Genomic DNA, 41,849 nt, shown 5'->3' on the forward strand with positions numbered 1-41,849 from the left:
ACTAAGTCTGCCTTCTCCTCAAAACCTTTCTTGTTATGGCACAGGCGTTTACGTACAAGTCAACAACGTACAAGGAGGAACAGGAACCTACTCCTATGATTTTGGAAATGGTTTTTCATCTAATTATGGTCAACTTCTTTACCCCAAAGCAAGCCCTTATCAAATTCGAGTCAAAGACCAAAATGGTTGTATCAAAACCTTTTCTTTTCAGGTTAATGGTCCTTCTGCTCCGATTAGTGTTACTCCATCGTCTACAGATCCTTATTGCAATGGACAATCGAATGGAACCATTTCTTTGTCTGTTAGCAATGCCGTTGCTCCATTAAGTATTACTTGGAATAATGGAATGTCAGGTGCTAACCTTTCAAATTTATCAGCAGGTACCTATGCTTATACTATTGTCGATGCCAATGGCTGCCATAAAACAGGTACGGTTACCTTAAACTATCAAAATCCTACTGGAGATATTTCCGTTAATCCTTCAATAACCCACAGTGCTTGCTTAGGTACTAACGGAGGTTCAATACACCTATCGGCTCCTACTAGTGCTAACTATAGTTATGCTTGGAGTACAGGAAGTAATAACAATAATATTGTTAATCTAGTTAGTGGTAATTATAATGTTACCATTACAAACAATACAGCTCCCTTTAGCGGTTGTAAGGTGGTCAAACATTATGGTATCAACGATAACAATACTTCTAATTGGCACAAGAACACCCAAAATACAGTAAGTCAAGAAGACAAGATTATCAAAGTTATTACAGATGCACAAAATAATGTTTATGCTCTAGGAGAGTTTATTGGTAGTTCTCAAATAGATGGTCAGTCTTTTCAAGCGAATAACAACAACAGCAATCAAAAAGGAATCTTTGTTAGCAAACACGATGCTTGCGGGCAACTAAGATGGGTAGATTATACCAACAGTACTAGTACAATTGATATCAAAGGATTGGAAATTGAGTTTGATGGAACAGAGCATTTAAGAGTTTTCGGACAACTAGAAAATCAAGGAACAGCAAATTTTGATGTCCAATCATCCAATGGCTCTAACATAACGCTTGCACCAACTGGCAATAACGATGTATTTAGTGTCCGCATCCGAAAAGGAACAGGTGCTCTATCTGCTCCTATAACATACGCAATCCCTTACACAGATAAAGTAAATGCCGTAGACATTGATAACAACACGCATTACTTTGCTGGTAATTTTGGTGGGTTTGCTCAAGTTAAAAAACAAATTAATAATAACCTTACTGTTGTTTTTGGAGAAACGAACGCAAGTGGTAATAATGAAATGAGTAGCATTGCTGTTGATGGTGCGGATATTTATGCTACTGCTAATTTGAATACTAGTACCAATTTTAATGGCACTACCATTATTAGTAATGGAAAAGAAGGCGTTTTATTCCATTATAACAATGGTGCTTTATCGTGGAACAATGCTAACGCTGAACAGATAACATTAAATGACATCTTGATTGCAAGTAACAATACAATATGGGTAGCAGGTTCTTTGGCTGGTCCTATGAATTGGGGCAATAACTTAGTTGCCAAATATCAAACAGCTATTGTATGCGAATTTAATAGTAGTTTGACGAATAACAATGTTTTTTATATTGATGACAAAAACTCTGTCTTTTCTACAGCAGCAGCGATTGCTTTATCTGAACGAAATGGGCAATTATACGCAGCAGGTACGTATGTTGGTCAAACAATTGGTATGAAACAGGTTTCGAATCCTAATAATTTAGTCCAAGTATCGGGTGGTCTTAACAATCATGCTGCCATGTGGTTAGCCTCTTTGAATTTAACTTCAACGGCTTCAATTAACTGGATCAATAATTCATACAGCAATCAACCCATTCAAGTATACGATGTCGCAACTGATGGCTTTAATAGTTATGTCGTTGGAAACTATAAAGACAACATTCAACTCCCTCCTTCTTCTAATCTAAGCAATCCAACCAATGGTTCGTTAAATTTGGGGTATATCATTAGAGGAGGAGATGCCTATGGTCAACCTGTATTTTATAAACCAGCATCGAGTAATATTATAACGAACACACAAACTGCTTTGTCAGAACAAACGACCGCCAACAACCCGACCAATTCATCTATCTACCAATCACTGCTTGAAGTAGACAAATTAAACGTTTCTACCTCCTCTTATCTAAAACTATTTCCTAATCCCAATAAAGGATATTTTACAGTACAAATAGAAGCGCCTGAAACGGGTAAGATACACTTAAGCATAACCGATGTGTCGGGCAAAGTTATACATCAGCAGATAGCTACTAAAACAACTCCAATAACTACATTGGACGTTCGCCCTATGCATTTACCTCAGGGTGCTTATATTTTACATATCACCCACAATGGTCATCAACAACATCAAAAATTCTTAGTTCAATAATATTTGATTGTTACAAAACGGTTCTCTTTTACAAGGCAAGTCTCTAAAACGGACTTGCCTTTTTTTGAATCAGAAATTCCATTTATAATACTTAACTACGCTGCTATATCATACCATTTAACGAATAACGCCTTTGTACGCTTAGCACAAGCCCAATTGCCTTTACTTTATACATAATAATACTTAAAATAAATAAAACAATCATTTATTTTTTTTACTAACTTTTATTTGTAGCTTAATGGTATTACAAATCAAATGACTATAATTTTTACAAAAAAATATAGTTAATTTTTCCAAACCGTTCTTTAAAAACATCCCTGTTATGGCATCACCTTCTTTAAAAAAGTGGAGCACCGAATTCGCACGTCTATTAGAAAGTACATTTTCTGGCACAATTACTCCTCCTGAAACTATTGCAATTATTGAGTCCTACCTTTTGGAAGATGGCACTACTCTTAGCCCTCACCTAAACAAACAAAACCCTGGTTCAAAAGTGTTTAAAGGTATGCTGCAATCAATTCTAGAAGAAACTCATTCTTCCGATGAAAGTGTCAAGGACTATTTGGCCAATGTTATTCAAGCTTATTTAGAACATGATGAACAATCTTTAGATCGTTACATTAATGAATCTGGATCTGGCGCTTTATTATTCAAAGAAAAAGCAGAAATGGTAAAAGCCGATGGGACAATTGTGTTGGGTATTCCTGGCTCGGTAAAACATACTGCCATCAAAGAGAAAAGAGCCCAAGAACGGATGTCCTTGCCTGGCGACTGGTCTTTGTATACCTGCCAATCTATTCACAACAGAGACACTCCTCAAAAAGAAAAACACGATGGTATTATTAACTGGGTTCGAGTAACGCTTCCTGAAAAAGATGCCCCTTTTTTGGAGCCACACAAAAACGACATCAAAACACCAATTGGTTGGGTACGAGCTTGTGACCACTTGGCATTTTCCAATGAAGGACTCCGTCGATATGTGTTTAATGACAACTATCCTAATGGCATCGATCAACCTGGCGAGCACCAACAATTACCACCATTCAAACGAGTAGATTTAGTAACACCTGCACGTTATGACTTGGTAAGATTTGCCCCTTTAGCTATTTTTATTGGTTACGAAGAAGAAGATTCTACTACCCCCCTATTTTATATTTTAGAAGGGGGCAATGCTTTGGGGCAAGCCAAGGTAATGTATGCTTCTAGTACCGATTTAAACAAGCCTATCTTAATGGAATCTGGCTATAAGCCAACTCCTTTTGCCAATCCCGAGAATTATTATTTATCTAAAGTATTGTTTCACGAAATGGATCCTATCCATGTTTCTATCAAAGTATTCACAGAGGATGAGATAGAGCAAGGAGAAGATAAATACCATTTTCACATTGACTTAACCCTAGAACGTACCTCCTTAGAACAAGTGGCTAGCGTTGACAACTTTATTCCGCCAGCCAAACAACTATTGGATGCGTTTTTAAGAATTGTAGAACTCGAGTGCATGGGTGTTCCTGTCGTCAAAACAACACTTCTTGAAGATAGAATTATGTTGCTCAAGCAGAGGATTACCAAAGAAGAATCGGCAGGACATGATGTTAGGGTTAAAGCATTAGAACGCCGACTAATGCAATTAGAACAACAACTAAACCAAGCTCCTAGACAAGACATAAAAGGTTTGCTTCAAGATTTGAACCAACAAGGGTTAACGCCTAATTTACTAGACAAATTAAAACATCATAGCACACACAATGAATCCATTTTAAAAGATGAACTAGGTAAACAAAAACATCCGTTCATCGATCCTGGTACACACCAAAAATGGGAAAATCAATTGGCCAACCAAGTTGTTGAACCATTGCACTTGTTTAAACCTCAAACCTTAAATGGTGCTAGTGACCCCGATTCTGTCGTTTCCATCTTAAAACGTGCTGTAGCAACAGGAAATACCGTCAAAGCGGCAGGATCTGGGCACTCATACTCTGATGTTGCAACAACACCTGATTTTTTTGTCGATACTCATGGACTTAATAGCATTTCTAGCATAGCCAAGCCCATTTCGGGGCAGTTATCAACAGATATGCTACGAAGCAACTTACCTTTAGCTGTTGACAAAGTAACATTCCCCGATAATAATCCAACCAACCCTAAAGACAGAGAAAAAAATCTAGCTTTATTTGAAACTGAAGCAGGAATTAGAATAAAAGATCTAAACAACGCACTTGCAAAGAGAAATGTTGGTCTAAAAAATATGGGTGGTTATGATGGGCAAACCATTATGGGAGCTATTTCTACTTCTACGCATGGCTCTGGAATTACGCTTCCTCCTTTTCCTGATATGTTGCGCTCTCTAGTTTTAGCCACAACAGGAAAATGGGATGGAAAAACCATTAGTGGCAACGATGGTGATGAGGGCGTTTATTTGTATCGAATAGAACCTAGTGATGGAATTACAGACCCTACTAAATATAATCATCCCGACATTCAACTCATACAAGACGATGATTGTTTCTACAGTGTTATATGTAGTATGGGATGTATGGGGATTGTCTATTCTATTGTGTTAGAAGTCATGCAAATGTATTGGTTAGAGGAAACACGTGAAATTACGACACTAGACAAAGTTTTTGAATTGCTACAATCGGAAGATGGCTCTATCCCTAATATTCTAAATGAATACCGCAACTTTGAGGTTTTAGTACATCCATACCCTATGGATGCTAATTACAAAGTTATAGACATGGATCCAAGTCTCCCACCAGAACACTATTACCCCAACTTTAGATGTCTACTTACCAAACGAAATATTGCACAAGATCCAGGAGGATTAGATCATAGAAAAGGTCATCGTCAACCACTAACACAATTCATGAGTCATTTTGGTCTTTCATTTGAACTAACAGCAGCATTGATTAACGCTATTCCTAAACTAACACCTGATATTATTGACTTAGCATTAAATGGATTAACAGACAGTGGCTACATCAACAAGTATTGGCATATTTATAATCTTGGATTAAATGGAAATGCAGGATTTGCGACAGAAATTGGTTTTTCACTCGAAGATGATGAAGGCAAATATACCTCAGAGCATTTTAAAGCAGCAGTAGATAAAATTCACTTAGTCGCTCAAAATGCTCGTATCAATGGAGAACAATATCAATCCTCTCCCTTTTCATTGCGTTTTGTCAAAGCATCCAATGCCCATCTTTCGATGATGGAAGGTGTTAATACTTGTATGATTGAAATGGATATGGTGACGGGTACTTATGGTGGCATGGAAATTATGATGCGCTACCAAGATAGTATGTATATGTTGGGTGGTCGCCCACATTGGGGTTTAGAATTTGACCATTTGACAGGAAGCAATAATTTAATTGCGGATATGTATCCTAAGTTGGATAAGTGGTTGGCGGTCTATGAGCAATTCAACGAACTAGGAACATTTAACAATCGTTTTACCGATCGTGTTGGATTTACCAAACATACGTTTACTCGATAACAAGGAAATAATTGAGAGGAAGGGCACTGCTCTTGCTCTCTTTTTTTTACAGAAATACTTGCTTACGATACGATTGAATACCACTCATACGCTTGCCCCAAAAACACAAATTGCGCCTCTAATTCCTCTTTCATTTCTTCAACTGTTGGGTATTTGATCTTCGCTATTCTTTTGACAATACCTTTGGATGCCTTGTTTTCATCGTGTGTATGAAAGATTGTTTGAGGGTTCAAAACTTTTGCCAACTCCAATGCATTTGTTTTGCCAGGATTGACTACCCCACCCAAAAAGAAAGGAAGTTCAAAGGACGAAAATCCAACTATTAATGCCTTTACTTGATATCGAGATAAATACGTTTGCTGCTCTAATGTTAATTCAAAACCATGCGGACAATAAACTATTAATTCATGCTCGTTTCGAATCAAAATAGCATCAAAAGCAGCTGATAAAACTTTGGAAGATTTTAAGTATGCAATATCAACATTGCCAAACCTAAGCCATTCTTTTTTATCCCAAAGAGGTAAGGTCTCTATTTCTCTTTTTTCAAATTCTTTGACCAAACGCTTTTTAGCTTTGGGATTGACCAACAATGGCACTGAGTTTAGCTGATGCAACGTCTCTTCATGACAATGGTCTGAAAAAGGTTGCGAGATCACAATAGCATGATAAACTCCCAACAAGTCGATAGAAATTGGCGGAACAGTATGCCACTGCTCATTAAACCAAGCAAAACCGTCTATCTCTGATCCTTGCAACCAAGGGTCAATCAATAAAATGGTTTGCCCCCACTGCAACTGCCAACTAGTATCCATATTTAGCCTTCGTATCTGTAACATCATTTAAATTTTTCACAAAGCCACATATTCTGAGGCGAGCTTATACGCCCCATTTATTAGGAAATAAAGAGCCATAAAATTAGTTAAATAACGACAAAAAAAATGCTTTATTGGAGAACAACAACGTTCCAATAAAGCATCCTTTTTCGAAGTAGTGAGAAAACAACAACTTTTTGACACTACTTACATTTGCAACCCAATATTTCTAGAGCTCCCCCTAGATTTATGATATGGCTACAAATTCATTTTACTTACTTACATTCGACCTTACTGTAGGCTAATTTGGTGCTCACCAATCATCTTACGAATATTGATTAATGCATAACGCATTCGACCTAATGCAGTATTAATACTAACATTGGTTAGTTCTGCAATTTCTTTGAAGCTTAATTCTGCATAATGTCTAAGCAAAATCACTTCTTTCTGTTCTTGTGGCAACGCTTCGACTAATTGTCGCACCTTGGCATAGGTTTGATTCTTAATCATCTTACTTTCTTCATTGTCCTCATTACTGTTAATCAGATTAAAGATGTCAAAATCTTCTGATGGCGTAATAGTTTTTCTTCGCTTGTTTTTGCGAAAAAAGTCAATGCATAGATTGTAAGAGATGCGTAGTGCCCACTGTAGGAATTTTCCTTCTTCATTATATTTTCCAGATCGGAAAGTATCTATAATTTTAATGAAGGTTTCTTGAAAAATGTCATTGGCCAAATCTGTATCCTTTACAAACATATAAATGGACGTATAGATTTTGCCTTTGTGGCGGGTGAGCAATGTTTCAAATGCTCTCTCATCTCCACGTATATACGTACGGATGAGGTCTCTGTCGGTACAAGACTTACTACTTTGCATAATTACTTTTATTTACTTACTTACAACTAAAAAAATGCTAGGGAGTAAAATTTTCGACGATAGGCGATATTGTTTTTTGTTTAAGAAATAATATTTTTTTTTTGTTTAAAAGAAATAGACTTCACCAAGAACCTTTTTATTTTTGTATTCTTGAATAAACGAAAGCTATTCAAATTTTAGGACAAGCACAAAGTTTATTCTGTGATATAAGGCTTTGAACAAATAAAGTTAACTTTTTTGTTAGAAATTACGTTATCTTTAAACTGTTTTTTCAGTTATTTAACAGTTATATACCCTGTGATTGATAAAACGATTGTTCTTTTTTTTTGTTTTTGCTTGTAGATTGCATGATCACGTGTCTGTTGATTATTCACCAAAATAAGATTTGTTATCTTGTTATTTTATAAATAATAGTCCGCTAATTTTTAAAGTAGACTACTCTTTAATATTATCAACTTAGGTAAAATCAGCTTTATTTTTTTGATTTTAGATGTGATATCATTCGCAGTTATTTATGTGTTCTTTTTTTTCACTAAACTAATTACGCTAATTTAGTTTATAAGGTTTCAATTAATGACGAAAAAAAAATCTATCCATATTCAAGGCGCTCGTGCCAACAATTTACAAAACATTGATATTGAAATTCCTTACAATCAACTTATCGTTGTTACTGGAGTTTCTGGGTCGGGCAAATCGTCTTTGACAATCGACACCCTATATGCAGAAGGGCAACGTCGATATGTAGAAAGTTTGTCCTCTTATGCGCGTCAATTTTTGATGCGAATGAAAAAACCAGATGTTGACAATATCAAAGGTCTTTGTCCTGCTATTGCCATTGAACAGAAAGTCGGCACCAAAAATGCCCGTTCAACAGTCGGCACATTAACAGAGATTTACGACTACTTACGTATTCTCTACGCTCGAATAGGAAAAACGTTTTCTCCTATATCTAATCAAGAGGTCAAAAAGCATACCGTTTCTGATGTAGTAGACTATGTTTTGTCTTTGGAGGAAGGAACAAAGGTTATGTTGCTAATCCCTTTTATGCAACGAGAAGGGCAAACCTTACCTAAAACGCTCAATTTTTTGCTACAAAAAGGCTATACTAGGGTTTTGCACAACGGAAAGCTTCAAAAAATAGAAGTTTTAATCGAAAATCCAGATAGTGTAAAAAATCCTAAAGAAGATTTAAAAATTTTAATTGATCGTTTCGCAGCCACCCAAAATGACGAAGATAACGCCAAGCGAATTGCTGATTCTTCTCAAATAGCTCTTCAAGAGGGTCAAGGTATTTGTATGATTCAAGATACCAATGGAAACGAGACTATTTTTAATAATAAATTTGAGTTGGATGGGATTCTTTTTGAAGAACCAACACCTCAATTATTTAATTTTAATAGTTCATTTGGAGCCTGTCCTTCTTGCGAGGGATATGGTCAAGTTATGGGCATAGACGAAGACAAAGTTGTTCCTGACAAAACAAAATCTGTTTTCGAAGAAGCCATTGTTTGTTGGAGAGGTGAAAAAGTCGGGCGTTGGCGTCAAAAATTCTTAAATGTCGCTCACCAGCTTGATTTCCCTGTGCACACTCCTTATAGAGATTTAACAGAAGAACAACGTCAATTATTGTGGACAGGCAACGAACTTTTTGATGGTATCAATGCCTTTTTTGAAGAATTAGAATCCAAGACATATAAAATTCAAAACAGAGTTTTATTGGCTCGTTATCGAGGCAAAACAAAATGCCCTACGTGCTCTGGGTCTCGTCTTCGAAAGGAGGCATTACATGTCTATATTGACGGAAAAACCATTGCCGATTTAATTCATATTCCAATCGAAGATTTTTATGCCTTTTTTGAAAACATAAACCTTTCAGATACCGATTATGAAATTGCTCGTCGTTTAATTATAGAAATTACAACACGACTTCAATTTATGTTGGATGTTGGATTAAATTATTTGTCAATAGATCGGATCTCTTCGACATTATCTGGTGGAGAAATTCAACGCATCCATTTAACTCGCTCCTTGGGCTCTAACTTAACTAGTTCTTTGTATATTTTGGATGAGCCAAGTATTGGGTTGCACCCTAGAGATACAACTCGTCTAGTCAAGGTGCTTAAAGCACTAAGGGATTTAGGTAATACAGTAGTGGTTGTCGAACACGAAGAGGACATTATTGCCAATGCTGATTATTTGGTTGATATTGGTCCTCAAGCAGGGGTACATGGTGGCAAAGTTGTTTTTGCAGGTCCTTATGAGAATATCCATAGCGAGGCTGCCGATTGCTTAACCGCCAAATATATGAGTGGTCGGATGGAAATTCCAGTTCCTCAACATCGTCGCACATCGACACAGTCTATTACTATAAAAGGAGCTAGACAACACAATTTAAAAGACATAGATGTTACCTTTCCTCTAAATACCTTTATTGCTGTTTCAGGAGTAAGTGGAAGTGGAAAGACAACTCTTATCAAGCAAATTTTATATCCTGCTATGATGCACCAACTAGGCGAAGGAACTGAAAAGCCTGGGGCACATAGTGCTATAGAGGGAGATACAAAAGCAATCCATCGAGTAGAAATGGTCAATCAACAGCCTATAGGCAAGTCTTCTAGGTCTAATCCTGTTACTTATGTCAAAGCTTATGATGCCATTCGTAAACTATTTTCTAGCCAACAAGCTGCCAAAATAAAAGGTTTTAAGCCCAAACACTTTTCTTTTAATGTGGAAGGTGGTCGATGTGAAACTTGTAAAGGTGCAGGCGAGACAATTGTCAGCATGCAGTTTTTGGCAGATGTGCGATTGACTTGTGATGATTGTAATGGTTTCCGCTTCCAAAGTGAGGTATTGAGTGTTCGTTATAAGGATAAAAATATTTATGATGTTCTTAATCTGACGGTAGAGGAAGCGCTGGTTTTCTTTGAAGACAATGAAGAAATTATCTCAAAAATACAACCACTTTACGATGTAGGTTTGGGGTACATTGGTTTGGGACAACCTTCGAGCACCTTGAGTGGTGGGGAAGCTCAACGGGTAAAATTAGCTTCTTTCTTGGCAAAGGAGAATAGTCGTGAAAAAATCTTGTTCATCTTTGATGAACCAACTACAGGTTTGCATTTCCACGATATACAAAAACTACTCGATGCCTTTAATGCCTTGGTTGAAATTGGACACTCAATTATTGTAATTGAGCATAATTTAGATGTTATCAAATCAGCAGATTATGTTATTGATCTAGGTCGAGATGGCGGTGTTAATGGTGGACAGCTTTTATTTCAAGGCACTCCAGAGGACTTGATAAAAGTTAAAGAATCATATACGGGGGAGTACTTGAAGGAGAAGTTAAGATAAACCCTACTGATATAAGAATGACAAACTTCAATAAAGATAAAAGTTTGTCATTCTTAATCTGATAACAAGCTTATCTATTTAGATAGTCGTTCGTAGATAACCTATGGTGCTACTTCGTGGTTTCAACGAACTATTGTTTAGATGGATTGAAACTAAAAATTAGTATTCGTAAAATTTTCTAAAAAAGCCCCCATCTCTTCTCTTTGAAGCATTATTGAATTATCTTCAACAATGCTTATTTTTTTGTATCTTTTCGACTTACTTAACAACAGCAATCTAAAAACGCAACAACATGTCGTCTATTCTAAATAAATATGCTCAATTATTAGTCAATTACTGTGTCAGTCTCAAAGAGGGGGAACGTGTCTTTGTACAGTCTACTACCCTAGCAGAACCTCTGATTCGAGAAGTTTATCGAGAAATATTACGAGCGGGTGGTTTGCCACATATTCAAATGGATTTTAGAGATCAAAATAACATTCGACTGAATGAGAGTAGTCCTGCCCAGTTGGAATATGTCGATCCTATTTATGCAGCGGCTATGCAAGAGTTTGATGCCTATATCTATATCCGTGCTCCTTTTTATAGTCGAGCCACACAGTCTACCAACTCAGAAAATGCAAAATTGGATGCTGCTGCAAAATTACCCTACCGACAACGCTACTCAGAACGGACAGCAACCTTAGAATTAAAGCGTACTTTGTGTGAATACCCAACCATTGCCAACGCTCAAAACGCAGGGCTTTCTCTTGAAGAATATGAACACTTCATATACAATGCTTGCCATCTTTTTGATGAGAATCCTCAAGCTTGTTGGGAAAACGTGAGTCGCCAACAACAGGCTGCTGTAGATTTGTTGAATAGTAGAACTCAGATGCGTTATTTAGGAGAAGGTATTGACATTCGCTTCTCGACAGAAGGGCGCACTTGGATCAATTCCGATGGAAAAACGAATATGCCATCGGGCGAAGTATACACGGCTCCTGTTGACGATTCGGTCAATGGAACCATTCACTTTGCTTATCCATCGATGTTTATGGGAGAAGAAGTCGAAGGGATTACCCTTTGGGTAAAAGATGGTTGGGTTGAAAAATGGGAAGCTAAAAAAGGAAAAGCGTTGTTAGATAAAATTTTTGCCATTGACGAAGGGGCTAGACGTTTTGGAGAGGCTGCCATTGGAACAAATATGCGTATTCAAACTCCTGTTAAGAACATCCTTTTTGATGAAAAAATTGGAGGAACAGTACACATGGCTATTGGGCAAGCCTATATTCAAAATGGGGGCACCAACAAATCTGCGATTCATTGGGATATGATTGCAGACATGAAGAATGGTGGAAAAATTTACGCAGATGATGAATTGATTTATGAGAGCGGTCAATTTATATTCTAATAAAAATATACTTGTAAAGTAAGTTACTTGTTTCAATTATGTCGACTTCTACTCTTGATACCAAACCTTCCCAAAAACTCTTTTGGTTGGGTGTTTTTAGTTATGCTACCTTAGCTCTATTAGCCATCGTCTTTTATAAAGAGCGCACTATTTTTTGTGACGTTGCTTTTCGCTTTTTTGCTATTATCAAGGCAGATGACTACGCCATACAAGCCAATCGTTTTGGTTCTTATTTTACGCAATCGTTCTTATACCTTAGTCAAGCAATAGGTTTACCGCTTAAGTACGTAATGATAAACTACTCTTTGGGTTTTGTCATCTACAAAGCGCTAGGATTTTTTATCTGCTTAAATGTTTTAAAGAAGCCTAAATTTGCACAGACAATTCTATTAGTCGATTTGCTCATTGTTTCCGAAACCTTTTATTGGATTCAGTCGGAGCTGGTAGAAAGCTTAACTTTTTTGATACTCTACTTTGCTTTCTTGCAATATTCCGCAGAGCGAAAGGTACATGTTTTACGCTTACTGTTGTTGTTGGGTATGCTTATAACGGCTGTATTCTTTCATCCACTGTCGTTTATTAACATCACCTTTCTTTCCTTATTTTTATTTTTAAGCACAGACCATCGCAACTTTAAGAAATATATTCTGATTGCCTTTCCCATCATGCTAGGTATTTTGGCTGTCAAAACCTTGTATTTTAAAACAACTTATGACACCAATGCCAGTAGTGGTATTAATAATTTTGTTCGTTTCTTCCCTGATTATATATCCATTAAAAGCAATCGACATTTTGGGCACCACTTGCTAACGGACTACTATTTCTTGCCTATTCTATGGGTTATTGTCTTAGGGTATTATGCCCAAAAACGCTTTAAAATGAAGTTTTTCCTATTGTTTTTCTTTGTTTTAGGTTATTTGCTTCTAATTAATGTTTCTCAACCTGAAGGGCATATCATTTTCCACATGGAATCTTTTTATATGCCTTTAAGCTTATTCATATCCCTTGCCTTTGTGCAAGATATTCTACCATTATTAGCTTCAAAAAAAGCGATAACACTGCTCACTTTCATTGTTGTCTGTCGATTGATCCATATTGGCTTTCAACATGAAAAGTTTTCTAAACCATTGGAATGGAAACAAGCATTATTGAAAGAAACTGCTCATTTAGAAAATAAGAAGCTGGCTATCTATTATAAAGATGCCCCCGAAAATTTGATGTTAACTTGGGGAAGTTCTTATGAATTTTGGATGCTATCTACTATCGAAACGGGTGTGGCTAGGTCTATTATTATTTATGACAATCCTAATACTATGACACCTGGTAGAATGCATCTCAAAAATGTTTTCTTATCTCAGTGGGGAGGTTCTGCCTACAACGATTTACCCAAAGCTTACTTTCCTTTTCAAGATAGTACACATGGCTATGTATTTTACAAACCACTTGCTAAATAAAAAAAGGAAATGTAGGTAAAGTTATTCTCTCCTATTATTAATAAGTGCTTTTTTTTAGTTAACCAAACAACGCTATATATTGATCAACAGTTAAAAACCTATGAAAAACCTATCATTATTTTTCGTCTTTCTTATACTAAGTTCATTTATCTCTTGTACTCAAGAGAATGGAAAAAGAAACAACCTTAAAATAATGACGATGAAAAAAGATACCACTTTTAAAATTATCTCATTTACCCCAGATAACATAAAATACTTTCCAGGAAACATTATGGAAAAATCAAGTTGGATGGACGAAAATTATGTCAAACACACTGAACTAAACATTCCATTAGGAAAATCTAGGTATGGTGGTCCTATTATAGACTTACCCCAAAATTTAGAACATCCCAAAGACTTAAGATTTGTAGCGCAACTTGACCTTCAACAATTTTCACTATTTGACAACTCTGGACTTATTCCTAAGGAAGGTCAATTATTTGTTTTTGCGGATATTACCAAAAAAAAAGGAAAAGTTATATACTCCAATAGTTTACGCAAAAATCTAAATAGAATTATCGTAGAACATAACTCCCACTTCTTCTTAGGAACACTAATAGATAAAATATTTAGTGATACGGAAAGTTATAGCGAACGTTACGTGGCTCCTGAACATGAAGAATTTGAATCAACTAATTTAAATGAAGAGGGTAAAATTTGGGATCCATTTGCAGGAACTCAAAGATCAAAAATATTTGGCATATATACAGATTGTCAACGAGACGAAAAATATATAAGAAAAATCACTTCATCCGAAAAAGTTATACTACTTCAAATAGGTGAAAATGGATTTAATGATGAAGGAGTCTTGACAATTCTCATTACTAAAGATGATCTAAAAAATAGAAACTTTGATAATTGCGAAGTTCTCTGGAGCCAGTCCTAAACAATAAGGATAACTCTTATTTTCTATAACAAAAACATCCTTAAAGTTAGATTAGCTAATTTTAGAGCGAAGCGATCAATTACCTCACTCATTTTCACAACAACAAGAAGTAGGTTCGTGATTTTTGCCTATAATTTACCCTTCTGCATTCATTTTTCGTTGTTTCCCCAACAAGATAACGGTTGAGATCACCCCAATGATAAATAGAACAATTGCTATGTATTGTGCTTGTGATAGAGAAAACCCTGCCACAGAATAATCTTCATTAACACGAATCATTTCAAGAAGAAAACGCTCTAGACCTGTTAGAATTAAGTAGACTGTAAATACAATTCCATGAAAAGTTACTTTATGTCGAATTGTCCATAAAATGGCAAAAATAATTAGACAAATAATCAACTCATAGATAGGCGTTGGAAAAACAGGTTCTTGCAAGATGTGGCAATAGTCACCAAAATTATCTGGATAATAACAATCTTCCAATGGAATGCCTTCATTAATGACGTTATTAGGATAACGATAGCCCCACAACCAATCAGGAATCCAATTGTATGGTTTGGCGTATCTATTAGGATCTCCCCAGTCGCCATCTCCTGAAAAATGACAGCCCAAACGCCCCAAGCCTGTCCCCAAAATCATAGCAGGTGCACAAGCATCTAGCATTTGATTAAGTGCAATTTTTTTACTCCGAATATAATAAGAGACGACAAAGAACGCTAAAATAAAACCGCCATAAACACTCAAGCCACTACCGCTAAAAAAATCGCGAACGACACTTTCCCAAGAACTATAATCCACCTCCGTCATATATAAGAGCTTTGCACCGACAATTCCACTGATAGCAGCAATAATAATAATATCGCTTACACGTTGGTGTGGCATAATCGTTTCTTGGATCGTTTGAGGAGTTGGATATAATTCCAATTCTTTCTTTTTTTCTCTATACTTAGACAAAGCAAACAACCCTGCCAAGAAAATTCCTCCTATCCAAGAACCATGTTGCATAGAGAGCAAGTAGTCTTTGGCATCTGGACCTATGAACAAATCTGGATACTGAATGGCATAAAACCCTTTAAATCCAAAAATAAACCCTAATAAAGCATTGACCAATACATCCACCAAAGACAATGGTTTTCCCACTTCTTTGGACTCCTCTACCCCTTCTAACATCCCCAATCGCTCTCTACGTCTCAAATCTAGACTAAGCGCAACGCCACATGCTAAAAAAGTTAACGCTAGAAAAAAGCCATATGTTTGTACCAATGCTAGTGCAGGAATATCTAACCCCAATAAATCATAAAAAGCATATCTTAAATTAGGATACATAGTTTTTGTTTTAATTATCAGTCTATACAGACGCTAAGATTTTGGTTGCCGTCAAAATTAACAATAAAAAATGAAATCTAGTTTTGTTAATTGTTTTTCATCGTATAAAAATGATTGTCGCTTCTTTTATTGAATAAATAAGTACTTTGGTTGAAAAAGCATACCAATACCCAAAAAAGAACCTTTTTAATGTTTTTTTTGAACCTAAAGAACGCACTGGTTCATTCCTATAATTAAGAGATTGAAAAGAATAAGGTTTCAGAAGGGAATAGTTAATTATTTTAACATTATATTAAGAACATCAATAACAACTATCCGATACTATAATTTGTTTTTTCCCTACTTTTCATAGATTCGACGTTTGCTATTTAGACTATGCCGCCTTATCCCTTTATCTTTATACATTATAATGCCCAAAAGTATCACACTAACAATCTACTGAATACATTCTTTCAGCCAACTGTTGCAATTAAGACCTAAAAAAGATCAAATGAGACATATATTTTTACTTTTCCTGCTTCTTCATAGTTTTTTCTTACTCTCAGCTCAAGATATGTTGGTATTTCCCGACAAATACTCCAAACAATTGAGCAATTTACCTATAGATGCCTGCGTACGCCAATCGTATGATATGCTCCATGCAATTCAAGATAACGATATTGCTAATGTAGAAAAATTAAGTCTTTATGGACGGCAGTTATTGCATTTAGGAAGGCATGAATATGCAAAAGAAGTTTTTGAAAAGGCATTAGAAATCAACAACAATGCCTACGGAAAAGAAGATATTCGTTATGTCAAATCGCTGTTGGACTTAGCCAATGCTTATATGCTTTTGATTCGCTATAATGAAGCAGCAGGTATGTATGAAGAAGCTCTGAATACAGTAAAAAAGACATTAGGAACTAAATCCATAGAGTACTTAGAAACCCTCAATCAAAGTGGTTTTGTGTATACTCGTATACGTGATTGGAACAAAGGAATATCAACCTACAACACAGGGCTAAGAGCCATCCAGCAACAAGGTAGAAATAACAGTATCTACCACGCTATTCTTCTCAACAATCTAGGCATCTGTATAAAAAACACCTACAACTACAACGAAGCTATAGAAAAATACGAAGCAGCTTTGGATATTGCCCAATCCTCTCCTCGTTTAAGTGTAAGTATTGTTGCCAATTTGGCAGAGGCTTATGCCTTGGTTGGGCGCAATGAGGATGCTCGAAATATACTAACCCAATACTTGCCCATTGCTACTAAAACCCTGTCTTCCAAAGACCTAACTTTTGCACGGGTTTGGACGCAATATGGCGTTGCATATACTGCTCTAAAGGATTTTGACATGGCAAAGGAAATGTTCAAAAAGGCATTTATTACCAATAGCTTGACATTTGAAAACCTAACTGACATTCCAAATCAAGCTGAAGAGCTGATGTTCAAAAATGATTACCTAGCTACTTGTGGACAAGCTGGCATCATGATGTATACCATAGAATTATACAAAACCATATATGAATCGACCAACGATTTGCAAGCGCTTCTAGATGGATACAAAGTATTGCAAGCAATGACCAAGTATGGCGAAACAATGATGAGCAGCTATATTTCTGAAGCCAACAAGCTTATTTTGTTCCGTCTAGGTGCCTCCATCTTATTTGACAGAGGAACTTATTATGCCTATGAGTTATACAAACACACAAACAATCCTCAGTATATTGAAGATGCATTTTTCTATTCAGAACGAGGCAAGTCAACCTTATTGGTTAATGCATTGCGATCTAAAGAAAATAAAACATTGCTCCAACTTCCAGACAACCTCTTGCAACAGGAAAAAGCTTATAAAGCGGATTTAAAAAATCTACAAAAATTACAAATTGAAGCCGCGAATATTGCCGAAAGAAATGTTATTCAACAAGATATTAATGATCTAAATATCAAAATTGAACAGTTTAAAAAATCTATTCAAGAACAATATCCAGAATATTATGAACACCGCTACAACATTCACTTAAGTACGATAAAAGAAATACAAGACTATTTAGCAAAGGAGGACAAGGTTTTGATTGAATACACTTTGGGTCTTGAAAATCCATTTGTTTTTGTTATTAGCAAAAATAGCTTGGATATGCTTCCTTTAAAATATACTCCCAAAGATTTGAATTTGCAGACACTTAATTTACGCAAAACACTAACTGATTATCGTTTTATCCTTTCGGACAATAAACAAGCCAATAGTTTGTATAGCAATGCTGCGCAATATTTTTATCATACTTTTGTTCAGCCTGTTTTAGCTGATGTAAAAAAAGGGCAACACTTGATCATTGTTCCAGATCAACAATTGGGGCATCTCCCTTTTGAAACTTTTTTGACTGAGCAACCTAAGGAAAATTTGGATTTTGCCCACTATCCTTATTTACTAAAAGATTATCCCATTAGTTATAGTTATTCCGCTACTATTTTATTGGGACAAAAGCATCAACAAAAACACCGTACCATTCCCAAACGGGGAATTTTAGCTTTTGCCGCAGAATATCCTACCATTACATCCAACTCTTTTAGCCATCAACGAGGAGGAGATATTGGTATTGTCCGAGAAGGGCTACAGCCTCTTCCTGGTGCCATTAAAGAAGTAAATTTACTTCAAAAACACTTATGGGGTACTTTTCATAATGGTCTAACAGCTAGTGAGGAAAATTTCAAAAAAGAGGCTTCCAACTATGGCATTATTCATTTGGCAATGCACGGCGTATTGGACAATAAAAATCCTATTTTGTCGAGTCTAGTTTTTTCTGAAGATAGCTCAACTGTAGAAGATAATTTCTTACGTGCTTATGAAATTGCACAACTAGATTTAAACGCTGATTTGGTCGTATTATCAGCCTGTGAAACGGGCTATGGAAAGTTTCAGCAAGGAGAAGGTGTCATGTCTTTAGCTCATTCTTTTTCGTATGCGGGAGCTTCTTCCATTTTGATGAGTTTGTGGCAAGTTAATGATTTTTCAACTAGCCAAATTATGAAGAACTATTATATTAATTTAGCTTGTGGTGTTTCTAAAGAGAAAGCCTTGCGAAAAGCAAAATTAGATTACCTAGAAAATCAAGACAACCAATCTGCTTTGCACCCTGCATTTTGGGCTGCGTTTGTTCAAACGGGTGATGTAAAGCCTCTTGAATTAGTTTCTCGAACTGGAAAAACATTTAAGCAGTTGCATATTATGTTTGGTGTTGGACTTGCCTTATTAGTTATTTTAATTGGATTTTTTATTGTACGTTATAAAAAGCGCAAAAAAATCTCAAACTAACTTGTACGCTTAGGAGCAGTAGGCCATTGTTCAATACCTTTTATGACTGCCCCATCCTCGTAAATAGGTAGCAATACTTTTCGACAAATATGTTGCTCATGTGGGTACCCAAAAGCATTGTTTAAATACCAAATTCCGTTTTTTTGCACGCTTCTATTAAGGTGACTGTGTCCATAGACGTGTAAGTCTGTTCCTAGTTGTTGCAGTTGTTTTTCTATTTTACTAGAACCAAAAACAGGTAATAATGCTTTAACTATTTTGGGAACATTGGGCGGTATTAAATCTTTGCTAGGAACAAAATGAGAAAAAGAGATAATTGCATTGCTTTTGAGGTTCAAATGCGGTTCGTTTAATCCTAAAAAGTAGTTTGTCAATTCTTCTTCTGTCTTTGTCCATTTGCAAGCTTTGTAATCCACCCAAGCTCTTTTAATAGTTACAGAAGGTTGCCCAAAAGAATAGTCATACCATGAGAATATTGGGACAATACTTAATTCTGAACTAACAAAGGGAGTCGTTTGAACACCTAAATCTTCCGCCAACAATAATAATTGATGAAACTTCTCCAAGGAGTTCATTCGTTCCTTTTTCCCCAACCAAACGTCATGATTCCCTGGCACAAAAAATACTTTCCAAAACTTCTTTACCAATGACTCTAAAAGAATTGCTGTTTTCTTGAGGTCAGGAATAATATCTCCTGCTACTATCAATATGTCTTCTTGATAATCAATCTCTGATAATTCCATAAACCAGTTCCAGTTTTCTGAATAGTCTACATGCAAATCTGATGTTGCCCAAATTTTCATACGGTTTTAGTTTTCTGAAAAGAAATGTTTTGATCTATATTAATAATCAACTGCGAAGCACTTATACAGTACCACATAGCTAACTAAAAGCGCAGCGCTCACGAAGTACCACGTAGTAGCAGCGAAGCTAAACTGATACGATTTTATCACGAAATAATGCATTCTGTGATGATGTTAAAATACAGATAAGAAAAGAGAAAACTAAATAATAAGGAATTGTTATTGCTTTGAATCTTATTGCAAGATCTATTCGTTTAGGTATTGTCGTCTTTTTTTAGGTTAGTAATAGCCTTAACGGACTTATTCTGTGCTTGATTATATCGAAAGGGTTGCTTACTATTTTCGAAATATCCTTTTATAATCCTCTTTATAGAATATTTGTAATAATAGTATAAGAATTTAAAAAAGTTGCCTTTGACAATTCTATTGTTAGGATGAGATGAACCAATATAGTCTGTCGCCTCTTTCAATTTATAATGCGGAATGCTGGGATTGATGTGGTGGGCAAAATGATCCCTACTCAAACCTATTAAAAAATAGTCAATCACAGGACCATAACTTAGATTAATGGAATTCACAACGCCTTTATCATAAGTCCAAATTTCATTGGGATACCATACCGTATCTGCTCCCGTGTGGTTGAGGAAAGTGGTTATTAAAAAAAAGACCCAAGCTACTAAAATAGGTAAGATACCTACAAAAAAGAAATAGCTAAAAGGCATAAAACTGGCTATAAGTGCCAATAGTAGAAGATAGGCAAGAATAAAAACAAATGCCTTGATGGAGTTGGGCGTTTTATCAGGCCAAAAATAATTGACGTAATTAGGCGTCTTGGTGAGGCTTGGAAACAATATTGCCATTAGGTAAGCAAAGAACGGAATCAATACAACCGATCGAATCAGTCGTTGTAACCAAAAGTCTTTTCGTTTCGCTTTTGGTCCAAATGCCTCGTCTTTTTCAATGTTGCCAATAAAATTGTGATGCATATTGTGACTCCTTCTAAAATTTTCATAATTCATTAACATAAACGAAGTAGCTATGCTTCCTACCAATTGGTTGACTTTATGATTGTTACTAAATGACTGATGCCCACAATCGTGCCCGATTAACCATAAACTAAGATAAGACAAACCATGAAAAAAGGCGATCACTAAAGCTATGCTAACATAAACCCAATTGTCTATACTTGATTTTAACAACATATATTGTATTATAAAAAAGAGAATAACAAACGCTAAAAATTTGAAAAAGTGAAACAAGGAGTGATACAAATTAGAACGATACTTATGATCTCTAAACTCCTTGGCATAATGCTTTAAAATAGTAGTACTCATTATATATACAGCTTTAATTGTCGATAAAAAAACAAGATGCGATCAACAGGAATATTCCTATTGAGGACAGCACAGAAAGGGTAGAATTTGTCTTCTTAAGGTATTGGGTTGTCTCTAACTGAAAGTCTACTTTGAGCATGAAAATCAAAATGAATGATATCTGAGCAGTAAATAGTCTCATACTTAGAAAATCTTCATGACAAAAGGACAATAACAAGGAAAATGATTGAAGCACGAGAAAACCAATAGAGTGGTATTTTTCTCCTGAAACCAAAAAAGGAAGCCCCCATATCAAATACAATATTCCATAGTAATCATTCGTCGAAGCATCAAAAATCTGAGGATAATTGAGATAGTTAATGGCTGCTGTAGCACTTTGAATGGAAAGAAAAATCAAACACAACAAGTGTATGGCAGTATTGAATACTTTCACATAACGAGTGCCATTATAAGAAGCCTTCATAAATAAGATTCCTTGTGGCAATAATATCAAAATAAGAATCATATATGCAACCATTTGATTGTATCCCACGAAAAAAAGAACATATAGTAACGTTACATAAAAAGTTTCGACCATTGCCAGTTCATGAAGTCGTTTTTGTGCTTTTTCAAGCTGACTTTTTTGAATCGCTCCAAACCCCAAAATTGAAAAAATAACTACAAGAATGTATAATTCAAAAAAATTAATACAAGTGAGATAAACCAACCATTGAGCAAACAAAATGATTAATATTTTCATCATTTTTATTTTCATTCTTTCCGAGACTATTAATGATTACGAATACGCTGCCTAGCACTCATAGAGTAAAGAATTACCACAGATAGAGTTTAAGATAATAGCAGTCCTGTATTCTGCCTAATAGTTTTATATACAGGAGGTAAGTTTAATTTTTTGTCAAAAGGCATGGGTCTACGAATACCACATACCGTAATATGGCGAGGCATTTTGTAAACACGATCATTTTCCATACTTATAATGCCATTGTCTATAAATAGCTGGTTGAACGTTTCATTACTTGCACGATAAATTTTATTCCAATCATCTGTAATGTCTTCTTTTTCTAAATCGGAGCTATCAAAACAAAAGTCAGAATTGTAGTGAATGCTCATACCTCTAATTTCATTAAAATAGTCCTCAACAAAACACCGAACTTCTTTATCTACTTTCGTTTCTAGTTCATAAAAGCACTTTGGAAATAAGTGTGTATAATGTTCAAAAGCCTTGGGAGAAATAAAGGATGCAATACCTGTTACATTTTTCAAAAAGTATACTTGACTGATATTTCTACGAGAATACCACATACCAAGCTTCCAAATAATGTTACCACGATAACCACTTCTCTTCATTACTTGTCCAAAATGAAGGATGTATTGACTGCGCCCTAGTGGTCCTTTTTTATATTTCGTTAAATGATAAAAGCTTACACCTTGAATGATGTCTCCCTTTTTTATCATCACTATATCGTATCCATAATCTTTTTCTAATCGATCCGCAATGAAGCTTGGCGCAGCAGATTTATAATATCTATAAATTAGGTTTTCAAGTTGTGCCCGTTCTGACACACTAAGCTCATTAACTTTTTTCTGAATTATCTTCATACAAATTATTGTGTAAAATTTCTGTAAAACAGATTTAAAAAATGTTGTTGTGAACCTTAATAGATGTGGTGTGATTTTTTTAATGCTCTGCTTCAAAGAAACGAGAAGATATTGATAATGAGGGCTAATTCTGTGTCACTGATACAAAATCTTGAGATATGACATATTTTTATACCTTTATGACACGTTTTTATATCCACTGTCCCCTTCTCAGCTAAACAATGGACTTTAGAACACGTTTTAAAGTTATTAGAAGAGAAGAAATGCATTTTTTTGTTACTTTTATCTCATCTAGGAACTTAATCTTTTTGATATTTTTGAAAAAATTCAACCTCTATATTCTATTTCAGTTCGTCGTGTTTTGTAGCCACGCACAGCCACTTTCTACGGTGTTGAAACAGTATATTGTTCAACAACAAGAACTTTCTACAGAAGATGGTTTATCTCACCCCTTCATTCATTCTTTTGCCCAAGACAATTATGGCTTTATGTGGTTGGCTACGCCTTATGGTTTAAATCGCTATAACGGGCAAGAATTTAAACAATATCACAAAAAGGATTTTGCCTTGCGCAGCAACAACGTTCGTTTGGTCATTAGTGCCCCAGACAGCATGTTGTGGTTAGCGTACACTAGAGAAATGGAAGTTTCTCATGCCATCGATGTTTTTGATCCAATATCAGGTGCTATCACACCACTAAATCAATACTTTTCCAAGTCATTACCCTTTGATGCAACAGATATACACTTTCGCTCTTTTCGAAAAAATGCTGATGGTAATATATGGTTTAGCACCCCACACGATCTTTATCAATACAATGGTTCCAAAATTGAACACTTACTATCTTTGCCTGATAGTTTCACCATACGTTCAGCCATTCCTTATGAAGAAAAAGCGGCAAGTGGTTGGCTCACTGCTATCAGCGAAACATCAAATCATTACTTATTCCATTTTAATGAAAGAAAAAAAATCATTGAACAATACCCTCTTGCCGAGCCACAAGGTCCCAGAACGACAATCAACCTAATAAAAGCTCTCGATAGGCAAGGCATTATTTATAGTACGACCCAATTAAGTAAGGATTCGATTTCAAAAAATGTCCTTTTTTATAAAGCAAACCATCAATCGCCCCAAAGGTTTATTCCCACAGTTGATAAAGATTATCTACTTTATAAATATGCTCCCTACCACAACCAGATTTGGTGCTTTGGTACAGAGGGTAAAATAGATTTGTACTCCATACAAGCTGAACTAGTTGCTCAATGTACTACTACAGTGTTTCAGAGCCCTCCCTCCCATCTTTTTTTTGATATACAAGGAGGACTTTGGGTCAATACTAAACGAAAAAATTACTTGCTGCACGTTGTCCCCAATCCATTCAAACGCTATTCAGGAAATACAACAAGCCACCAATTTGGTGTCAGTTGTAGAGGCATAGCAGAAGATACGACAGGTAGGTTGTATTTAAATTCGAGAACAGGTACCTATCAAACCAAAGATAGAACACAGCAAATGCAACGCTTGCCCAATATCCCCAACTATCCTGTTGATATGAAAGGCAAAAATGGAGGCGCACGCTTAGCCACCTTAGTAGACGATGATGAAAGCATCTGGTTGACAGGAGAATATAGAACACTTATACACTATCACCCAGAGACTTCGGCTTATGATTTCTTTTTGTATGACAGTCTAGATGAATTGAGATTGTCTCAACACAAAATTCCTCCTTTATACTGGTCTTTGTACAAAGATTATAAAGGTCAGATTTGGCTAGGTGGTATTGGTTTGTCTTATCTTGATGCAACCAACAAAAAATTAAAACTATGGGATAATTACAATGGGTTCTATTGGCTTGCTACAAGTGAAATTTACCATTTTCATGAAAATCAGACAGGAATCTGGCTGGCTAGCTCATCGGGTTTGTATCATTTAGATAAAAACATGCACATCAAGGCACGCTATCACACCAAAGGAAAGCCTCCTTATTATCTTCCAGCAGATGTTATTACCCATTTGCATGAAGACAAGGAAGGCAACTTTTGGCTAACCACCAAAGGCAACGGGCTGGTAAAGTGGCATCCCAATAGTAAAGTTTACAAACATTTTACTACACGTCATGGTCTAACCCATGATGTACTTTATGCCGTGTATGAGGATGCACACAATCACCTTTGGTTGAGTTCTAATATGGGTATTATGTCTTTTGATAAAGCAACGCATATCATCACTCCTTATAGTACTAAAGATGGATTGCCACAAAAAGAATTTAATACCATATCCCATTATCAAGCCCACGATGGCACCATCTTTTTTGGAGGATTAAATGGGCTCATTTCCTTTCACCCAACAGAGATTCAACAAACAAAAAGAGTATACAAAGCAGCATTGCACATCATTTCACATACTAAATATGACAATCAAAAAAATGAGACCATAGACCTAACCGCTGCTTGTTTTAAAGATCGAAAAATTGTTGTTCAGCCTCAAGATAGGAATGTCCAACTTGGTTTTCGATTGTTAGATTATCGCAACCAAGCCCCTACTTTTTTTTATCGCATTGTTGGTTTGGATCCATATTGGCGTGCTACCCAAAAAACTGAAATTAACTTAGATGGTCTACCTTATGGAAATTATGACCTACACATCAAGACAGAAGCTAGTGATCAACTACTAAAAATAGCTCTTGAAGTAGTTGCTCCATTCTATTTTAGACCTTGGTTTGTTGCCTGTTCTATTATTTTGATTCTGTGTATCATTGCATTGGTTATTTGGTTTAGAACCCAAGCACTAGAGAAGCGCAAGCGCATGTTGGAAGCTATTGTAGTAGAACGTACAGCTGAATTAAAAATTAAAACATTACAATTAGAAGCCCAAACCGAAGAACTAAAGGGGTTAAACCAACTTAAATCTCGTTTTTTCACCAATATATCCCATGAACTTCGAACTCCCCTGACACTTATTTTAGCTCCATTGGCTGCTCTTATTAAAAATAAAAAGAAAAATGACCTTGAAAAGCAACAGCTAAAAATGATAGAACGCAATGGCATGCAGCTGTTGCAATTGGTAGAGGAGATATTGGACTTATCTAAATTGGAAGCCAACAAACTAGAAGTCAATGAGCAACCTACAGCATTAAACTCTTTTGCCAGTCGTATTCTAACAACCTTTAAATCAAGAGCCCTATTCTTGGAGCTTGACTATACGATAGAGGTTTGGGTAGACCAAGAACAAATTGTATTACTTGACCAAGATAAGGTGGAGAAAATTTTAAATAATTTTATTTCCAATGCCTTTAAATTTACCAGTCCAAAGGACAAAGTAAACGCAAGAGTAGTTCTCGATATGAATAAAATCATTTTCTCTGTGAAAGATACAGGTCAAGGAGTTGCCAAGGAAGATCTTCCCTTTTTATTTGATCGATTTTATCAAACTAATCAAGCTCAGAATAGAGCAGATGGCACTGGCATTGGATTGGCTTTTTGCAAGGAATTGGCAGAGCTGATGGGTGGAGTTGTAAAGGTAGAAAGTGAACTTGGACAAGGCTGTACCTTTAGTCTAATTCTAAAACATAGCTCCCTTCCTAGCACCTCTATGATAGAAAATCCCCCACCACTTTCCGAAGCTATTGAAGTGACTTCCTCTCCTTCTCCAACCAAAAATATGGCATATGCGCCTTTGATTCTAATAGCAGAAGATCATCCAGATATGCAATTGTTTATCCATCAGTTGTTGTCTCCTCATTTTAAACTCATTTTGTGCAAGCATGGGAAACAGGCACATGACTATCTAACTACCTCTGGTAATAAATTGCCTGATTTAATTATTTCAGATATTATGATGCCTCAAATGGATGGATTTACATTGTTGAAATATTGCAAAGAACAACCTCAGTTCAGCTCCATTCCTATGATAATGCTTACTGCCCGCTCAAATATCAAGGATCGATTGAGTGCTCTTAGAATGGGAGTAGATGACTATCTAACCAAACCTTTTATAGCAGAAGAACTTTTAGCAAGGGTTCACAATCTGTTATCTAACGCCAATATCCGCCAACAAGCATTGATAACAACGCACAAAGATGAAGTTGTAACAACATCCCCTTCTCAACAAGAGGTCCCCTCCTTGTCTCCCATGAATCAAAAATGGCTGAAAGAAGTGGAACAAATTCTGTGGGAATCAGTAACTGATCCCGACTTTAGTGTGGAAACTTTGGCAGAGGCTGTTCACTTGGGGCGTAGCAGTCTTTATCGCAAACTAAAAAAGTTGACAGGTCTTACCCCTGCACACTATATACGAGAAGTTCGATTGAATATTGCTCGTGATCTTCTAGAACAGAATACTTATGAAACCATGGCTGAGGTAGCCTATGCCTCTGGTTTTTCTACTCCTTACCATTTCTCCAATATTTATGAAAAACGATTTGGAAAAAAGCCTACTGATTACTTTTAATTATTGATGATACGTAATTGTTCAGAAAGAATTATTTAACTAAATGATACTTTTCTATCCCTTCCGAATTTAAAATCAAGCACTTGTTATTCTTTTTATTTTAAACAAAAGCAATTTCGATATTGTTAAAATAATAAACTGAACGTGCTCTAGCATAGCTTATGGAAATACATCTATATCGTATGGTTTTAATACATTTCCGCCAATAACTAACCTTTAATAGCTCATTAATTATCAAATACAAAACATCCCCCAACAAACCTATAAAACCTAGCGCACTCCGTTCATAAGTATTTTTGCTTTTAGTGAGCTGTGTTACTATTGCATGATTTCAACACACTAAATACAATACATGAACCACCTAAAAAATACTAAGCGACAATGAAGAAAATAAAAGCTATCTTCAATTTAATCAAACAAACATTTGCAGAGTGGTCAAACGATCATGCTACTCGCCTAGCAGCAGCACTTGCTTATTACACAGTTTTTTCTTTGGCTCCATTGGTTTTAATTGCAATTGTGATTGCTGGTGCTTTTTTTGGTGAGGAAGCTGCAAGAGGCGAAATCGTAGGTCAAATTCAAGGATTGGTGGGCGCTAATGGAGCAAATATGATTGAATCGACGATAGATAACGTTTCGAACACAGGGAACAATTTTTGGGCTTCAACAATCAGCATCCTTGTTTTATTATTTGGAGCTTCAGGTGTCTTTGTCGCCCTTCAAGATGCCCTGAATACCATCTGGGATGTAAAAGCGAAACCACAAAAAGGAGTCATCAATTTCATTAGAAAACGTTTCCTGTCCTTCTCTGCCGTTTTAGGGGTTGGTTTTCTATTGCTGGTATCATTGATAATTAGTGCTGCGTTGTCAGCGCTCGATAAATATATGAGTTCTGTATTGCCAGGGTTTGATGCTTTTTGGTTTATCCTAAATTTAATCGTTTCTTTAGGTATTATTACCCTGCTTTTCGCTTTAATGTTTAAGTACCTTCCTGATGTTAAAATTGAATGGCGTGATGTATGGCTAGGTGCTTTTATCACTGCTATCTTATTTACAATTGGCAAGTTTGCTATTGGTTTCTATTTGGGTCGAGGAACCTTTAGTTCTACTTATGGAGCAGCAGGTTCCTTGGTAGCCATTTTAGCATGGGTCTACTATTCTGCTCAGATCTTATTCTTTGGGGCTGAATTTACACAAGTTTATACTAGAGAATCGGGTAGAGATATTTTGCCCAATGAGTATGCCATTTCTTTACAAGATAACTCCAAAGGTAACTAACAAAACTGTCGCATATTAATGGGGTTTACTTAAATTTATCCTCAATTGCTTTAACAGTGTCTATCTGTAAAGGGGACTATTAGACAAAAACAAAGGGTTCAAGCAAAACGCTCAAACCCTTTATATATTGTTAGTCGGGATGACTGGAACTACAATTTAGCCAAACGTCTTATTTCATTAATAATCAAGATTTTGCAAACCTTCTCACATATTCCCCTATATACCTTTTATTTTATATAATATAGGGGTATATAGGTGTTTCTGTGTTTAAGTATTCAAGTCTTTGTTTTTGAGTGTTTTGTGCGGTACAGTTTTAAGAAAAACAGGTGTGACGATTAAGTACGAATAACATAATAAACTAATAATCAAATACATTTATTTCACCATTATTTGCTTTTTAGCAAATTAATGATTTCATCTTTAGATTCTATTTGCTTATCCTTTTCTTCTATTAAAGAGTCTTTATCTTTTAGGCGTTGTTCTAAATGTTTTATTTGGGTTTGAAGTTCCTTCAACTCATTTGAGTCCTCTCTATGACTACTATTATCTACAGGCTTTACTATTTTTTTTGATGGGTCTATCATCATTTCTCCAATTCCAAATAATAGCCAATCTACACTTATACCAAATTTCTCACCTAAAGGAATCAATATTTTAGAGCTAGGTAAGGTCTCCCCTTGCAAAACTCTACTGACCGCAGTATGGGAAACATCTAAATCTTTTGCAAAGGTGGTTACATTTTTACTGCAAGATGTTACGATCTGTTCAAAGCGTTCTTTCATTGGGTTACAAGATGATTTTTAAAAATTTTGCTTTTTGTTTCAAAAATTATTTGCTAAAAGTTGCAATTTTGCTTTTTGTTTAATAGTTTTGAATTATCAAAAATGAAAATTGACAACAGAAAAATAAAGATTAATCACTAAGATAATAAAAAAGCTCTGAATCGCTATCTATTGGGGAATAGTTAGTTTGAAGGGTCTGGGTGACTTGTAGGAAGTGAAACCTTATGGGGAGTGTTTCGGGGGTTCGATCCCCTCCCACCCAACTAATCAAATCATTTACAATTGTTACGACCTGCTGCCTAAAAAAGCGGCTAGGCGTAGCTATGTCTAAAAATAAGAGTATGTCGATAGAAACAAAGGTTTTAGCACAAGTTAAAAATGGGATTTACAAAGAAATAGTACGAAATATTAGAGCAACTCTTAAAACAACAAGAATAGGAAACAAGACAATTTTAAGCTGTTTTGCGAGAGTATATCCTAACATTTCATACGCAACAAATAATAAATGATTTATATAATAAAAACCAATAACTAAAATGTCAGACAACACAAAGCAAACATTCCGCCAATTTTGCGAAAATCAACTAAGCACTCGACAATTTAACACTTTATACGAGTTGCCTAACACGACAAGATATAGCATAACTAACGCTCTAAAAAAGCCTCAAAAAATGTCTTTTCAACTCTTGTTGGATATAGCGGATGCAATCAATCAATCTCCCCTTAACCTTGCCTTATACTATGAGTGTAGCCTTGATACCATGACAGCTAGACAGTATTTGAGCTTATTAGAAAAATAAAATTTCCCAACAATAAAACCACACATGAAAGTAACGCTATTAAATGGGCTGTATAAGACTCAAAAAGGGCATTTTGAAATATCTGAAATTGCTCACCAAATAGAGACAGGTGTCCACATTTCAATTGTTTTAGAGTGTCGAACTACATTAAACTTAGAAAGTAAAAGAGCCTATGCAAGAAAAAAAGTAAATATTCCTTGCTTCACCCCTTCTGGCAAATTTGGTCAAGCATGGGGCAAAGATAAAGAAGGTAATAGGATACCCATTCCACCAACTAAAAGGCATTTATTAGAATACAATGGAATTGTTGTTCTTGATTATGATAATTTAGAGGAAATGGATTTGCTCATTTTAATTGACAAAATTAAGGCTTGCAAATTTACCTTCTTTTGCTTTCGTTCTCCATCCAACAATGGCTATAAAGTCTTAGTTAAAACAACCAATAAAGATCCTAAACAGCACGCTAATGTATTTAAAGCTGTTCGGAAATTTTATTTTGATTTAACAGGTGTTGAAGATGATAAGTCAAGCTCTAATTTTAATCGCCTATGCTTTGTATCTGTAGATAGAGGTTCATTGTACAATGAAGAGAGTAGCATTTTTGAATTTCAACCTACTTTATTTGAAACAAAAAGCAAAAAAACAACCTCCCCTCCTACCCCTCCAAAAAATGACCAACTCGATGATATTACAAAAGCAATTCAACGAATAGAAAAGAATGGCTATTCTTTCATTAATGGTCAACGTCATGAATACAGAAAACAATTTAGTATTGAGTGTGTAAAATTTGGCGTTTCAAAGGAAGAGTGCTTGTACTTTGTAGAAAATAGTTTGGTAACTGTTGATACTGATCTAAAGAAAGCTAAAAATCTTGTTCATTGGGCGTATGAGAACATCAAAGAGGTAGGCATATATACTACATGGAAGCAAGAAAATGAGAAAACTGTAACTAAAAAAAGACGCTCTAAAAAAGAGTATGTTCCAAACCTATACAAAGAGACTCAGCAGCAAGATTTTCTTATCCAGTTACCTCAACTTGATGATAATGACCTAGCAGATATTGATAAAAAAGTAGCTAATGCTATGTTTTATCAAAAGTCTGTACAAGAAGCTCTAATGACTTATTTTGATTTTAGAATCAATACACTAAAGAATCGGGAAGAATACAAGATGAAAGGGTGGAAAGAATTCAAAGAAATGGATAAGATAGAGTATAACACTATTTCTAGTGAATTATTGAGCAAACGAGGGATAAAATGTACTCCTGCAACTTTAGAAAACATCATTTTAAGCCATTTTTCAAAGCAAGTTCACCCACTTAAGGAAAAATTCGAAGGATGGGCTAAAAGTCTAGGCAATGATAAAACAGATTACATCACACAAGTAGCCAATTTTGTCAAAACAGATGCTCCTAAAAACTTGTTTTTAAATGTCTTTAAAAAGTGGTTGGTTGCCTCTGTTGCTAATGTGTTTGTAGAAAATCAATGTACAAATCATCATTGCATCATTCTTTGTGGTGGTCAAGGAACCAATAAAACAACCTTCTTTACTTCCCTCTTTAGTTCGGAATATGTTTTCACAGGGCATATAGACCTAAAGAATAAGGATTCTATGATTCTATTAACAGATACATTTTTAGTGGTCTTAGATGAACAATTTAGTGTCCTGAGTAAAGAAACAGAATGGGAAGCCTTAAAAAGTGCTATCACCATGCCTAGGATAAAAGCTCGTTGGCACTATGCTAAAACAAGTAAGTTAGCTCCTAGAGTAGCCAATTTTTGTGGGACAGCCAATCGAATAGAAATACTGCAAGACGACACAGGAAACAGACGTTTTATTCCATTTCAGTTAACAGAGCCGATCAATCTTAACGAATTAGAAAAGATAGACATTCGCAAAATGTGGGCGCAAGCTTACCAACTGTTCAAAAGTGGATTTTACTACTTACCCGACTCTAAAGAAAAAAATCAAATAGATAAGTATCAACAAGGTTTTAAGAAACTCTCTAATGAGCATTATTTAATAATGGATACTTATGAGCCACACAGCAAAAAAGACGATGAATTAATACTTCTCAATAGTACTGAGATTTGGAAATGGTTGGATAGAGAATACCATCTAAACAAAGATGTAACTGTCTCCAAGATCGCAAGAGCCATGAGATTTTTAAACTTCGAGCAAAAGACAGTTGTAAGAGAATCCGATAAGAAAAGAGGGCGTTATTGGCACGTCAAACGCACCTAAAAACAAAAGACTTAAACAATTTTAAACTTAAACAAAATCATAAAAAATGGAAGCTATTAAAGAGCTAATTCAATTTGCAGCAGACTACAGAGACGATTCCAAAGACTACATCAAAGAAGTCTCAAACATTGTGAAAACAAATGCACATAAAGGCGTCTTTGAAAAAGTATTCAAACAGTGGGTTGTTGCTTCGGTTGCCAACTTGTATGAACCTGACAAAAACACCAATCCTAAATGTTTGGTTCTTTGCGGTGGTCAAGGTACTGGCAAAACTAGTTTTTGGATGCAATTATTCACCCCTTCTCACTACTATTTCAGTGGTCATGTTCACCTACAAGATAGAGACAGTTCTATCCTATTAACAGATACTTTCTTTGTGATACTGGATGACCAATTCATCACTTTAAATAATGCTAAAGAATGGGACGATCTTAAAAAGTTGGTGACAATGCCCACTATTAGAGTTAGAAAGCATTATCAAAAAGAAGCTAAAACATACAATCGAATAGCCAATTTTTGTGGAGCTAGCAATCTACTTGCAAAGAGTATCAGGTCTTGCAACAACACCTTTATTCCCTTTGAATTAACAGAAGCTATCGACATTGACAAGCTGCGTAAAATTCCTATCCATAAAATGTGGGGACAAGCTTATAAGCTATATCAAGAAGGTTTCTTAAATCAATAATCAACACCAATTCAACATCAAATAACAACAATATGATTCAATACATAAATAAACATTCAGATAGCAAGACACAAGCTATTCAAATTACTGGTGTCAAGTTTCAAGACTTTTTCTTCCGTCCTTGTGTTGGCTTAAATTTTTGGATTAGATGGGGTCGCTATTGCATTGATTTAAGACCTATTTGCCAATATCTAAAAATTAAACCCTTCTACATTATAACTAGAACCCAAACGGACTTTGAAAAGGCTATTGAGCCTTTCATTAAAAAGCTTCCTTGTGACCCTTTTCTATTTACTATTCAAGATGCAATCCACGCTTATAAAGAGAAAGAAAAGATACATAAAAAGCCCTCTAAACAAGATGATAATTTACCATTCTAAGATAAAACATAAGATCATGAACTTAATATTCACAGAACAAATCAACAAAAAGCCTAGCTACTTTATTGAAAAAATATCCAATTCATTGCTTTTAGGTATGGATGAATATTTAAAATACTTGGCGTTATACGAAAATAAGTTTGGTAAAAAATGGGATGGTGCCTTAAGTGCTATGAAGCCTAAAAAACATAGCATTAGAGAAGATAAAGCAGATCGTTGGAAAGTTGGAATGCTAATACACTTTATCATCAATCCATACAATTCTAATCGTTTTCAATTCGCTCCTACCCTACCTGTTACAGAGCTTCAAAAAATACTCATACTCACAGTTGATGTGCCTAGTATAATGGTTTTCGTTGATGGTCGAAAACTAGACAGATTTGAGGTTGAAGAACTGGCGATTAATGATGGCTTTGACAACCTAGAAGATTTTATAAACTATTTCAAAGGTAAGCAGGATTTTGAAGGTAAAATAATTCATTGGACTCACGATTTTAAATACTAAAAATATGCCTCCTTATCACTTATTCACTAATACAACTAAAAACGATTTTCTACAGTTAGGATTTATTACTCTTTGTGATAGCCCTGAACATGACTCTAGAGAACATTACTTTGAACTTAAAATTGATGATGTTCTTATCCGTATTGATACATGGGGAGCAGTAACGGCAATCATTGAAGAAAAAGGATTTAGCATCACTTTAATTGCTGATAATATAGACGAATTAAAAGATTGGATAGAGTTTATAACGCTAATGAACAAATAAAATCAAAAGGGGCTGTATAGTTCCAGCTATACCTCCCCTATGACAACTTTAAAGACCAAAAATATGACAACTTTTATTAAAAATCCTTATTCAGAGGTAAGAAAGAAACTAAGCTTTAAAATTTTCAACAATCGACTGGATAAAACCCTAGACGATAAATTCAAGCACAAGAAGTTTTCAGAGCGTTTTGCCATGGCTAATGCTTCCTTTCTAGGATTGGGCTTTATTGCTCAAATCGCAAGCCTTACAACGGCATTTACCATGCTGTCTTTTTTGTTTGAGAACATTAATATTATTGTTCGTGTCGCCTGTTCTATTGCTTTGGTTATAGCAATTGAATTGATAAAACGAGAAAGCACCAACGATGTAATGAAAGGGCTATTTCAATACAAAGAAATTGAACGCTTCCCTACCCTCCTTGCGCTGATCGCAGTAAGTACTAGTATTTATATTTCTGTTGAAGGGGCTAAAATTTTACCTTCATTTTTTATTGCTGATGCTGTAGAAGAAAAAGCCATTTTAAAGACTCCCAATTCTATCAAAGAAGATTTTAACAACAGAATAGCAGATAAGACAAACGAACGAAACCAAGCTAGAGAAACAAGGCTTTGGCAAGGTCGCCTAAAAAGTGACGATGCAGAAAAAGTAGAAGAACACAACGAAGATATAAAAGCCTTGCAAGCTCAAAAAGATGAAGCTTTAAAAGAATTAAATCAATACAATGAAGCTGCTAAAATTGCCGCTAATGTAGCTTTTCAAAAGGCTACTTCGCAAGTAAAAAAGGAACGAGCAGAACTAAGTAAAACACTTGTTATTACTGCTATAGTTTTTGAAGTTCTCTTTGTACTTTGCACCTGTTTTTCTTGGTGGTATTATACCGAATGCAGGAAAGAACGAGTAGAAAAGACACCTCCTACCGAAACTAGTCAAGTCACAACCAAAGACATTGATAAACAAGAAGAAAGAACTACACAAGTCACACAAGAAACTAGTCAAGTCACAACAAGTACTACACCAGTCACAGGGGAACCACGACAAAAGAAAAAACCAAGCTTTATCGACTATGAGGAAGTACCGCCCGAAACTAGTGAAGTAACAACACGAACTATTGAAGTTGATGGAGTAAAGCAGGAGTACACCCGTGTATGTCCAATATGTGATACTAAATTTGTACATAAAAATATGTCTCATAAATACTGTAAACGGTCGTGCATGTTGGAGGCTAGAAAAAAACGACTGAAAGGATAAATAATAAAAATAGACTATCTAAAAGGTAGTTTATTTTTTCATATCAATTGTTTATTGAAATAAAATCATATTTTTATTAAAACAAATAATAAAAATATGGACACAAAAAGTGGGCTAATAAAAAAAGTAAAAGCAGGGCTAATAAAAGCAGGTTTTCCTCTTGAACTAAATATTGCTAAAATATTAAAGGATAATGGATGGTTACTTTCTTTAGGAAGTTATTATTTAGATTTTGAAACAGGAAAACATAGAGAATTTGATATAGCAGCAGAAAAAATAATTAATGGGATAACTATTAACTTAATGATTGAATGTAAAAAGTCAAGTGATAAACAACTTATTCTTTATGCTCCAAGTTCAAAAAGTATACTTAAAAGTTCTATTTTTTCATCATGGTTTAAAATTTTCCCTCAATTAAAGAGAAATAATAATGTTACCATCTCTTCAACAGAAACAGTAATTAAGGCATTTAATAAATTAGAGCTATTCTCAAAAGATCACTCATTTTCAACAAATACAATTTTCACAAAAGGTGATAAAATTTTACAAGATAATGTTTCTTTTTTTAGCTCTCTTAATGGTTTAATCAAAAAGTCCATTCATGTTGGAGGTGATGGCTATAACACAACAGGTTTCCGTAGTATTTTCTTTTATATCGTAATTTATGATGGAATTATGTTACAATTATCTCCTTCCGACAAAGAAGATTTTGACCTAAAAGAAATTGATTATGGTCAATTAGAATTTGATTATCATTTTAAAGTCCCCCCTGAATACTATGAAACTTATGGAGATGATATTAAAAGCTTCGGACAAAAATATATTATAGAAATGATGTCTCCCAATTATTTTAAATCTTATCTAAATAAAATAAATAAAACCATAGAGGGAGTAAATAAAGATTCCCTTGAAGGTTGGGGAGAAGATTGGCCTTCATTTTTATAAAAAAATTTCCTTTAAATAGATTTAAAACACCTCGTTTTTGAGGTGTTTTTTTATGCCCCAACTAAAAATAATTCGAATTACGCCACAAAATGAAGGGGGATAGAGGACAAAACCTTTTTTTTTATATAGGTCTGATATAGCTTTGTATCCATTAATAACAAACTATAAAATCATGGAACAACAAGCATTAACCATCAACCTAGATTATCCTTTCCAAACTCTTCTACCTGCCAAACAACTCATTGTTGATATTACTAGAGAACTAGAAGATCATAACATCATTTCCACTATCTCAGATCGTATCAGTTTAGATTTTGGCAGCTTTTCTATTGTCATAACATCTGAAACACCATGCCGTGCTATCTTGGAGATATTACGCCCTATTTTCGAACAAACAAATATAGAAGTAGAAGCCAAAATCACTTTAAAATTTGGTGAAGGAAATTTCATTGATGATGTGCCACTTGCTATGGGAACCAATTGTCAGAAAGCAGATAAAAAGGTCTTTGAAATCGCTGCTGATAGGCTTCGAAAAAACACACCTCCTAAACATGGATTCCTCCTTATTTCCTATACAAAGAATGGTCAAGAAGTTGACTTATTCACCGAAAAGGGAACACCAAAACAAAAAGAACTAATTGACATGTACATGCTCTTAGCATCAAACCTCATGTAAACAATAAAAACCTTATCCTAATCCATTAAAATTAAAACTCATGAAATTTTTAAACTTTATTAAAATTGTTGTTGGAATACCTTTTTTCGCTGTTATAGGCGTTTTTACTGCCTTGTTCTGTTTTGTCCTAGACTCCTTCTTTACAAGCTCCCAAAATCCACAAAAAGAACAACACAAACAAGACTTAAACGAAAGAAAGCAGCAGTACAAAAAGGACGTTAAACCCATTGTTATTGATGATCTTGCTCAATATCTCAGCAGCTCTTTAAGTTGGGAAGATGAACAGCAGTTCACGCCAATTAATCAAAAGCAACGCCAACAGAAAAAAGCCCTTGCAAAACGCCGTAAACGCAAGAAACTGGCTAAAAAGAGTCGTCAACAAAACCGCAAAAAATTCTAAAACTAATCCATAACCTATTAAAACCACTATTATCTATCATGGCTAAACTATTAAAACTTACCAAAGGCAAACAAATCCAATTAGAAGGCAATAACTATCAAATTGCTCGTTCCATTAACATCAATGTGATTAAACCCAAAGAAGCTCCTAGCAAGCAAGAAGCGGTAAAAGGCAATCATCAAACAGATGTGCAACCTGATCGAACCAAACACATTGCTTGTGCCATCATCCAAAAGAAAATAAAACAGCTCGAACAGGAGGAAAATAATGCCCTTTGCTCCATTGATGAGGATGATGTCTTGTTCTTGTTTGACAAAGGAGAAACAACTCCCAAAACAAGCTTTTCAAAGCAAGTTGAACGAACAACAGAAATTGTCGATTTAAAAGAAATCCTAAAACAAATTCAAGCCATTTAAAAAAGAAAATAAACGCCATTTCCAAAACATTTTCAAAAGCCTACCAAAAGAAAATAAAAACGCTACCAAAAACAAATAAATGCGTTTAAACGCTACAAAAGCCCTTTTTTCGGTTTTTACAATGTTTCGCCAAAAGCGTTTCCAAAATGGTTGACAAAAGATTTTCAAAAAATAAAAAAACAAATTAAAACCCATGAACCAAAACGAAAATAAAGAACCCGAAAAAGAGCCTTTAGAGGACGAAAAGGAAGAACTAGACGACTTTCCCTTTTTAGAGGATGAAGACGATAGTATCAGTCCAGAATTAGACCAGTTCATGAAAGAACAAGAAGCAGATGAAATAAGCAACGATTATGATAATTTGATGAACAATTGGGAGGAGGACGAAGAGGAAGAGTGGGACGACATCGAAGAAAACGAAAGCGATCCATTAACCGAATTTGAAGGAGAGCCAAGCAGTGATCGTGAACCACCAACGGAAAAAGTAGAGCAGATAAAGGAACGAATCAGTAGTGAAAAGAACAGCAAAAATATAGAACGATTAGGAGCTAAGTTTTTAGATAAAGCTGATTTTTTCAAAGCTAGCCTTTGTAGTAAATTAAGTGGGCAACACATGGCTGAATATGTGGCAGATGATGAAATGAAAGCCATTTTAATTGACTGCATCAAAGAATATCTAGCGACTAAAGAAGTTTCCGAATTATCACCATTTGGTGCATTGATGGCAGCTTTGGCAATGTGGACGCTTCCACCTTTGGGAATTGCTTTGTTGGATCGTTTTCAACTAAAGAAGGAGGAAAAACAAAAGACTTCAACTAACTTAAACCAAGCAGCTACAGAAACAACGACTGTTGAAGCAGTAGAAGTAGAGGACGAGGTACAAGGAGAAGCTCAAACGGATTATTCTCATTTGAAGGAATTCCAAGAAAAACGAAAAGTATTTTCTGTCAATGCTGATGGTAAATACAATCGTGTACCGAATGGAAAAACCTATATCAAAGTTGACATTGCAGACGAATTCCCAAGCCCAGAGATTCAAGAATGGTTAGAACAAGGCAAAAAAGATCGGGAAATTAGAAAACTCTTAGGCTATGGACAATAAACCTGTTGTTATCACTCATTTTGGTAGACCACATTCAGGCAAAACTTATGCTATGGAACAGTTTGCTAAAAATGCTAAACGAGAGACAATTTTTGTCTACAATGCAGGAAGAAAACAGGATTGGGAAGGATACCTTGTCATTAAATTAGATATTGACGAGAAGGGCAAAAAATTGATGTTTGAGTACAAAGGTAAAATGTACGACTTTCAAAGTTCGTTCATGCGTTTATTTAGAGGAAAAAAAGTGAGAGCTAGAAGGGGGAGACACCGCAAAATTAGAGATTTGCTCTTTTTAGAAATGACTGAAGAAGGCTATGAAGGAACCTTCTTTATTATAGATGATGCCGTGGGTATTATTGGCAGTCGTCTAACTTTTGAAATGAATTCCTTGTTCTTTGGTTCCAAACATGTTGATATTTGGCTTGGAGTAATTTTTCACATGCCTAGCCAATTTCCCCTTAGAGCATGGGGAGCCTTGACCTTTGCCCGCTTTTTTATCAACAATGTTGTTCCTTCTTTCTCCAGTCCTAAAATACCCCATCGTCAAAAGATGGTTGCTGCCTATAACAAATTGCAAAATGCGCCTAAATACAGCTATTGTACTTTAGATATGAACTCAGGCAAAATGACCTATGTTCCATATAAGAAACCCAAAAAGAAACCAATTAAAAAACAAACTTCAAAACCTAAAAAACAATAAAAACCATGTCTATTTTAGATCAATTAAATCCAAAAGCACAATTCAAGAAACTATTTTTTAAACGCTTGCCACAGATTAGAGAAGATTTAAGCATGATGCTTGATGCTTTGTTTCTAGAAATGGCAGACAAGCACCAATGCAATCCATTTGAAATGACCTTGCTTTTACTCAAGATGAAACAGCAAGCGGTTGGTAAATTCTTTGATGGCAACAAAAACGAAATTGGAGCCTTTGACGCAGGAGCATTGATTCAAGAACTTTTCATCAAACAATTAGCAACCATGCCTGAAATGATTAAGGGCTATGTACTGGATGAATTGGGAACAGAAGATACTACTAAAATGGTCTTAAAAGCCTTAAAGAGTAGACGTTTGTTAATTCATTATGGAGAAGATGATGAATTTGTCTTTGTGGAGGTCACTAAAAAAGGCAACAAAGTGATTGACCTAGACGATTTTTTTAATACATTTGATTTTTAAATCTTAATCTTAAATACACACATTATTATGACTGTCAAAGATACCTCTTTGACCGTTCAAACTCCCATTCCTCAAAAGCATTTAAGTAGATTCAGAGCAAAAAAAGGCATTTACCTCATCCGCCGAAATGACACCGTTTTATACATCGGTGCTGCTAAAAACATTTACAAAGCTGTTATGCGCCTGTTTCAAAAACAGGGAGCGTTAGCTCATTTAGACCGTAATAATCTAAGTTTTGAAATTATAGAGACAACCCTCTTATTTCGAAACATAGAAACGGTGCTAAAACGCCATTATTTGCCCGAATTCAACAAAAGAATTCGTCCAATAGGCAAACAGACCAACTATGAAAAAAGGCATTACAGGCAGCTTTTAGAAGCTTATTTAAATCAAACTCGATTTGAAGCAAAAGGAGAACACAAAACAGACTTAAACTCTCTTAAACCCACCTAAAAAACATGAGTAATTTAATTCCTGTTCTCGGTAATGGTCACGGCGGTATGATTGGCGGCGTGTACCAAACCAAGGGCAAACGATTCACCTTTGAAGATGGAACAACCATCTACGAAGGGGAATACAACCGAGCCATCAAAGCTCGTGTTATGGAGCAATTAACAGCCAAAGGAATTCCTTTCTATGATCTAGTTCCGGAACAAAAGGATATTCACATGAGTACAAGAATTTCAAGAGCTGATTACTTGTACAAAAAATCTAAAGGAAGAACCTTTTTGATAGACATTCATTCCAATGCAGGAAAGGGAACAGGTTGTGAAACTTGGATTTGTTGGAAATCTAGTTCCAAAACTAAAACCTTAGCGAATTGGACAGAAGCTTTGTTTTTAAAACATTTTCCCGAAAGCAAATTTCGAGGGGTCAAACGTAAAAACTTTGATATTCTAGCCTTGACCAATAACCCTGCTATTATCCTAGAATTGTTCTTCATGGACAATGAACAGGAATGCAAGAAATATTTACTGACAAGCGAAGGGCGGGACAGAGCTGCTGCTTATGTAGTGGATATTATTGAGAACTTTATTAAATACCACTCTTAACCATGAAGGATAACATTCAATTTGGGTTGATTCTATGTCTCTTTGGCTACATTATTTTTTTGCAGCAATGTAAACAGCCCCCTGGCCATTTACAAACCACGCAACCTCGAATAGATACAATTGTAAGAATTGATACCACAGCTCCACAACCAATAGTTGTTCAGCTTCCAAGACAGGAAATCCCTAAACCTATTATTATTTATGTGGATAGCTCTGGACAAACGGTGCCAACGGCTAAAATTGATACTTCTAAGCATGAAATAGCACAGTTATATTGCAGTATACCCCAAAATTAGGACCACTAGTTAAGTTCGCAAAAAAAGCTTAAATTAGTGCTTATGAAGAAAAGAAAATTCAC

34 protein-coding genes (1 of these 34 only partly in view) are annotated in these 41,849 nt (G+C 35.3%); 26 read left to right on the forward strand and 8 right to left on the reverse strand.

Annotated features, from left to right (window positions below):
- Together CG11_RS09955 and CG11_RS09960 are read left to right on the forward strand one after the other, a co-directional pair.
- Positions 1 to 2,416 carry the 3' portion of a T9SS type A sorting domain-containing protein gene (locus tag CG11_RS09955; RefSeq protein ID WP_052595682.1) on the forward strand. Its footprint begins 1,562 nt before the window's first position, so the window shows 2,416 of its 3,978 coding nt (coding positions 1,563-3,978); its start codon lies off the left edge, out of view; its stop codon occupies positions 2,414 to 2,416.
- A 322-nt stretch (positions 2,417 to 2,738) separates the two neighbouring features.
- Complete coding sequence (locus CG11_RS09960; protein WP_052595684.1) at positions 2,739 to 5,912, forward strand: D-arabinono-1,4-lactone oxidase; 3,174 nt, start codon at positions 2,739 to 2,741, stop codon at positions 5,910 to 5,912.
- Positions 5,913 to 5,974: 62 nt separating this feature from the next.
- Here the strand turns inward: CG11_RS09960 and CG11_RS09965 are convergent, their stop codons facing one another.
- Positions 5,975 to 6,751 (reverse strand): MBL fold metallo-hydrolase, encoded by a 777-nt coding sequence (locus CG11_RS09965; RefSeq protein ID WP_081909519.1) that lies wholly within the window; start codon positions 6,749 to 6,751, stop codon positions 5,975 to 5,977.
- Positions 6,752 to 7,015: 264 nt separating this feature from the next.
- The gene (locus CG11_RS09970) at positions 7,016 to 7,600 is read right to left on the reverse strand and encodes an RNA polymerase sigma factor (RefSeq protein ID WP_052595688.1); all 585 of its coding nucleotides are present in this window, start codon (positions 7,598 to 7,600) and stop codon (positions 7,016 to 7,018) included.
- Between the two features lie 573 nt (positions 7,601 to 8,173).
- Between CG11_RS09970 and uvrA the strand changes: the two genes are divergently transcribed.
- From uvrA to CG11_RS09990, 4 genes are all read left to right on the forward strand, one after another.
- Positions 8,174 to 10,954 carry an excinuclease ABC subunit UvrA gene (uvrA, locus tag CG11_RS09975; protein ID WP_052595690.1) on the forward strand — a complete coding sequence of 927 codons (2,781 nt, stop codon included), beginning with the start codon at positions 8,174 to 8,176 and terminating at the stop codon, positions 10,952 to 10,954.
- A 292-nt stretch (positions 10,955 to 11,246) separates the two neighbouring features.
- The gene (locus CG11_RS09980) at positions 11,247 to 12,347 is read left to right on the forward strand and encodes an aminopeptidase (protein ID WP_052595694.1); all 1,101 of its coding nucleotides are present in this window, start codon (positions 11,247 to 11,249) and stop codon (positions 12,345 to 12,347) included.
- A gap of 38 nt (positions 12,348 to 12,385) precedes the next feature.
- The gene (locus CG11_RS09985; RefSeq protein ID WP_052595696.1) at positions 12,386 to 13,801 is read left to right on the forward strand and encodes a hypothetical protein; all 1,416 of its coding nucleotides are present in this window, start codon (positions 12,386 to 12,388) and stop codon (positions 13,799 to 13,801) included.
- Positions 13,802 to 14,000: 199 nt separating this feature from the next.
- Positions 14,001 to 14,726, forward strand: coding sequence for a DUF1963 domain-containing protein (locus CG11_RS09990; protein WP_052595757.1), 726 nt, complete (start codon positions 14,001 to 14,003; stop codon positions 14,724 to 14,726).
- Between the two features lie 135 nt (positions 14,727 to 14,861).
- On the opposite strand, the gene CG11_RS09995 is transcribed toward CG11_RS09990, so the two are convergent.
- Entirely contained in the window at positions 14,862 to 16,052 is a 1,191-nt protein-coding gene (locus tag CG11_RS09995) for a prolipoprotein diacylglyceryl transferase (protein ID WP_052595697.1), read from the reverse strand.
- Between the two features lie 490 nt (positions 16,053 to 16,542).
- On the opposite strand from CG11_RS09995, the gene CG11_RS10000 reads away from it, so the two are divergent.
- Positions 16,543 to 19,350, forward strand: a complete 2,808-nt coding sequence (locus tag CG11_RS10000) for a CHAT domain-containing protein (RefSeq protein ID WP_081909520.1) — start codon at positions 16,543 to 16,545, stop codon at positions 19,348 to 19,350.
- On the opposite strand, the gene CG11_RS10005 is transcribed toward CG11_RS10000, so the two are convergent.
- From CG11_RS10005 to CG11_RS10020, 4 genes are all read right to left on the reverse strand, one after another.
- Positions 19,347 to 20,153, reverse strand: a complete 807-nt coding sequence (locus CG11_RS10005) for a metallophosphoesterase (RefSeq protein ID WP_052595704.1) — start codon at positions 20,151 to 20,153, stop codon at positions 19,347 to 19,349. The two genes, CG11_RS10000 and CG11_RS10005, sit on opposite strands and share 4 nt — an antisense overlap.
- A 254-nt stretch (positions 20,154 to 20,407) precedes the next feature.
- The gene (locus tag CG11_RS10010) at positions 20,408 to 21,487 is read right to left on the reverse strand and encodes a fatty acid desaturase (RefSeq protein WP_052595706.1); all 1,080 of its coding nucleotides are present in this window, start codon (positions 21,485 to 21,487) and stop codon (positions 20,408 to 20,410) included.
- A gap of 13 nt (positions 21,488 to 21,500) precedes the next feature.
- On the reverse strand, positions 21,501 to 22,229 hold the full coding sequence (locus tag CG11_RS10015; RefSeq protein WP_156039723.1) for a hypothetical protein: 729 nt from the start codon (positions 22,227 to 22,229) through the stop codon (positions 21,501 to 21,503).
- A gap of 86 nt (positions 22,230 to 22,315) precedes the next feature.
- Positions 22,316 to 23,086: a hypothetical protein gene (locus CG11_RS10020; RefSeq protein ID WP_052595710.1), complete on the reverse strand. Its 771-nt coding sequence runs from the start codon at positions 23,084 to 23,086 to the stop codon at positions 22,316 to 22,318.
- A gap of 221 nt (positions 23,087 to 23,307) precedes the next feature.
- Between CG11_RS10020 and CG11_RS10025 the strand changes: the two genes are divergently transcribed.
- Both CG11_RS10025 and CG11_RS10030 read left to right on the forward strand, forming a co-directional pair.
- Complete coding sequence (locus CG11_RS10025; protein WP_052595712.1) at positions 23,308 to 27,534, forward strand: ATP-binding protein; 4,227 nt, start codon at positions 23,308 to 23,310, stop codon at positions 27,532 to 27,534.
- 381 nt (positions 27,535 to 27,915) lie between these two features.
- Positions 27,916 to 28,812, forward strand: coding sequence for a YihY/virulence factor BrkB family protein (locus tag CG11_RS10030; RefSeq protein ID WP_052595714.1), 897 nt, complete (start codon positions 27,916 to 27,918; stop codon positions 28,810 to 28,812).
- 386 nt (positions 28,813 to 29,198) lie between these two features.
- On the opposite strand, the gene CG11_RS10035 is transcribed toward CG11_RS10030, so the two are convergent.
- Complete coding sequence (locus CG11_RS10035) at positions 29,199 to 29,594, reverse strand: helix-turn-helix domain-containing protein (RefSeq protein ID WP_052595716.1); 396 nt, start codon at positions 29,592 to 29,594, stop codon at positions 29,199 to 29,201.
- A 536-nt stretch (positions 29,595 to 30,130) separates the two neighbouring features.
- Between CG11_RS10035 and CG11_RS10045 the strand changes: the two genes are divergently transcribed.
- The 17 genes from CG11_RS10045 (at position 30,131) to CG11_RS10130 (ending at position 41,787) form a co-directional block, all read left to right on the forward strand.
- Positions 30,131 to 30,394, forward strand: coding sequence for a hypothetical protein (locus CG11_RS10045; protein ID WP_052595720.1), 264 nt, complete (start codon positions 30,131 to 30,133; stop codon positions 30,392 to 30,394).
- Between the two features lie 24 nt (positions 30,395 to 30,418).
- Entirely contained in the window at positions 30,419 to 32,638 is a 2,220-nt protein-coding gene (locus CG11_RS10050; protein WP_052595722.1) for a VapE domain-containing protein, read from the forward strand.
- Between the two features lie 46 nt (positions 32,639 to 32,684).
- Positions 32,685 to 33,323, forward strand: a complete 639-nt coding sequence (locus CG11_RS10055; RefSeq protein WP_052595724.1) for a VapE domain-containing protein — start codon at positions 32,685 to 32,687, stop codon at positions 33,321 to 33,323.
- Positions 33,324 to 33,355: 32 nt separating this feature from the next.
- Positions 33,356 to 33,703, forward strand: a complete 348-nt coding sequence (locus tag CG11_RS10060; RefSeq protein WP_052595726.1) for a hypothetical protein — start codon at positions 33,356 to 33,358, stop codon at positions 33,701 to 33,703.
- A 16-nt stretch (positions 33,704 to 33,719) separates the two neighbouring features.
- Positions 33,720 to 34,208 carry a hypothetical protein gene (locus CG11_RS10065; RefSeq protein ID WP_156039724.1) on the forward strand — a complete coding sequence of 163 codons (489 nt, stop codon included), beginning with the start codon at positions 33,720 to 33,722 and terminating at the stop codon, positions 34,206 to 34,208.
- Between the two features lie 4 nt (positions 34,209 to 34,212).
- Entirely contained in the window at positions 34,213 to 34,473 is a 261-nt protein-coding gene (locus CG11_RS10070; RefSeq protein ID WP_052595730.1) for a hypothetical protein, read from the forward strand.
- A gap of 63 nt (positions 34,474 to 34,536) precedes the next feature.
- Positions 34,537 to 35,721 (forward strand): hypothetical protein, encoded by a 1,185-nt coding sequence (locus CG11_RS10075; protein ID WP_156039725.1) that lies wholly within the window; start codon positions 34,537 to 34,539, stop codon positions 35,719 to 35,721.
- A 96-nt stretch (positions 35,722 to 35,817) separates the two neighbouring features.
- Positions 35,818 to 36,666 carry a hypothetical protein gene (locus tag CG11_RS10080; protein WP_052595733.1) on the forward strand — a complete coding sequence of 283 codons (849 nt, stop codon included), beginning with the start codon at positions 35,818 to 35,820 and terminating at the stop codon, positions 36,664 to 36,666.
- A gap of 172 nt (positions 36,667 to 36,838) precedes the next feature.
- Positions 36,839 to 37,342: a hypothetical protein gene (locus tag CG11_RS10085; RefSeq protein WP_052595735.1), complete on the forward strand. Its 504-nt coding sequence runs from the start codon at positions 36,839 to 36,841 to the stop codon at positions 37,340 to 37,342.
- Positions 37,343 to 37,382: 40 nt separating this feature from the next.
- Entirely contained in the window at positions 37,383 to 37,742 is a 360-nt protein-coding gene (locus CG11_RS10090; RefSeq protein WP_052595736.1) for a hypothetical protein, read from the forward strand.
- A gap of 38 nt (positions 37,743 to 37,780) precedes the next feature.
- Positions 37,781 to 38,158 (forward strand): hypothetical protein, encoded by a 378-nt coding sequence (locus CG11_RS10095; RefSeq protein ID WP_052595738.1) that lies wholly within the window; start codon positions 37,781 to 37,783, stop codon positions 38,156 to 38,158.
- A gap of 193 nt (positions 38,159 to 38,351) precedes the next feature.
- Positions 38,352 to 39,260 (forward strand): hypothetical protein, encoded by a 909-nt coding sequence (locus CG11_RS10105; RefSeq protein ID WP_052595742.1) that lies wholly within the window; start codon positions 38,352 to 38,354, stop codon positions 39,258 to 39,260.
- Entirely contained in the window at positions 39,250 to 39,960 is a 711-nt protein-coding gene (locus CG11_RS10110) for a hypothetical protein (RefSeq protein WP_052595744.1), read from the forward strand. The genes CG11_RS10105 and CG11_RS10110 overlap by 11 nt, the downstream gene beginning before the upstream one ends.
- Positions 39,961 to 39,965: 5 nt before the next feature.
- The gene (locus CG11_RS10115) at positions 39,966 to 40,439 is read left to right on the forward strand and encodes a hypothetical protein (protein WP_052595746.1); all 474 of its coding nucleotides are present in this window, start codon (positions 39,966 to 39,968) and stop codon (positions 40,437 to 40,439) included.
- 27 nt (positions 40,440 to 40,466) lie between these two features.
- Positions 40,467 to 40,892: a hypothetical protein gene (locus CG11_RS10120; RefSeq protein ID WP_052595748.1), complete on the forward strand. Its 426-nt coding sequence runs from the start codon at positions 40,467 to 40,469 to the stop codon at positions 40,890 to 40,892.
- A 5-nt stretch (positions 40,893 to 40,897) separates the two neighbouring features.
- Positions 40,898 to 41,491 (forward strand): N-acetylmuramoyl-L-alanine amidase, encoded by a 594-nt coding sequence (locus CG11_RS10125; RefSeq protein ID WP_052595749.1) that lies wholly within the window; start codon positions 40,898 to 40,900, stop codon positions 41,489 to 41,491.
- A 2-nt stretch (positions 41,492 to 41,493) separates the two neighbouring features.
- Complete coding sequence (locus CG11_RS10130; protein WP_052595751.1) at positions 41,494 to 41,787, forward strand: hypothetical protein; 294 nt, start codon at positions 41,494 to 41,496, stop codon at positions 41,785 to 41,787.
- Positions 41,788 to 41,849: the final 62 nt, after the last annotated feature.

Origin of the sequence: Aureispira sp. CCB-QB1 (assembly GCF_000724545.1) — a bacterium.
Lineage (GTDB): Bacteria > Bacteroidota > Bacteroidia > Chitinophagales > Saprospiraceae > Aureispira.

Excerpts from the sequence above, each read along its gene's own strand:
- CG11_RS10000 (WP_081909520.1), top strand. The coding sequence starts at position 16,543 with ATGAGACATATATTTTTACTTTTCCTGCTTCTTCATAGTTTTTTCTTA.
- CG11_RS10070 (WP_052595730.1), top strand. The coding sequence starts at position 34,213 with ATGCCTCCTTATCACTTATTCACTAATACAACTAAAAACGATTTTCTA.
- CG11_RS09980 (WP_052595694.1), top strand. The coding sequence starts at position 11,247 with ATGTCGTCTATTCTAAATAAATATGCTCAATTATTAGTCAATTACTGT.
- CG11_RS10010 (WP_052595706.1), bottom strand. The coding sequence starts at position 21,487 with ATGAGTACTACTATTTTAAAGCATTATGCCAAGGAGTTTAGAGATCAT.
- CG11_RS10085 (WP_052595735.1), top strand. The coding sequence starts at position 36,839 with ATGGAACAACAAGCATTAACCATCAACCTAGATTATCCTTTCCAAACT.
- CG11_RS09985 (WP_052595696.1), top strand. The coding sequence starts at position 12,386 with ATGTCGACTTCTACTCTTGATACCAAACCTTCCCAAAAACTCTTTTGG.
- CG11_RS09970 (WP_052595688.1), bottom strand. The coding sequence starts at position 7,600 with ATGCAAAGTAGTAAGTCTTGTACCGACAGAGACCTCATCCGTACGTAT.
- CG11_RS10115 (WP_052595746.1), top strand. The coding sequence starts at position 39,966 with ATGTCTATTTTAGATCAATTAAATCCAAAAGCACAATTCAAGAAACTA.
- CG11_RS10055 (WP_052595724.1), top strand. The coding sequence starts at position 32,685 with ATGGAAGCTATTAAAGAGCTAATTCAATTTGCAGCAGACTACAGAGAC.
- CG11_RS10090 (WP_052595736.1), top strand. The coding sequence starts at position 37,383 with ATGAAATTTTTAAACTTTATTAAAATTGTTGTTGGAATACCTTTTTTC.
- CG11_RS10075 (WP_156039725.1), top strand. The coding sequence starts at position 34,537 with ATGACAACTTTTATTAAAAATCCTTATTCAGAGGTAAGAAAGAAACTA.
- CG11_RS10130 (WP_052595751.1), top strand. The coding sequence starts at position 41,494 with ATGAAGGATAACATTCAATTTGGGTTGATTCTATGTCTCTTTGGCTAC.
- CG11_RS10095 (WP_052595738.1), top strand. The coding sequence starts at position 37,781 with ATGGCTAAACTATTAAAACTTACCAAAGGCAAACAAATCCAATTAGAA.
- CG11_RS10080 (WP_052595733.1), top strand. The coding sequence starts at position 35,818 with ATGGACACAAAAAGTGGGCTAATAAAAAAAGTAAAAGCAGGGCTAATA.
- CG11_RS10065 (WP_156039724.1), top strand. The coding sequence starts at position 33,720 with ATGAACTTAATATTCACAGAACAAATCAACAAAAAGCCTAGCTACTTT.
- CG11_RS10110 (WP_052595744.1), top strand. The coding sequence starts at position 39,250 with ATGGACAATAAACCTGTTGTTATCACTCATTTTGGTAGACCACATTCA.
- CG11_RS09995 (WP_052595697.1), bottom strand. The coding sequence starts at position 16,052 with ATGTATCCTAATTTAAGATATGCTTTTTATGATTTATTGGGGTTAGAT.
- CG11_RS09965 (WP_081909519.1), bottom strand. The coding sequence starts at position 6,751 with ATGATGTTACAGATACGAAGGCTAAATATGGATACTAGTTGGCAGTTG.
- CG11_RS10015 (WP_156039723.1), bottom strand. The coding sequence starts at position 22,229 with ATGATGAAAATATTAATCATTTTGTTTGCTCAATGGTTGGTTTATCTC.
- CG11_RS10105 (WP_052595742.1), top strand. The coding sequence starts at position 38,352 with ATGAACCAAAACGAAAATAAAGAACCCGAAAAAGAGCCTTTAGAGGAC.
- CG11_RS10005 (WP_052595704.1), bottom strand. The coding sequence starts at position 20,153 with ATGAAAATTTGGGCAACATCAGATTTGCATGTAGACTATTCAGAAAAC.
- uvrA (WP_052595690.1), top strand. The coding sequence starts at position 8,174 with ATGACGAAAAAAAAATCTATCCATATTCAAGGCGCTCGTGCCAACAAT.
- CG11_RS10020 (WP_052595710.1), bottom strand. The coding sequence starts at position 23,086 with ATGAAGATAATTCAGAAAAAAGTTAATGAGCTTAGTGTGTCAGAACGG.
- CG11_RS10125 (WP_052595749.1), top strand. The coding sequence starts at position 40,898 with ATGAGTAATTTAATTCCTGTTCTCGGTAATGGTCACGGCGGTATGATT.
- CG11_RS10050 (WP_052595722.1), top strand. The coding sequence starts at position 30,419 with ATGAAAGTAACGCTATTAAATGGGCTGTATAAGACTCAAAAAGGGCAT.
- CG11_RS10045 (WP_052595720.1), top strand. The coding sequence starts at position 30,131 with ATGTCAGACAACACAAAGCAAACATTCCGCCAATTTTGCGAAAATCAA.
- CG11_RS10060 (WP_052595726.1), top strand. The coding sequence starts at position 33,356 with ATGATTCAATACATAAATAAACATTCAGATAGCAAGACACAAGCTATT.
- CG11_RS10025 (WP_052595712.1), top strand. The coding sequence starts at position 23,308 with ATGGACTTTAGAACACGTTTTAAAGTTATTAGAAGAGAAGAAATGCAT.
- CG11_RS10120 (WP_052595748.1), top strand. The coding sequence starts at position 40,467 with ATGACTGTCAAAGATACCTCTTTGACCGTTCAAACTCCCATTCCTCAA.
- CG11_RS10035 (WP_052595716.1), bottom strand. The coding sequence starts at position 29,594 with ATGAAAGAACGCTTTGAACAGATCGTAACATCTTGCAGTAAAAATGTA.
- CG11_RS09990 (WP_052595757.1), top strand. The coding sequence starts at position 14,001 with ATGAAAAAAGATACCACTTTTAAAATTATCTCATTTACCCCAGATAAC.
- CG11_RS10030 (WP_052595714.1), top strand. The coding sequence starts at position 27,916 with ATGAAGAAAATAAAAGCTATCTTCAATTTAATCAAACAAACATTTGCA.
- CG11_RS09960 (WP_052595684.1), top strand. The coding sequence starts at position 2,739 with ATGGCATCACCTTCTTTAAAAAAGTGGAGCACCGAATTCGCACGTCTA.